This is a genomic window from Paenirhodobacter populi, from assembly GCF_004022215.1.
In the GTDB taxonomy this organism is placed as follows: domain Bacteria; phylum Pseudomonadota; class Alphaproteobacteria; order Rhodobacterales; family Rhodobacteraceae; genus Rhodobacter; species Rhodobacter populi.
Window position 1 is genome coordinate 171818 of the sequence record NZ_SAUZ01000004.1, and the last position, 51303, is coordinate 223120.

A 51303-nucleotide genomic window follows, 5' to 3' on the forward strand; every position below is an offset into this window, starting at 1 on the left:
GGGAGATTGTGCCAGCACAATCTCCCTAGAGTTCCAGCCCGGTCACGCAGGCCTGCGCCAGATCGCGGTTCGGCGTATCATTGCCCGGCATGGTCGCCCAGCCGGTCTGCATCAGTGCATCGCGACGCTGGGAGGTGGATGCCGCCTGGATCGTCGCGAGCTTCGCGAGGCGATCGGGATCGGTGCGCGATCTGTCAAGGCAGATGGGGACCAGGGCCGCGATCACTCCGTCATGGGCGACCGCGCTTGCCATCTTGGTCGCGCCGCCCCCGGTCATCCAACCACCCCAGGAGAATCCGGCGATGCCGATCACCACCGCTCCGATCACGGCGCCGTAGATACCGGGTTTCAGCCATTCGGGAGTGTTCATTTCAGGTTCTCCTGCGGAGATTGCGCCGCGCCGCGTGGTTGTGCATCAATTGAGAATGCCAGGTCACGGCTCAGTGCCGCTTCCAGATCTTCTTCGGTGACCGGGCGCATCTCGACCCGACCCGCTTCTTTGCCCTTGCCGCCGACCATCATACAGGTCGAGGTCCGACGGTATGCTTCAAAGCTCAGCCCCTGCAGGAGTTCCTCCTCGACAAGGACGTCATATTTTCCGGCGGGAAGGACGTCGGAATACCCGGACAGAGTGAACGCATGGGAAAATGTCACCTGTTTTCTGGATGACCGCGTGTTCATCTCCGACCCTCCGAGTGTTTCTGATGTTGGCATTGGCCAGATGCCGCGCCCTGCTGATGACAAGAGCCGATGAGATGGCCAAATTCCTAACGAAGCATACGCCAGTCTTCACGATCCGGGGCTGATCAGTGTTAGCCTCCAGCAAAAGCGGTCGCCAATACTGCAGTGCAAGTTGCGGTCTTTCGAACAGGTGAGCGCAGTTCGCGGGGAAGGTGCCAACGCGCTGCCGCGAACAAGATTGCTCACCGCAGCAGCGGACCATCGTGATCCATATACCCGGTGTCGAAACCCGCCAGTGCCTGAAGGCGGCCGAAATCGTTAAAGACCACCTTGCCCTTCTGGAACGTGACCAGCCCGTCCTCCCGCAATTGCCGCAGCACCCGGTTGACGTGAATGGCGCTCAGGCCAAGCGCGTCAGCCAGATGATACTGGGTCAGAGGACAGGTGAACCCCGTCCTGTCGCCCACCCCTACGAGTTTCAGCCGTGCCCCAAGTTCCAGCAGCAGATGCGCCATTCGCTCCACCGCAGAGCGTCGCCCGAGATTGACCAGATGCTCGACCATCATCGCTTCGTCCCGGGATGAGGCCCAGAGGACGGCGGTGGCCAGCCGGGGTGCCTCGGCAAAGGCGCCGAGAATATCCGGGGCAAAAACCTCGGAGGCTTCGATATTCGTCAGCGCCTCAAGGCTCAGGTCCGAGGTTCGGAACAGGATGCTGCGCAAGCCCAGAAAATCGCCGGGGATCTGGAAGTTCACGACCTGGCGCCCGCCATCGGGCAGCATCTTATAGGAACAGGCCCAGCCTTCGGCCAGGATGAAGGCGGAGGCGTTCGACTGGCCCTCGTGCATCATCTCATGCCCGGCGAGGAAGGTTCTGCGCCGCCGGTGAAAGCGAGCAAGGGTTTCCAGATCAACCGCTGACAAGGCCACGAAGGCGGACAGTTTCCGGGTCAGCGGGCTGCTTTCGACAGGGTTCAACGGCTTCTCCCGGTTGGAGCGGAATTCACGACAGGCCAGCGGGCAGGCTGCTCTGGAGCAGTCCAGCCGACAGAACTTACTGTCAGGATGATGCAACTCATCGGGATTCTGTCGTGTCCTGATCCCTTGTATACCAAAAGGACCTCGCGCGATGCCCGGCCAGACAGATCATGCAGGAATGGCAGCACTTTCCATTTGCGAGGCGCTCCTGCTCGCCATCAATGACCACAAACTTCTGCCCGAACGCGAGATCGCAGGCGTGCTCCGCGATGCGGCAGCCGCGCATGAGAATGCAGCGGGCAATGCAACAGAGATGGAGATGCATCAAAGCGTCGCCAACCTGATCAATGGGATCAAGATTGAAGGAAGCGCGCCCGGGTGAATCTGAAACGCAAACAACGGGTTGCCATTGTCTCGAGGGCCGATATTTGGAGAGATGATCTTCCGATCAAGCGCGTCAGCATGCGACGCGGCTTCGATATGGCGTCCCTCCGCTCCCTCAGGTTTACGCCGAGCCCTGGGTTTCTAACACCAGGAAGAGGTTCACCCATTTTGCAGAGGGCGTGTCCCGCCACTTTTAACGCCCGACGCGGCTTTGAGTGGCAGAGACCATGCCGATGCTTTCAGGACCCCAGCCTGGCGTTTCCGAAGAAAAAGGCGACCATAGCGCCACTTGCGTCAGGCCCCTGCGCGTCGGTGTAAGATCCCCGCGCAGAACCGCCCGACCACGCATGGCCCAGCCCTTCAATCTTCCACTCTTCGACAAGGGCGAGGCTTTCTGTTCCGCTCAGCGTCGTCTTGCGGCTATAGGCGCGTCCTCCGGCTTGGCCGCAATCCTCGATCTGGATGGTCTGGCCTGGTCCGAGGTCGAGGACACGCTGCGCGATCTGCTCGCCGTTCGAGGGGTGGACGGTCGCGTCGGCGGTGCCGTGCAGAATGATCGTCCGTACTGCCGAAGCTCCTTTTCGAGGAGCAGAAGCGCTTCCGTTTCCCGCCATGGCGGTAAATGCCGACGGCACATCTTTGGCAGAACCCGCTGGCAATCCCGAATGTGCCCCTACACCCGAGAAGACATCGGGATAGGTTTCGCCCAAGATGACGGCCATCGCGGCCCCGGCCGAAAGACCCGCAACGAATATCCGGTCGCCGGGCACTCCATGTTCTGAGGCGACCTTTCGCGCGAGATCAGCAAGGATCGCCGGTTCTCCCCGATCCCGGAGTTGATCGCCGCGCCGAAACCAGTTCCAGCAGGACTGGGCATTTTCCCCGCGCGATTGGTGCGGGTAGACGACAATAAAGCCACGCGCCTCTGCCAGATCGTTCATGCCGGTGCCCGCGGCAAAATCTTCCGGGGTCTGGGTGCAGCCGTGCAGCATGACGATCATGCCCGTAGCGCCAGCGCAGGCCGAGGCGGGCACGTAGGTGCGATAGCGGCGGGTGCCAGCCTCGCAGGTAAATCGGTCTTCCAGAAACCGCGCGCCCTGGGGAAGGCCTTCCGAGGGATCCTCGTCTCGCGGCCCGTGCGGGCGCAGGCGGGCCATCATGTCCTGCAAGGGTCCCGCCGCCAGCGAATCGACTGCTGCGTCGGCGGCAGGCCTCAACACAAGGCCGTGGCGCGCGAGCGTTTGTATGACCAGACCATTGGCGAAGGAAGGCGCTGCGGAGCGCAGGCGACTGGCCGCCGCACTCCAAGCGCGGGAGGGGAAAGCTCTCATGGTATCTGTCCTTTTCGGGGGCTACCGGATGCGGTCGGCGAGCGCTTTCCTGACCTCGGAGGTTGCCTGCAATCCGCCAAGCACGGTGATCGAGCCGATCACGGCCCGCGCGAGCTCCGGCGAGACATCGGCAGCGATGCGCGCGAGGCCCACGACCTTCACATGCAAAACGTTACCGGTATCGCGCAGGGCCTCGAGATCGGCCCGCGTATAATCGCGCAGACCAAGTTCCAGCGTGTGCCGCTGGATCGAATTGCTGACCGCCTCACCCTGCGCGTCGAGTTGCTTGCGGATGGCAGTGCGGATGAAGTCGCTTCGGTTCGCATAGAAGCCCTCCTGCACCAGAAGATCTATCCGGCCCAGATCGACATAGCCCAGATTGATCGTGATCTTCTCGTTCTCGGGCTGAGCTTCGCGCAGCTGTCTGACGTTGCCCATCGGATTCTCCATCTGTATGGATGGTATTTGGATGTCGAAATGCAGAATACAAGGCCCATTGCGGAACGCTGCGCCTGTGTGGGGTGCCAATAGCATTCGCGGCCCGGTTGACCGAAGCACAGCAAGCTGCCCGCATCAGGTGATGTAGCGCGGTTTGCGAGCCTCAGGTGAGGAATTCCTACACCGCCGCTGGAGGGTCGGCATTGGCGATCGGTGCCTCCCGATGAGTGATGGTCACGGCGGTGCCGGGGTCTGCATCGCTCAACCGGATCTCTGCCTCTAGATTTCTGGCGAGTGCCTCGACGATACCCGTCCCCAGGCCCGCCCTGGGCGCATCGCCCCCCGTCGACATGCCGATGCCGTCGTCGGTGACCGAAAGGGTCCAATCCCCGCCCGCCGAGTTGTAGTCGATCGCGATCGCGCCCGTGGGCTGATCAGGGAATGCGTGCTTGAGGGCGTTGATCACCAGTTCTGTGACGATAAGCCCCAAGCTGACGGAGGCGTCCGCCTCCACGGCGCTGTCATTAACACTTACCGATATCGACAGCCGGTCCGGATCGGCGATCATCGACGCAGCGAGGCTCGCGCAAAGTTGCGTCAGATAGGTACGGAGTTCGACGTTGCCGCCTGGTGACGTGGAGAGTTGCTTCTGTACAGCCGCGATCGACATCACCCGGTGATGGGCGTTGTGGAGATGCCCGCGCACCTCTTCCGACTGTACCCGACGTGCGCTCTGCATCAGGACGCTGGCAATGATCTGGAGGCTATTCGCGATCCGGTGTTGAACCTCCTGGAGCAGGACGGCCTTTTCCCGAACCAGATCGTCTTTCTGTCGGGCCTCAGCGCGCGCGTCGGTCACGTCGGTCACCGCCAGCAGCAGCCGAATGTGATCCTTTATGCCGTCATCGAGCGTCCGCGCATTGACGACAAGGCTCCGTGTCTTCCGGTTCGGCCGCTTGAGGTCGATTTCGTAGGCTTCGATCTGTGCACGGCCTGAAGCGGTCGCCTTCAGCAGCGAGGCAAGCCTGGGCATCGCCCATTCGCCGTTTCCAAGCGCGCTGAGCGGTCTGCCGGGAATTGTCGCCGGATCGATCTCAAAGGCACGGCAGAACGATGTACTGGCCGCGATGACCTTCTGGTCTTCGGACAGGAAAAGCAGCGGCTCGTTCGATGAAACCACGACAGCGAGCGTGCTCGCCGCTTCGAAATGGGCAACAGGTATCTTGGACATAAAAATGGCCCCCATGGGCCGAAAGCTCGCGATGCGAGCCATCACTCGGCAGGAACGCAGTCCAGTACAAGCCCTGGGTCGGCATCCTGAGCCAACCTACCACGTCCACCCCAGACTGGCATCACTCTTAATTAGTATGGTGGGAGCAAGGCTGCATCTCTGATACCAAAATCAGCTTTCCACTCTATATCGTTGACGAGCGACTATTTCAGCATAGTACCGTATTGGGGTCCGAGTGGTCGATCACGCTGCGGGTGAAATGGCGCACATCTGTCAGGCGAACTTTTCGCACGCTGTGCCGATCCTGTGGGAGGAGGTTGGTCAGATGGAGGGCTTTCAGCGAGCGGCCCGCATGGCAGGCCCTTAGTGCCGTCGGCAGTCATCAAGCTGTGCAGATGGCAGGCAGTTTGGCAGCCATTCCCAAACCGGTTGCGGTACATTCCGGAGCGTCCAAAGGCGAGAGGCAGGGTATTTGTAGCGCTCTGAAAGACGGTGCTCCGATCACTCAAGGGGAACCCTCCATACCGCGCCGTTGCCCCAGTCTGCCGTCAGCAGCGTGCGGCCGTCGGGTGCCGGCACAAGCCCGACCGGGCTGGAGAAGCCGTCGGCCAAAACCCGCGAACCGCCTGACATCAGGATTTCCCGAACCGTCGTGTTGCCATAATCCACGACGAACACTCGACCGTCTTCTGTCTGCGCGATGCCGGGGCCGGGTGTCGCGATATCCTGACCAGCCTCTATGCGGGTGCCGTCTGGCCGAAGGACTGTCACGCCACCGCCGATGTTCGACACGACGTAGCCGCCATTCGGGGTCTGCACGACCCCTACTGGCGTGCGCAGGCCATCAATGACCGAAACGAGGTTGCCATCCTGCACAGCTAGGATTTCATTCGTCCTGCGATTGGCGATCATCAATCGGCCGGCCCGGTCGAAGCTCAGCCCGGCAGGGGTCGCGAGGCCGGTGATATGCGTGCTGCGCTGCCCGTCAGGCGTGAAGCGCCAGACCAGGTCGCTGGAGTATGAGGCGACATAGATCATTCCATCCGGCCCGACCGCCAGTCCCGAGGGTCCCGACAATCCGTCGGCGAAGGTGGACCGGCTGCCGTCTGGAGCAACGCGGGATACAATACCCGCGCTCCATTCCGCGACATAGAGGTTTCCGGCCGCATCGAACCCCATGCCGACCGGCGAACGGAACCCGTCCCATAGCCGCTCGGGCGTGGCGGCGTGGGCTGGCAACGCGGTGCAGGCGATGGCGGAGGCGATCAGCGTGCGTCGAGACAGGATCATGCGCCGGCCTCCTCGCTTGCAGTCTCATGCCGCGAGAAGACCTCTTTCGCTGCAAATGATCCGTTCAGGGCTGCCGGGAAACCAGCATAGACCGCCATCTGCATCAGGATCTCGGTGATCTCGTGCTTAGAGATTCCGACATTCAGCCCGGCCTCAATATGCACCTTCAGTTGTGGTGCGGCGGTGCCCATGGCCGCCAGTGCGGCTATTGTGGCGATTTCGCGGTCGCGCAGGCTCAACCCCGGTCGGCAATAGATGTCGCCGAAGGGAAACTCGAACAGGTAAGTGGCGAAGTCGGGCGCGATGCCCGCCAGCGCATCGACCACGTTCTGCCCGGCCGCGCCGTCAATTTCCGCGAGCGCGCGCCGGCCGCGCTCCAACCGGCTTTCGCCTGACATCGGGGAGTTCTGCATCATGGTTTTCCATCCTCTGTTCCGCCTCGGCATAACCGCCGATCTTGGTGTCGAGGACGAGAAGCGCGGCCTGAAGATCGGCCACATGGGCGCGCACCTTGTCCCGATGCGCCTCCAGAAGAACACGTCGCGCCGTGCCAGTTTCGGCACCCTGTTCGCGCAGGGCCGCGTAGCGCAGCATCTCGCGGATCGGCATGCCAGTGGTTTTCAGGCGCTCCAGAAACCCGATCCAGCTGATGATCGAGGCGTCGTAGTCCCTCTGGCCGGAGGCATCACGGTCGGCGCGCGGCAACAACCCGATCCGCTCGTAGTAGCGGAGCGTATGGGCTGACAATCCGGCACGTTTGGCGAGTTCCCCGATCTTCATGACCTGCTTCTCATCACGACGCAAAGGAAGCTACGGGTTCGAGTGCACTCTAAGTCAAGAGACTTTCTCAAGACTTCCAGACCTGACATGCGCCAGCAGAGAAACATCATTCGAGCCGCAAGATTGTTCCCTTTCCGTTCTGCCCGCGTTAAGCTTGACCGAAACTTGGGGCGCGCGCAGGGCATGGGGTATCTGGACAGGCTGAACGACCGGCAGAGAGAAGCCGTGGAATACGGGGCAGGGCCCCTGCTGGTCATTGCCGGCGCTGGCTCCGGCAAAACCAACACGCTGGCACATCGCGTTTCCCATCTGCTCACAAAGGGGGCCGATCCGAGGAGGATTCTCCTGATGACCTTCTCCCGCCGGGCCGCCACCGAACTGACCCGCCGGGTCGAACGGATCACCTCTGAGGCCATGGGCGCGGGCTATGCGGCCGAGGCGCTGACCTGGGCCGGGACGTTTCACGGTATCAGCGCCCGGGTTCTGCGGGAGATCGCGCCTCAAATCGGGCTCAATCCCGATTTTTCCATCCATGACCGCGAAGATTCTGCGGATCTCATGAATCTTTGCCGCCACAGCCTTGGCCTCTCGGCGACCGAAACCCGCTTTCCCGCCAAGGGGACCTGCCTTTCGATCTATTCCCGCGCCGTGAACTCCGGAGAGGCGCTGGAGGCGGTGCTGAAGCAGCACTTCCCCTGGGTGATCGGCTGGGAGGAGCAGTTGAAGCAGCTCTTCGCGAGCTATGTCGAGGCCAAGCAGAGCCAGAATGTGCTCGACTACGACGATCTCCTCCTCATCTGGGCACAGGTCATGGAGGAACCGGCCTTTGCCGCGCATCTGGGCGCATTGTGGGATCATGTGCTGATCGACGAGTATCAGGATACCAACCGCTTGCAGTCCCGCATTCTGCTGGCGCTGAAGCCGGACGGTCGGGGATTGACCGTCGTCGGGGATGACGCCCAGTCGATCTATGCCTTTCGGGCAGCCACAGTCCGAAACATCCTCGACTTCCCGGCAAGTTTCGACCCGCCGGCGGGCATCATCACGCTGGATCGCAATTACCGCTCAACCCAGCCCGTCCTCGAAGCTGCAAACGCGGTGATTGCGCAGGCCCGCGAGCGCTACACCAAGGATCTCTGGACCGACCGGACCTCTGCCGTGAAGCCGAAGATCGTGACCTATGCGACCGAGGCCGATCAGGCGCGCCATATCGCCGATCAGGTCCTGAGCAACCGGGAGACGGGCATGCCGCTGAAACAGCAGGCCGTGCTGTTCCGTACCTCGAGCCATGCGGGTCAGCTTGAGGTAGAGCTGACGCGCCGCAATATCCCCTTCGTGAAGTTCGGCGGCCTGAAGTTCCTGGACAGCGCCCATGTCAAGGATCTTCTGGCTGTTCTGCGGTTCGCGCAGAATCCTCACGACCGGGTTGCCGGGTTCCGCGTGCTGCAACTGCTGCCCGGGATCGGTCCGGGCACGACGGGAAAGGTGCTGGACCATATCAGCACATCGATGCAGCCATTGGTGGCCCTGGCCAGTATGACGGCCCCTCCAAAATCGATGGGATGGCCGGAACTGATCGATGCGCTGCAGGCCACGGATTGGCCCGATGCGCTCGGCCGGGCCCGCGCCTGGTATGATCCACAGCTTGACCGTATCCACGAGGATGCGGAGTTTCGACGGGCCGATCTCCTCCAACTCGAGCAGATCGCGATGGGATATCCGACCCGCGAACGGTTCCTGACGGATCTGACGCTCGATCCGCCGGATGCGACGAGCGGGCAGGCCGGTGTTCCGCTGAAGGATGAGGACTATCTGATCCTCTCGACCATTCATTCCGCCAAAGGGCAGGAGTGGAAGTCAGTCTTCGTTCTCAACGTGGTCGACGGCTGCATCCCCTCCGACCTGGGAACCGGGCAGACGGCAGAAATCGAGGAAGAACGGCGCTTGCTTTACGTCGCCATGACCCGCGCAAAGGAGCAGCTTTCGCTCGGGGTTCCGCAGAGATTCTATGTGACCCAGCAAACCCGAAACGCGGATCGCCATATCTATGCAGCGCGCAGCCGCTTCATCCCGCGCGAACTGCTCAACCACTTCGAAGTGACGCATTGGGCACCGAGGCTCACTGCAGCCGGTGCTGTCCCGCAACCTCCCTCCATCGATGTTGGTCTGCGGCTTCGCGGAATGTGGCAATAGCCATCTCCGCTTTTCGAAGCGAAGCAGTCCTGCTGCTGTTTTGGAATATCAAACGCCTGGGACGGTAAAAGTGCCCTCCGTGGGCAGGGCGCGGAGGAAGGCCAGCAAAGTTCTCCGGGCACCCGGCGGCATATGCGCTATGGCCGAAAGAAAGCTCTGACCTTCCGGACTGTCTGCGAAGCCTGGAACCGATAGATCCAAATGGCTGCCAAGCCCCGCGTTGGGGGGCAGCTCACGAAAGAATTCCGCCGGCGCTACCTCGTAGATCTGAGCAAAATCGTAGAGCCGGGCCACCGACATCGAACTTTGCCCTCGCTCATATTTTTGCACCTGCTGGTAGCTGATAGTCAGCCGTTGCGCGACCGCAGCGAGCGTCAGGTTCCGGGATGATCGGAGCGCCAAAAGCCGTTCACCGATCATGCGGTTGATCAGCTGGGCAGACTGTCGGGATTGTTCTGACGTGCTTTCCGTCGGGCTCACTCCCCATGTTTTGCTACAGGTGTCCGCTCGGATGCGAAATCTGCGGTACGCCCCCGCAATCGCTTCCTGGACCCATGATCGGGAAGTTGGAAAAACCGAATCTATTCGGCCCCTGTGACCTTTAGCATTGGAGGCCTGGACATACGCCACAGGCTCCCCGACCGCATGGTCAAGGAATCTGGCGCCGCAACGGTCGACGCCCTTACCGATAGATTTCGGGGTTTCCACGCCCCGGGAACGGTGCGTACCCGTTCTAGGTTCCTTCTACCGTCTTACATATTCCGTGGGCAAGCCATCACAGCGATATCGACACGAGATCAATCTGTTGGCGGTTCAAGAACTCGCATCACAGCAGGCGCTGGCTGCCAGAAAGGGGTGGTCGACGCCAGCGCGGGGGAGAGCGAGAGGAGGGAAGGGGTGGGGCGGCGGCTTGCGACCGGGAGAGGGGCTCCTGGGGTCGCCCGGAGCACTATGATGGCACAGGTCGAGATTCTGGAACCCGCGCGCCCGCAGCGCAGCGGTGGCTACAAGGTGGACGTCAGCCGGGGAGAGCGGGTCGGCCGCGTCTCCTCCGAGTGGTTCAATCGTCCCGATGATGAACGCTTTCTCTCGCTCGACGACCTCTGGTCTTCGGTGAAATCCCGGTCCGAGCGCAGCCGTACGCGGATCGTGGAATCGTCGCGCATCCATGTCGAAGCCAGCCGCGAAAATCCCGAAAAGCTGCAGCTGATCCTGCCCAAGGCCGATGCGCCGGTCGCCCCGACCCATTGGGCCTTCGGCCAACTCGCCAGCCTGGTCGGCGCGCCTGCGAACTACCTGCGCCAACTGCCCGCGCCCCTTGCCGGGATCAACCTGCAATATGGTCTTTCGGGCGACAGGTCCGAGCAGATCAAGACCCTCGAAACCGATGATGGCCGCGTTGCTCTGCGGGCAGTCACTGGTCCCGATTATGGGCGGATCCATGATCACGAATTGATCGAGGCTGTGCAGAAGATTGCGGGCAGCGGGACGGGGGACACGAGGTGGAAAGTGCCGGGTGTGCTCGACTGGTCGACCGGGGTCTATAACCCCGATGTCGAGATCAGCCGCGATACCACGACGCTCTATGCATCTGACCGCGACGTGTTCGTCTTCCTGGTTGACGACTTCAACCCGATCGAGGCGGGGAAGCTTCCCGACGGATCGCCGGATCTCTTCTTCCGCGGCTTCTATGCCTGGAATTCCGAGGTGGGCGCAAAGACGCTCGGGATCGCGAGTTTCTACCTGCGCGCCGTTTGCCAGAACCGCCAGCTTTGGGGGGTCGAGGATTTTCAGGAAATCACCATCCGGCACTCGAAATATGCCGCCGGTCGCTTTGCGCATGAGGCGGCGCCGGCGCTGACCCGCTTCGCCAACTCCTCACCCCAGCCCTTTATCAACGGCATCAAGGCGGCTCGGCAGCAGATCGTGGCGCGCAGCGATGAGGATCGCCAGGAGTTCCTGCGCAAGCGCGGATTTTCCCGGCCGGAAACCGCGGCGATCATCGACAAGGTGCTGAAGGAAGAGGGACACCCGCCGTCGAGCATCTTCGATTTCGTACAAGGCATCACCCGGCTGGCGCGGGAGAAACCGCATCAGGATGCCCGCCTTGAGTATGAGGGCAAAGCGAAGAAGCTGCTCGACCGGGTCAGCTGATCCACCGTCACCGTACCTTCCGGTCGCCCTGCCTTGGGTCTTCTGAGCAGGGCGACCGTCACACGGTATCGCGGTGCTGACCAGCGCCGGGTACCGGTATTCCCCTTTTTTCGGCCAATCTCCCCCATTGCTGATCTGACAGCAGGGCAGGGGCTGGCCGCAATCCCATGAGGATCGAGATGCAGACCTTTGACGACAAGGTGGACGCAGCCGTCCACGCAGCCTTCATGGCCCTCGGGCTTTCGGCCGGCAACCATATTGATCTGGCGTATCGGCTCAACGATTTCATCACCCAGGAATTCCAGTTCGATGTCACGGAGGATGATGACGATGAGGACCTGTCATCCGCGGCCGCCGGACCGGGAGGGCGCTGCGATGACTGAGCAGGAAAAACGCACCATTACCGAGGCGAGGGAGATCCTGCTACGGCATTTCAACCGCAACCCTGTTCTCGCCTCCTGGCAGGCCGTGCTTGACTATTGCTCTCTGACCGTTCGCGGCGAGCGGGAACGGCTGCATGTCCTGTTCCTCGACCGCAAGAACCGGCTCATCGCCGATGAGACGGTCTCGGTTGGCACGGTGGATCATGTGCCGTGTTATCCGCGTGAAGTGGTCAGGCGCGCGCTCCTGCTGAACGCCACAGCGATCCTGATCTGTCACAACCATCCCGCCGGGGATCCTGAGCCGTCAGAAGCCGATATCGCCATGACCAAAAAGGTCCGCAAAGCCTGTCAGGCGCTCGATATCACCCTGCACGACCATATCATCGTTGGAGCTGGGTTCGAGGTCAGCCTTCGCGCCAGGGGGGTGATCTGATGTTCAGCCATGCCTTTGATTTCGCCTTCGAGGTCACGTCGGCAAAACAGGATGCTTCAGACGTCACCCCGGCCATGCTCCGGCTGGCTTTGCTGCGCCGCGCGATCACCGTGTCGGACGCTGAACTGGTCGAGGCTTGCGACTGTTTTGATACCGCGGAGGTCTCCCATGACTGATCGGGCAACCTTCCGGCGCCAGTTGCGCACCATCACCGCCCATTTCCGGCGCTATCCGGATCGATCGGCGCCGACGACCCGGACCCTGGAATTCGCGTTCGAGACCAATCGCGATCATTCCGACGCGATGGCGGCATGTCTCATGCTGGATGCCTCAATCCGGCCCGGGCTCGATGAATGGAATGTCTTCGGCCAGGAGGTCTGGACGAGGAGCTTCGATCGCCATCGGGGAAAGACCGTCGAGCAGATCATCAATGAGATCTATCCCAAGGAGACGCAGGCATGATGCGCTTCATCGTGGAGGTCGTCGCTCTCGTGTCCTGGGATGACCTTGATCCCTACGATATCGATATTGAGGGCAACTGTGCGGTGGATGGCGCCTGGCTTGTCGGCGCAACGGATGCGGAAGCGGCTCTGGACCGCTTCCACGACAAGGTGGCAATCGCCTTCCTTGAGGACTTCCTGATCTCGGTTCGACCCTATGGGTCGCAGGACAGCTTCAGCTCTTTTCGTGACGTCCTCTGACGCAAGGCGCTGCGCCCGGTTTCAGACTTTCAGGGCATCCTTCAACGCCTTGGCCGGCGTGAAAGTGAGCTTCTTAGCTGCCGCGATGGTGACGGTCTCGCCGGTGGCGGGATTTCGCCCCTCACGCTCAGGCGTCTCCTTCACCTTGAATTTGCCAAAGCCCGGGATCGAAGTCTCTTCTCCGCCGGTCGCCGCGTCCGTCACCGCCTTGAACACGGCTTCGACAGCGGACTTGGCCTGGGCTTTGGTCAGTCCCTGATCCTCGGCAATTTTCGCTGCAATATCATTGATGGTCGTCATTTGTACTTACTCCGCGTTTCCATCGGTGAAGATGGCAGTTCCGCGTCACCTGCGGAATGCCGAAATCACAGCCGCTGCGAGTCTTTTCCGTTTTTCTGCCAAAGGCGATGAGCGAAGTTTCACATCCAGCCGCCAGCATTTCCGGCCTCAGGGGGAGCGGAGCAGACGGCGCAACCAACCGGCCGGCTGGCGAGAGTTCGCCCTGTTGGGGCCGCCCACGCGGGACTTCCGGCGGCTCCCGAGCGCGGCTCGGCCGCTTTCGGTGAGGATATACCTTCGCGCCGTCACGATCCTGAACAAGCCCAGATCAGTCAGTCGCTCCGCAATGGCATCGACTGCCTCGTCTGCGGTATCCGCAAGGGAAAGGATACCATCCGGGTTCTCGCTGGCCGCGCGCAATAGATGCAGCCAGTCCGGCGGCAGATCAGCCTCAGTCATGATCTTGCCTTGCGGCTTCACGCCGGTTGCGTCGGTCGTGAGCAGTTAAAGGTGTCATCTGACGACGAGAACCGGCACCGGGCTATGGGCAAGCACTTCCGCCGTCTGACTGCCGAGCAGCAGCCGTCCAAGACCCCGACGACCATGGGACGACATGCAGATCAGGCTGCAATCCCTGGTCTTCGCGGTCTCAACGATTGCCTCTGCAGCCAGGGAATTCGGCACGTGCACCAGCTCGGCGTAGACACCGATCTTTTCTGCGGCTTCCTGCGCTGATTTCAGGATTTCTTCGGCCAGTTTCTTCTGACTTTCCTCATAGCCCCCGTTGAGCTCGACGGGGGCAACCCAGGCGCCGCCGGCCGCTGCGGCATAGATCGGAAAAGCTTCGGTCACGGTGACGATGGTCACCTTTGATCCGAGCGCTTTCGCAAGTGTCAGGCCATGATCGAGGCCTTTGGTCGCCGTTTCCGACCCGTCCGTGGAAATCAGGATATGATTGTACATGGCTGCTCCTTGAGTGTGCCGGGGAATACCTTGCTTTCGCTGGATCATCTCCTCTGTCGCATGCCCAACGGTGTTCGCCAAGAGTGATGGGGTGGTATGTGAAGCCTACGACGGCTGGGCCGGTGAGATGAGAGGAAGAGGAGGGTGGGGTTTCTGTGACGGGTCGGAGACGGGAGAGAGGCTCCCGGCGCCCGTCGTGGAGAAGATCAGATGGCCAAGGCCGTTCAGAAAATCACCCTCTCGCGCTCGCGCGACATCCCCTTCGACAAACTGGTGCTCAGCCAGTCCAACGTCCGCAAGATCAAGGCGGACATTTCCATTGAGGAACTTGCCGAAGATATCGCGCGCCGGGGCCTGCTGCAAAGCCTCAACGTCCGGGCGCTGCTCGATGACGAGGGCAATGAGACCGGCATGTTCGACGTTCCGGCCGGTGGCCGGCGCTTCCAGGCCCTTGCGCTCCTCGTGAAGCAGAAGCGCCTGGCGAAGAACGCCCCGGTTCCGTGCATCATGCGCGAAGGTGAAAGCGATATCCTCGCCGAGGATGACTCGCTGGCCGAGAACACGCAGCGCGCCGCCCTGCACCCGCTCGACCAGTTCCGGGCGTTCCAGACGCTCCGCGAGAAAGGCCAGACCGAAGAACAGATCGCGGCCGCTTTCTTCGTGCCGGCGACCGTGGTTAAGCAGCGCATGAAGCTGGCCTCGGTCGCGCCGGAACTGCTCGAGGTCTATGCCGCCGACCAGATGACGCTTGAGGAACTGATGGCGTTCACGGTCTCTTCCGATCCCGAACGGCAGGTCCAGGTCTGGAACGCGGTGAAGGATACCTGGCAGCGCGATCCCCATCATATCCGCCGCAGGCTGCACGAGACCTCGGTCCGCTGCTCCGACCGCCGGGTGCGGCTCATCGGGCTCGAAGCCTATGAACTCGCAGGTGGCACGCGCACCCGTGACCTCTTTGAGGATGACAATGGCGGCTGGATCGAAGATGTCGGCCTGCTTGATCGCCTGGTCAGCGAGCGTTTGAAGGCGGAGGCCGAGACCATTGCCACTGAGGGCTGGAAGTGGGTCAAGGCGGATGTCAGCTTCGAATATGGCCACAGCCACGGGCTGCGGAAACTGGTTTCCGCCTCGGCACAGCTGACCGAAGAGGAATATGCCATCCGCGAGGCGCTTCGTACCGAGTTTGACGAGCTTGACGGGGAATACGCCTCCCCCGATGGATACCCGGAAGAAATCGACGCTCGCCTGGGCGAGATCGAGGCAGCACTCGAGGCCTATGACAACCGCCCCGAAACCTTCGACCCGGCTGAGATTGCGCGTGCCGGCGTGTTCCTCAGCATCACGCTCGACGGCAAGTTCGACGTCCAGCGCGGTTTTGTCCGGCCGGATGATGAGGCGCCGCAGGGCCAGGACGATGCTGGCGACAACGATTTGCCCGACCGCGATTATGACGGTCGCGACGGTGCATACGACGACCGGGCACCCGCGACCGTCGTTAGCGTGGGTGGGCAGCCTCCCGAGCCCGAGGAGGATGAAGGCGACGCGATCAAGCCTCTGCCGGATCGCCTGCTTTCGGAACTGACGGCGTATCGGACGATCGCCCTTCAGGACGCCGTGGCCCTGCATCCGCATGTCGCCATGACCCTGCTCCTGCACAAGCTGGTCACCGATGGCTTCCGCACGGCGCAGGCGCGCTGCCTCGAAGCTTCGGTGCGCGCGGTGCATCCGTCGACGCCGCCGGAAGACCTGGCATCGTTCCCCCCGGCTCTGTCGATCGCGGAGCGCCATCAGGCCTGGCAGCAGGACATCCCGCAGGAGGACGATCAGGCCCTCTGGGACTGGATTGTGGGGCTTGATGAGGCGAGCCGACTGGCATTGCTCGCGCATTGCGTCTCCTTCGGCGTCAACGCGCAGCACGAAAAGCCCAACCCCTATAGCGGATATGGGCTCAGCGCGCATGCTCTGCAATGTCGGGCAGTGGAAGCTGACCGTCTCGCCCGGGCCACCGATCTCGACATGGTCGAGACGGGCTGGCAGCCCACGGTCGAGAACTATCTCGGTCGGGTGACGAAGCCGCGCATCCTCGAAGCCGTCCGCGAGGCGAAAGGGGAGGGGGCTGCGCAGCTGATCGACCACCTCAAGAAAGGCGACATGGCCCGCGAGGCGGCTCGCCTGCTCGACGGGACTGGCTGGCTGCCGGAAATCCTTCGGGTCGAAGGTGATGAAGATCTGATCACGACCGAGGAGGATACGGCACCCGTCGAAAACCTCCCTGCCTTCCTGGCGGATGAAACGGTCGATCCTGAACCGGCGACCGATGACGCCGAAGCCGGGGAACTGGTGGCGGCGGAATGATCGCTCCTCGGGACGGCGCAGCGCGCCGTCCCATCTTCCCCTTCAATCCCACATCCGACCTGGCGCGTGCCGGGTCCGGTCTCATCATGGAGAACCCCATGTCTGCACAGCAGATTTTCACGTGCGCACCCCTCGGTGCGCTGCTTCGGTATAGCGACGGAAAGCCGAAGCCTCCGGCCAGGTTCACAAAAAGGCTCGCTGCCTGGCAACGCAGTAACGGATGCGGTCGGCTGGTCCGGAAAGATCCGGGCCGATCGGGTGCCAATGGCAACAGCTTCCCGGCCACGATCACGCTGCATGAGGGTGATTTTTCCTCGGCGGGCGTGATCCTGGTGGTCATGCATCGAACCTATTCGGTGGCCTCCGAACTCAAATTCGAGATCGCGGAACTGCCCCGCCCGGGAATGGTCCGGGTGGTGCAGATCTTCGGTGATACGACCGAATTGCTGCATCTGGCCGAAAGCCAGGAGGCTGCCGAACTCTGGCTGGCGAAGAACCCCTATCACCTCGCGCGTTTCGAGGTGGTGGAAGACGCGACACCGCCGGAACCGGCCATGGCTCTGGCCGCCTGACGCCGAACTGCGGTCCCGCCCGTTGCCCGCCTGTCGTCATGGCAGGCGGGTTTTCATTTTGGCGGCGACGGGCGGGCCATGGGAAAAAGGGCGATTTCCTCAACCCGATCCAGACCTGCAGCTGATCATGCGGCCGCAAGATCCCACCGAACCCGATGACCCACGGAGCTCAACATGGCTGAATACACTGTCATCCTGAAAGATCGTGACGGTTTCGACATCTGCACCGCACTGGTCGATGGCCTTCCTGCCGCGAAGGCTCGCGCCAGGTATCTCCTGAGCGATGAACACGCCGCGATGATCGGCACGACGCATGACGATCTCGGCACATACAAGGTCGAGGTTCAGAGCAACGCTTCAGGTGTTTGTCTGTGGGACGCCTTTCGATGCCCCTCCCCAGATCCCGGAGAGACATATGAACTCTGAAATCTCGCCCCCCTATGATGACGCAGTTGCCGAGGCCGAAGGCTGGTTCATCAGCTATGCGCCCGGTAACAGCGACGGCACGAACTGGCGTCTCGAACGCCGCGATGAAGATGCCGTTTTCAATAGCGATCACGATGCGCATCGCCATGTCGTGGCGAAAGCAACCGAAGGCAGTGAATACCACCGTGCCTGTCTCGCTTTTCTGCGGGATCACGAGCCGATCGAGTATGGCATCGTGACCGGCGTCGCCCGTTGATCCGGAAATCCATGACGGAGATCCGCCTTCCCGCATGACGAAACTGCCTCTCCGAAGCAGGGCTGCGGCGCTGACCGAAGACAGCTTCGGTCGCGGTGACTTCGAGGGACGGGAGCGCGCCACCTGTGGGCGCGCTGGCGGGTGGATCCCTTAACGCATCTGCGGCCGTGATTGGCGGCCAAAAACCCCAGGTAGGAGAAAAGATATGAAGATCAACGATGTCAAAGCACGAGTCGAAGCTGCCGGCCTGATGGCTCTGGAGCAGCGCGGATTCTACTCGCACTTTATCCGCATCAGAACGCCGGATTATCATACACTCGGAACGATCGACATCGGTGACGATGGCGAGGTGCCGGACGCCGAGGTCGAGCGGATGATCAACCGTCACCAGCCCCCAACCAATCTCGGAGCCAGGGATGGTAGTTCGCAACCGAGCTCTGAATAGGGCATGGGAGGTGGCCGATATGATGGAAACGCCTCACCCCGAACGCCGGTACCTTCCGGCCGCTCCCCGCGGGGGACCGCATCATCGACCCGCGCGAGCGTAGCCACGACTGGCAGCCTCGAGCGGTCATGATGGAGATCACCTGCCGCCCTCCGGGGCCGACCTTTTTCCATGTCACCCTCTGACGGAGCGCCCCCGATCAGCTATCTTAGATCCCGCGGAGGATTTGCCATGCGTTCCTTTCCATCATCCAAACTCAACTGCGCCCTTGGGGATGTGCTGGATGCGGCCAGTCAGGAGCCGGTCGCGATCACCCGGCATGGGGCGGTGCGGTTTGTCCTGATGAGCATCCATGGCTATGAAAGCCGCTTTTCCAAGGGAGAGCGCCAGACCTTTGCGACCGAAGACATGCCGGTTGCGCATCTGGCAAAGCGCGAATCCGCTCTGCCGGGCCTTGCTGAGGACGGCAGGACGTGACGCCAAAGAGGAGCCACCTTGTTCCGGAAGCAAATTCTGCATATTGACAGTATTGGCTAAATTAGCTAATTTAGGGGCAATCCTTAGGAGGGTGGCATGAAGCAGTTTTCCGCGACCGAACTTGCGAACAAGACCGGCGATGTTCTGGCCGCTGCCGCACAAGCCCCGGTTGCCATTGCCCGCCACGGCAAACCCCGCTTTGTCGTGTTGAGCGCCGAAAGGTTCGAGCATTTGCAGGCGCGTGGCGACTCGCGCCGTGCCTTCCACGTGGCCGATCTGACGGATGCGGAGGCCGCCGATCTGATCGGCGCCCTCCAGAACAGTATCGACCATGACTGACTCGCAACAGCCCGATCTTGGCGATGTATGGGTCTACCCTTTTCTGTGGAGCCGTGAGGCAGCCCGGGGCGAGACAGAGGGTCGCAAGGAGCGCCCTGTCTCGCTGCTGTTGTTGAGCCGCAATGCAAAAGGGGAGGTTGAAACCCTTCTGGCGCCGATCACGTCACAGCCTTCCGAAGGCAACGCCTTCGCGGTCGAGGTGCCCGAGATCGAAAAAAGGCGCGCCGGGCTTGACCAGACCATCCGCCTTTGGGTCATTGCCGACGAGGTCAACACCGATATCCCGGCAAAAAGCTATTACTTTGAGCCGGGCAATCGCATCGGCGGTTTCAGCAAGCCTTTCGTGAAGAAGGTGCAGGCCGTGCTGATCGAGGCCGTGCGCGCGCGCAAACTGCGCCAGACGCCCCGGCGCTGACCGGAAGGCCGGGTCTTGTGGTCCGCGCGCCCCGGGCGCAACCCCGCGGGGGCATGATCGCATAGCTGGGCGGGAGAGGCCTCCACCGTCTGCCGAAGGACTCATTCGGTGACCTCGCGCTCCGTCAGGATGCGGTCGATCAGCCCCCATTCCATCGCCTCTTCCGGAGTCATGAAGCGGTCGCGGTCCATCGCCTGTTCGAATTCCTCATAGCTGCGCCGGCAATGCTCGGCATAGAGCCGGGTCATGCGCCGCTTGGTATTCTCGATCTCCTCCGCATGGATCAGCATGTCAGATGCCTGTCCCTGAAAGCCGCCCGAGGGCTGGTGGATCAGGATGCTGGCATTGGGCAGAGCCGCGCGCTCGCCGGGGGCGCCGGCCATCAGCAGGAATGATCCCATCGAACGGGCCGTTCCCATGCAAAGCGTGTGAACCGGCGCGCGGATGTATCGCATGGTATCATACATGGCGAGACCGCTGGTCACGACCCCGCCGGGTGAGTTGATATAGATCTGGATCGGCCTCGTGGGGCTTTCGGCCTCCAGAAACAGCAGTTGCGCGCAGACCAACGCGGACACGGTGTCGTTCACCTCGCCGTTCAGGAAGATGATCCTCTCTCGCAGCAGGCGGGAATAGATGTCGAAGGAGCGTTCGCCCCGGCTGGATTGCTCGACGACCATAGGGACGAGCTGCATCGCTTCGCGCATGGCGAACTCCTGTCGGCTGAAGTTATGTTGATCGGGGTGGCCGTTAGGCGGCGCGCATCAGCACGGGCATATTGTCGTTCGCCACCGGCGGCCGGGGCGTCAGTTGCGCATCCGCCAGCCCATGCGCGATCCTGAGCACGGTTCCACCGTCGGGATCCGGCGCAACCCGAAACGTCACGATGCTCTCAAGGAAGGGGGGATCGTCATCCCGCATCCTGTAGCTGATCTCCTTGCCCGGGATAGTCGCGACCGGCTCCCGGTCGGCCAGGTCCTGGCGGGGCAGCCATTTCTCCCGAAAGGCGGGAATGGTGACTGCCCGCCAGACCTTCTCCGGCGGCGCATCGAGCCTGTATTCAAACTCCAGCACCTTCGCCTGCGGCCTCGCCTCCGCCTCGCTCATTGATCCATGTCCTTCAGCAAAGCCTTCAGGGCGTCGACCCGCGCCGGCCAATAGGCACGATACTTCGCCAGCCATCCGGCGATCAGCACCACCCCGTCCGGGTTGACCTCGTAGTTCACGAACCGCCCCTGCCGCTCTTCGCGCACCAGCATCGCATTGCGCAGAACGGCCAGATGCTGCGACATGGCTGGCTGGCTGATGTCCATGCCCTGCCGCAGAGCGCTTGCGTTCATGCTGCCACCCGCCAGCTTCTCGAAGATCGCGCGGCGCGTTGGATCGGCCAGGGCTCTGAAAATCTCGGTCTCCATCATGCCAACAGATAAGCGGTCACTTATATGATTCGCAAGCCTGATCCGCGAGTTTCATCTGCGGATCCTTGTGGCCTGATCGCCTTCCAGATCGGTTGTGCCACATTCAGCCGGAGCGGAGCGCTATAGCGTGACATCTCCGGAACTGGCGGAAGATACGGCTCCTGCCGCCCGAACCCACAACAGAAACCACTCCCATTTCCCGCCTGTCGTCCCGGCAAGCGGGTTTTTCGTTCCGGCGAGCCGGGCACCTCAGAGGGAGAGGCAGGGAGGGCGGGCCCGTGTCGGATTTGAGGTGCGGGAGAGTGGCTCCCGCGGGTCCGACCCGGAGTGCCTGTCATGACCGTTGCCTTCGACATCACGAAATCCACCGCCATCCCGCCCGTTCGGGTTACGGCCGCAATCGCCGCCGCGCCCGCGCAGCCACTGATCCTCACCTGCATTGGCGAGGTCGAGCACGTCGAGAAAGATCCGGTGCTTGGCACCTGGTGGCAGCAGCAGACACTGGCCATGGGACGATGCGAAAACCCGGCGGAGGCGATTGCGATGGCAACGCGCGCCGCCGCGCAAGGGGCCTTCCCGCAAGATGACGGAGCGCAGGATTTCTCGCCGATCCTTGTGGTCATCCTCGACACCGAAAAACGCCTTGTGCTCGCCGGCGAGGTTTCCGGTCGCGATATCCAGTGGTGTGAGCCGGTTGCGACCGACCTCGACGTCCGCAAGGTTGTGACCGAGGCCAGCCGCATCCGCGCCGACGCAAGCTATGAGGCGGGCCTGGACAATTTCAGAGCTGCAAAGGCCCTGCGGCACAGGGCCAGCGTGCTGGAAGGGCGGCTGGTCGATCCGCTCTGGCGCGAAGAGATCCGCCTGGCGCTGCGGGAGATCGTCCAATGACCGGCACGATTTCTGATGGGTCCGACAGCCTGCGTCTCAGGATCTTCGCCGATATCAGCACGGCACATCTGACCGAAGATCTTGCCACCTCGCTGGAAGAGGAATGTGAACGGCGGGCGCGTGGCAAGGGCACAGAGGGGATGCCAACGGTCTGGAACCTCGGAACCGGCTTCTTCATCTGGGTCCCGGATCCTGGGTTTGACCACCCGGATTTCGACCGGGTAGTGGATCCGGTGCTGAAGAACATCCTCGCGCACGCGCGCGCATCCGGCGCGGAATACGTGCTGCTGGACCAGGACGCAGAGACCTGTGCGGCGCTTCCGATCTTCGACTGGTAGCATGGGCTTTTGCGGGTGAGGAGGCGTGGCGCGCTGTCAGGGCGGTCCCGAAGGGGACCGCCCTTTTTTCATGTGGCGATGTCGAGAGGGAAAGGTCGGCCGGGACGGGGGTGTCCGGGGGATGCAGGGAGCGCCGCAGACCCGGACGTCCCTTCCTGGCGCTCCGGAGAAGTTCAATGCCAAATCACGTCACAAGCAGGCTGACCATCACCGGCCCGCGGGAAGCCCGGCTCGCGTTCAAGCGGGCCTTCCTTGCCGAGATCAGGGAGCCGGGTCCGGACGGTCGGGAGGTTCTGTCCGCAGAATTCGATTTCGAGCGGATCGTGCCGATGCCCGACCTGATCCGCAACACCGAGAGCAGTTCCGAAGTCCAGCTGGGTCTTTTGCTGCTCGGGCGTTTCGATGTTGCCGACAGCCTCAGGATGCCTGGCGAAACCCTCGAGACCGAGATCGCAAGGTACCTGTCATTCCCGCATGTCAAAGCCGCGGGCGTGTCGGACTATGCCGGGTTGAAGGCCTGGATCCGGGAAACCGCACCCGGTTGCGAGGAAAAGGCGAAAACTGCGATCCGGGCGAAAGAGGAGTTCGGGCATTCCTCTTGGTATTCCTGGTCGATCGCCAACTGGGGCACCAAATGGAACGCCTACAGTTTCCGGCTGATCGCCGAAGATGACGACCAGCTCGATTTCAGCTTCGACACTGCCTGGTCTCCCCCCGAGCCGATCTTTGCGGCACTGGCGAACCGGCCGGAATGCGAGGGTCTCACTATCGACATCCTGAGCTTCGACGAAGGATGGCTCTTTGCCTTCGGCGCGGTGATCTCCGATGGCACCTACCTCGGTGAGACCGTGGAGCCGACACCGGAATTTTATGAACAGGTCTACGGCGTCGCCTGCCCCGATGAGGAGGAGGACGAAGGGGGCGAAGCCTGAGCCAGGAAGGCTGTCGGCCCGTCAGGGCCGACAGCAGCGCCGGAGAGGTCGAGGGCGGGGCAGGGGGGTGAGCCGGAAGGTCGCCAGAGAGAGGCGCCGGCTCGCAACCGCATGCCAGATGGAGATCACACCATGTCCGAGACCGATACGAAGCCTGCGGCGACGCTCACGCCCGGGCTGGATTTCGAGGCCTATATGGCCAGCCACAAAGAGTATCAGGCCCGGGAGGCCTCGCTTGTCGACGGCAACAAGGCGGCGCTTTTCGCCGCTCTGACCGCCGCCGGTATCACCCATGTTACGGTTGCTTTCGATGGGTCCGGAGATTCCGGACAGATCGAGAGCATCGATGCCTTTCGCGACGATGTTCTGATGGTGTTGCCCGATACCGAAGTCATGATCGCCTCGACTGCCTGGGGAGATCCCGGCATCGTCGCGCAGGCGATGACTTTGCCGGATGCCATCGAGCACATGATCTACGCCTTTCTGGCCAGCACCCATGGGGGCTGGGAAATCAACGATGGCGCCTATGGTGAATTCTGTGTCGATGCGCGGGCGCAGACGATCCAGCTCGACTTCAACGAGCGCTTCACCTCCTCCGAACACTACGCCCACGTGCTCTGAGGGAGGCAGATATGGCACATCCATACCACCACGCCCTGTCCTCTGTGAAAAAATGGGGCGGCACCGTCGACGATTACCTGGCCATCCATGAGTGGTTAGATGTTATCCGGACAATCAAGCAGTTTTTGTTCTCCCGGTCGGGGTTTGTCGTGGTTGTCCATAGGAGGGGACCCGCCGCCCGCGTAGCGCGGATACGCGCGCAGCGGAGCGGGCGGCGGGGAGGTACCTGTGGGCTACCGCGACATTTTCCGTGCCGCTTCGACTGTCTGTCCGACTTCCTGGGCCGCGTCTGTGACTGGCTCACCCAGTTCGACGAGGAGCTGCTCGATGCGGGAGGCTATTCCTGAATGTCGTTCGATCTCTCTTGTCCAACCTCGGCAACGCGCATCTTCGGTGAGATTGAGTTCGAGGCGATGGCGCGCCCGTAGCCTCGGTGCATAAGAGCGGGTGGTGACGAATTTGGCGCAGTTCAGGTAGAGGTCGCATTCACAGGGACCTTCTTCCGGCAGCCGGAGACAATGGCCGAGTTCCAGCTCGGTCTTCAGGAAATTGCACTTCAGCCAATCGACCGTGCTTTGCGGCAGGCGCTGATTGCGGATGATCTCGGCCGCGGGTCCGGCGATCGGCGCATCGGGCTTCAATACGGCCTGATAGTCGGCGAGCACTGCTTCGTCGCTGACACGGATATAGACCATCGACATATGAGGGCTTTGGTGACCGAGGACATCCATGATTGTCTGCAGCCTTGCGCCGCCTTCTGCTAGTTCGGTACCGACTGTGTGGCGGAAGCGATGTGCCGAGATGAGATTCTGCCCTTTACCATCGACGAGGCCGAGTCGTTGGGAGATGCCTTTGAGTGGATAGTTGAACAGGTAGTCTGGCGAGATCGCGACACCGCGGCGGTAGAAGAGCAGCTTGACGTGTTGTCCAGTTCGGGCATCTGGAATCGGGCGCTCGTCCGACTTTGCGCGCATGGCAATAACTCTGCGAAGAGCGTCAGCAGCCTCTGGGTGAAGCGGCACAAGTCGTTCCCTATAGGTCTTTCCCGCAGGAATGCGCAGCCGAGGCGTTCCGTCAGGATAGGCGTCCAGACAGTCGACAGGCAATCTCGTGATCTCTGTCCGACGGGCGCCGGACCATCGCGCGGTCAGAATTGCGGCGCGTTGAAAATCGCAGGGAAGCTTGCGGACCTCGTCCATGAGCGGGCCAAGCTGTTCGGCAGGAATATATCGCGGCAGGCGTTGCGGAAGACGCGGCAGATCGCGCGTGTTCAGAACCGGTCGTGTCGGAAAATCCGGCCATTCCCACGCGGCACCTTCGCTGAGGAACTGCGCGACATGGAGCGCGCGGGATCTCTGGGCGGTAATGGACAATGTAAGCTTGGTCTTGGCGCCAATCTGGGTCCGAAGATCGATTAGGAAGGCGGTCATCACTTCGGCCGTGATATCCGCAAACCTCTCGATCTTCGGATCGTGACGAACCAGAAAGTCGACAAAGCGGCGAAGCGATACGGCGCAGTGGTCGACCGTCACCCTGGAAAGGCTGGTGCGCTTGATCTCCAGCCAGCGCTCGATAAAAACACCCATGTCCGGCCTCGGATAGATATAAGGCCGTCGCTTGTCGGCGGTCATGCGTGGGCGCGCGATGCCGTTGCCGATGTGATGCAGGACAAGCTGTGACTGGCGGACATAGCGATGCCAGTAATGGGCGGTTGTCATGGCCTTTTGCGGGTTGTGGCCATGGAAGCGCTTCATCAGGGAAGACGCCGCATATGCAGAAATCGCATCGTTCAACGCGTCGAGGTCGTCGGGACTGATAAGTTCAGGCGAGCGTATGCCGGCATGAAGCGCGATGCGGGAAACCACCCAGATGGTCGACCCCTGTGGTGTCGTCTGGTGATACCCCATCGCTTTCTGGCGCTTGCGAAGATCTGGAATGCCCAGATCGATGCCCAGAGAGTTTGCGAGCTGGGCGGCATACATGGGCGAAATTGACAGCAGGAATCCGTAGTCGAGCCGCAGCCGGTCTGTGAAGGCGAGGTAGTAGAGATATTGCCGCGCCCAGAACGAGGAAGGATGTTCGGGTGTGAAGGCGGATGTCCCGTAGATTCGACCTACACGGACCTCCAATGGTTGTTCGTACCAAAGTGCGAGATCGGGAAAGGCCGCAACGAAATCTCTACTTTGACTGATATACCGATTCTTCATCGTGCGGGTCATGTCGAGGTCGCTGATGAAAGTGCGGTATTCCTCTTCGGCACAATGCGATGGGGTGATATCGGTCGGAAACGTTCGCAGGGCGCTCGGCAATGGATATGTCATGGCTTCAACCCCATCGCCCGGCTGTACTCGGCTAGCACCGTGGCGTCGGATACGCGTGTGTATATGCGTGTCGATTCAGGAGATGCGTGCCCCAGTCGACGCTGCAAGGTCAGCTCTCGCATGCCAGCTTCCCACATCCGAGTGGCGTGCGTATGCCGCAGCGCGTGCGGTGACACGCCAGGCGATTTGATCCCGGCCCGCGCTGCCGAACGCGCGAAAGATTTGGCCAGCGCAGCGTAGGACAATGGTTCAGAGCGCCTCCCGCCGCTTCCGCCGACCAGGAAGATAAATGGCGAGTCTGTATCCCGCGGACGTTCACGCATGACATAGGCGCTGATGGTATCGAGGGCCTGCCCGTCATGCAGGTCGACGAGGCGTTCAACTCGTGACTTTCCGCGTGCCCCTTTTGGGTGGTCGTCGCGACATCGAATGGCGACGCGCCGCCGCCCATAGGCGATATCCTCGAGATGCAGGCTGAGCGCCTCGCCCGGCCGCAGGCCGCCATGCAGCATTAACTGCACAAGGGCACGGTCGCGCAGGCAAGCCACCTCGGCGAGGAGACGCTCGACCTGGTCGTCATTCATCGGACGAGGCAGGCGGTGAACCGTGCGGACACGGATAACGCGCACACTCGCTGAGCGACGTGAGACGCCTTCGAAAAATGGACGGTGCCGATCGTTGACCGAAGGCTTGTTGATACTCTTGCTGATCCGCATCGGGTTTGGCGGGGTCAGCGTCCCTGCGATGATAGCCCAGTCGCAGAACGACGACATCGCGGCCAACGCTCGGTTGACCGTTGCCGGTGACAGCCGTTCTGGGTCAGGCGCGGTTGTGAGCCGGCCAGCTCGGAGATCGATCCGGTCGTGCAGGTAAGCGATCAGATCTACGGCGTTCGCGATGTTGAAGCCCTGCCACTCGAGACCTCGGGCGTCGAAGAACTCCCAAACACGCCGCAGATCGTAGGCGTAGGAGCGGATGGTGTTCGGGGATGACCCTCGAGCGTCGAGATAAAGGAGGAAATCGCGAATCGGTTCAACGGAATTGCCCGCATCGTCGCGGACAGAATAGCGAGGGAGAGCCCCCTCTGGACATCTGGTGACTTGCATAATCCGCCCTCGGAAACGGTGAAAGCCTCAGCTTTGGAGGTGAAATTGCAGGTGTCCAGATAATTGACCGGTCAAAGGAAATTATCGCGACATTTCAACACCGTGCGCTTCGGCATCATGCCGAAGGCGTGTATGCCTGCGCCGCCATCTTCGGTGACACTCTGACGCTGTCTACGGGCCGGATCATCCCCACAAGATGGGTGGGCGAGCAACATGTCAACGAAGATCTGGGCTTCATTCCGAGCTTTGCCGACTGGGCAAAGGCGATCCGACCGGAGCCCTGGATGGGAAGGACGCAGCGGATCGAGCGCGAGGTCGACCCGCAATCGCCCACGCCTGACCGGATCACCGACCCGTCCTACCCGTTGCTCAGGGTGGATCCGGGCGCAAGTGACCGCGCCGTGCTACGGGCCGCGGCCCGTCTTTTCCATCCGACCATCCTGCAGGAACGGGGCCTTCGCCCAGCACGCAAGCGCTTCTATCGGCTGATGCTGCAGGAACACGCAAGGACCCGGGCCGCCACCGACAAAGTATTGGCTGCAATCGTAACAGTTATGGAAGGAGAAAAGGTATGACCCGGTATTCCGTCAGGATCGGCTTCTGGCTGCGCGCCTACGAGGGGTTCACCGTCGAGGCGGACAGCGACGACGAAGCCGTCGTAAAGGCCAAAGCCGCAGCGCTCACGGCAATGGAGGAGAGCTCCCGGCCGGAGCACGTCCTCCTCGATGAACGGCGTGAAGGGGTCATCGTGTTCATCGAACAGGTGAGCGCTGATCAGCGCCGGGTGGTCGCTGAAGATGTCGGGTTCGACACCGACCAGATCCACGGTGCCCCGGCGATCTGACCTCTTTCAACCCCTTCCTCAACCCAAGGCCCGGCCCCTGTGCCGGGCCTTTTCGCATCCGGAAAGGACATACGTCATGGCTGATCGTGTTCCCGCCTCGATTACAATCGGGGGAACGCTCACCGCAGCTGATTACACCGAACTGGCAGCGCTTACGGCCGCCGAAGGTCTGTCGACGGAATGGGGCGGATCCCGCTTCGCGCCGTCAGATCGCACCCCCGGCGCGCCCCTCCGCCTCTATGCCCACGATGTTGCCTGGGGCAGCTTCGACGATCTGGAAGAATGGTGCATCGGGAAGAAACTTTCCTTCTCCCGCTGGTGCGGCGGCTGTGCCGGCGAATGGGGCCCTGAGCGGATCGTCTTCACCGGTGAGGGGGAGCCGACGTCCTTCACGGCCGACGAGGACGACGACATCGTCGTCTCGCGGCAGGTGGTGGAAAAGCTCGGCTCGATTGAAGCGATCCTTGCCCATTTCGACGCAGCCGACATCGCGTTGCCACCCCTGGTCATCGAGGGGGTCGACACGTCACCGACGGACTAGCCCGACCTTTCACCACAACCTGAACCCAACCGGACCCGGCCCCTGTGCCGGGTCTTTTCACATCTCGAAAGGAGCCATCATGGCCAACTATTACACGCAATTCTCTTGCCTGCTGGATACGGGCAGCCCCGAGAAGGCCGCTCAGGCCATGGAACTCTTCACCCGGCTGCGCGCCGAGGATGAAGAGGCCGACGAACCGAAATTCTCAGGCTTTGACGTTCTGATCGTCGATGAACCGGGCGCCTCTGCCCTTTGGATCCACGATGGGGATTATGGCGACATTGATGGTGTCATCGCCTTTGTTCTGCGTCTCGCCGAAGACCTCGACCTTTCGGGAATGTGGGGATTCGACTGGGCGAACATCTGTTTATCCCCCAGGATCGATGCATTCGGGGGCGGCGCGCATGTCATCGACCTCACCGCGCGCAAATCGGTGGGCTGGATCAGCACCCAGGAGTGGCTTGCGGTCGCTCTGGCGGGCGGCGATCTCGACGATCTGGAGGCACTGGCCCAATGAGCAGCACAGTCTCCACTCCATTCCCGTCCCGCACCGCAGGCGTCCCTGTCGTGGAATTCGGTCGGAGCAGTGACGGCATGCTGGTCGCGCGCGTCGGCGATACCGGCTTTGCCATGGTCGCGAAAGTCGATGGCAGCTTCTATCTCGCAAATGGCTGGCGGCTGACCCGGCCGCTCGCCGAATGGAGCCGCAACGACTTCTATGGTCATGGCGGTGACCTTGCCGATGAGGCTGCCTTTCGGGCTCTTGTCGCGGAGAATGCCGAACATCAGCGGCAGAAGGCGGCACTGCGCCGGCAAGATGTCTTCGTTCATGCCAGCACACCCTGGGGGCCGTCGCAGGGGGCGACGCGCTATTCCGATGGTGTCACTGCCCATTCGACCGCGAGCCATGGTGGTTTCCACATCGCGCCGGATCTGAACCGCAAGATTCCCACTGCCCTGCGGCAGGACTCTGGCTGGTATGAAGAGGATTGCGAATGGGCGATCATCGCGATCACCTTTCCTGACCTGTTCACCACTTTCGAGCGAAGGCTGGCAGATGATGCAATCCGGAACTGGTGGCCGGATGCCTGGGAGGCAATCCACGGTCGGCAACTTCAGCCGGGGGAATCCCGCGAGCGGGACCGGGAGATTTTCGAGCGCACCCACGACAAGGACTGGATCGTGATCTCGGCCATCCGGTCAAATCAGCAGATTGGATTCACCGAAGTCATCGCGACGCGTGGCGGGGCGCGCGGTGAGGGAGCCGACCGCAGGCGGTTCCTTCTGCCATCGGTGGAATACCATGCCGGGCCCTTTGGTTTCATCGTCGATGAGGCCAGATACCCGCCATATGATGGACCATCGAGCTTCGCAGGCTGGAGATCGGGCGCGGCTGGTTCACCGTGAAAAGACCGGGGATCATTGGCCCCAATCACGTCGCCCGGTGCCAGTGGTCATCCAGTCCTGGCCACCAAAGGCAACCAGTGCGACATAGATCGCATCGTGATCCGCATCCGTGCGGAACACGATCGTGAGACGGTGCCCTTGACCGCCATGACGCACCAGCCAGCCCTGCAGCGGGCCGCGCAGTCGCATTCCTGATTTCGGATTGGCTGCAATATCCGCGAGCATGGCATCGATCTCGTCCAGCCGCCTCGTAGCGGCTGCGAAATCGCCCTGCGTCACTTCCACGATATGGTCCACAAGCGCGATCAGATCCTGACCGACCAGCGGGTGACGGATCAGACGCATCAGCCGGAAAAGCCACCGGCTTTTGCACGAGTGGCCAGATGCGCGCGCGCATCCGTGGTCATGCCGTCCAGATTGCCAACCGGTTCCCATTGATCGAGGGGCAGTGCCAGACGGCGCTGAACCTCCGCCTCGAAGAGGGCGCGATCCCTGTCCCGTCCTGCCTTGGCGCGTGCCAACTCACCCGAGACGGCGGCACTGACATTTGGATACTCTCCGCTCTCCACCAGCTCGCGCGCAAAGTCGAAGGCCGTGTCGGTGAAGCTGACGCTCTGCTTGTGCACGCCCATGATCTGCCCTCTGCGGTGGTCCATTGGAGCACCGTAGCGCAGATCAGGCCAAAATTCAAACAACCCGTCGTCACCGGTTGCTGTCGATCCAGCGCGAGAGCAGCTGCCGGTCGCGAAAGCACTCATCCGGAACGGCGCGGCGCTTGATCCGGGCGATGCGCTCGGCGAAGGCGACCTGTTTAGATGTGGGTTCGGTTCCGACGACAGGCTTCAGCTTCGCCTGCGCCTCGATCCAGGCGCTGAGCGACAGCCGGTCCTGCTGAACATCCCAGGGCAACAGCGTCTTGTTCCGCAGGGCCAGAGACTTCGCATAGGCGATCTGGCGCGGGGTTACGGGAAGAGCAAAGGCAGCAGTCTCCATTGGGAATCTCCCTGATTGGGCATGATCTCAATATAGAACATATAGGGAACAAAATCAACTCCGCGGCAAGAGGGAGAGGCGGGCCGGGAGGGGCTTGAGCCGGGGCAGCGAGGGAGAGCGCCGCGCGGCTCGCTCCTGTCCTGCTCTCCCCGGAGATAGATTCCCATGCTTGACCAACAGACCGCGACCCTTGTGCCCGACGAGAAGCGCCAGAATTTCCTGCCTGAGCTCTTCGGCCTTAACCGGCTGATTATTTCGGAGAATATGGTCTATGCCTTCATGGAGCAGTTGAGCCCGCTCGACTACGGCGGGGGCTACTGGACGTTCCATGAACTCGACAGCAAGCCGCTGTTTCTTGCCCCGACCTCGAAGCCCCGGTTCCGGATCAGCTGGGAGGGGAACGGCTACGAAGGCGAGGTCTCGGCCGAGGCTGCCGGCATCATTGCCACGATGTTCGCGCTCTCGCATCTGAGCTTCCGCTTTGAGGATGATCGCTTCGGCGAGGCCTATCTTCGGCTCTACGAATACGCGGCGGATCACCCGGAAGCGCCCGAGATATTCCAGGCGATCGACTGAAGCAGGCTCCCGGCCCCGCCGAAAGGCGGGGCCTTTCGCTGTTTTCGGCTGCCGACCCAGAGGCAGAGGGAGGTCGGACAGGGATGAGCCTGGAGACCGAGAGAGATCGCCGGTTCGATATCATCCCCTTCCGGAGTTTGCCAAAATGACCGCACAAATTCGTTCAACAGCCCTCGCTCACGCGCAGGTCGCACCGTTCGAGATCACTCTCCCCTTCGTTTGCACCACCTGCCACGACGAGATCCGATCCACCCGTCGGCCCGTCAACTGCGCTGGTTGCCACGGCGATGATTTCACCCTCTCCCGGTCGCCGGCTTCGGAACTCACCTTCGTCGCGGATCCCGGTCATGGCTGGCTGCTGATCGCGGCCGAGAGATACCGCGCTTATGGTCTGAACCCGACACGTATCTCTAGCTGCTCGCATGTCTCGCCCGACGGGTCCGTCTTCGCGCTGGAGGAAGACGGTGATGCCGAGATATTTCTGCAAGCCTTCCGGGATTATCACGGCATCACGCCCTTCATCGCCGAGCAGTTTGAGGATCCCTGCAGAATCCGCAACTGGCCGCTGATCCGGACGGCACAGCCCTGGCCTGGCTTTTTCCCTCTTAGCGTTCGGTCAATGCATAATCAGACCGCCGTCAACCGCATATTGACTTCCGGTGACAAAGGACGCGTCATCAGAAAGCAGGAATAGGGCGACAGCAGCTGCCTCATCAGCGGTTCCCGCACGGCCAAGAGGTACTTGACTGACAACAAAGGCCTCGAACCCGCTTTTTGCTTCGTCTGGCAGGAAGCTCCGGAAATTCGTTTCGATTGGACCCGGCACGAGCGTATTGACCCGAATGCCTCGCGACGCGAGAGCCGTGGCCCAGCTTCTTGCCAAGGCAATAACCGCGCCTTTGGTCGCGCTATACAGACTTGTCGCTGCCGCCATTTCATAGGCCGAGCTTGATGCCGTCAGGAGAACCGACGCACCCGGGGCCAACATACCGGAAAGTTTGGCCAACTGAAGGACCGGCCCTCGCACGTTTGTGGCCATCATCGCGTCAAAAGAAGCGGCATTTACCTGCTCAGGCATAGCCAACGAAGCAAAAGCCGCATTCAGCCATAGGCCATTCAGGGGAGCATGTGCCTGAACCTGATCGGCCAGCTTAGCGCTTTCGTCAGGGTCAGCGGCATCGTTGCTGATGACGATGGCGCGGTCCCCCAGTTCTTGTTGAGCGGAACGCAGTCGCGCTTCGTTGAGACCTGTTAAAATGACCTTACCGCCTTCAGAGATGATGCGGCGTGCACCCGCGAGGCCCATGCCGCTGCTGCCACCTGTGATCAGAACTGTCTTGCTTTCAAACCGTCCCATACTTCCTCATTCCTTAATATTATTGAGTGACCGCTCCGTCTGCACAGCGAACCCGTTGGTCGTTCCCAGCCTCATATGCCGAGCCTGACCCGTTCCGTGACCGAGGGCAACCTTGCGCGACCGCCCACCGAAGCCGGCAACCTGACCCTATCGTCATAGGCCCCTTGCCTCCGGCAAGGCGCTTCGACATCCGGCTTCCAGCGCTCAATGTGAGAGGGAGAGAGGTGGCCTGGAAGGGTTTGAGCCCGTGCGGTCGAGAGAGAGCGCCGCGCGGGTTTGATCCCGTTTCGCTCTCCTGAGGTTTCCCGATGAATATGATGCCCCCCGTCGCCCCGGCGGCGGCTCGCGCTGCCCTGCCTGCACAGGCCGTGATGACCGCCGCCGAACATCTTCTGCCCCATCTCGAGCAGGGGCACAGGATCGATGCCACCATCCTGCGCGCTGCAATGGAATCCGCCTTTGGCGATTCCGACAGCACCGGTGCCTGGGACTGGAAGACAGCCTACGAGGCTACTGAGGCCGCGACGGTGCTGTTCCTGCGCAAATACGGCCGCGCTTTGCGCCAGAAAGCTGGATCGACCGCCGCGCTGCTGCCGCTGCTCACCCGCATCCTTGGCCTGCTGCCATCGCAGACCCGGAGGTCCGAGGAGATGCAGGCCCGGCAACAATTCTCGACGCCGATCCCCCTCGGCCTCGCGGCGGTGACAGCGGCCGCGATCACGCCCGCCGACCGGGTGCTGGAGCCCTCGGCCGGGACCGGGCTGCTGGCGATCCTCGCCGAACTCTCCGGCGGCACATTGATGCTGAACGAACTGGCCGATCTGCGGGCGGGCTTGCTCGATGCCCTGTTCCCGGGCGCGCCGGTCTCACGCTTCGACGCGGCCCAGATCCATGACCATCTCGAAGCCGCGATGGTTCCGAGCGTCGTGCTGATGAACCCGCCCTTCTCGGTGATGGCGAATGTGCAGACCCGCGTGGCCGATACCACCCTGCGCCATGTTTCCTCGGCGCTGGCCCGCCTGGCCCCCGGCGGTCGGCTGGTCACCATCACCGGCGCGGGTTTCTCGCCGGAGCATCCGGACTGGCGGGATGCCTTCACTCGCCTGCAAGAAACAGCCCGCGTGGTCTTTTCCGCCGCCGTCGACGGCAAGGTCTATGCGAAGCACGGCACCACGTTCGACACCCGCCTGACGGTGATCGACAAACTGCCGGCGACCGATCCTGGCTCCTTCCCGACCTTCCCGGGTCAGGCTCCCGATGTCGAAACGCTTCTTGGCTGGATTGCGGAGCGGCTGCCCGAACGAGCGCCGGTCGAGCTTCCGGCTCTGGTCGCAGCCGTACGCCCGGTTCGCGCGACTGCCGCTGCTGGTCCAAAGCGGCCCCCTCGCCCCCTGCGCAAGGTGAATGAGACTGCCGCCGATCCGGCGGCCGAACTGCTCGCCTATGAGAAGCTGGACTGGCAGCCCGATGATGCCGCGCGGCTGACCGAGGCGATCTATGAGGAATACCAGCTTCAGACTATCGCGATCCCCGGTGCAAAACCCCATCCGACGAAACTGGTGCAATCCGCCGCCATGGCCTCGGTCGCACCGCCCAAGCCGGATTACCGCCCCCTACTGCCGGTCGATATCCGCGACAGGCTTTCAGCGCCGCAGCTCGAGACGGTGATCTACGCCGGCGAAGCCCATGGCGAGCGTCTGCCTGGCTCCTGGCTGGTCGATGAAGGTTTCGACATGGTGACAGCCGCACCTGAAGGCGCGGAGACGACGGTCCGGTTCCAGTGTGGCTCCATGATCGGTGACGGCACCGGTGTCGGCAAGGGCCGTCAGGCTGCCAGCATCCTGCTCGACAACTGGCTGCAGGGGCGGCGTCGCGGCGTCTGGATCAGCAAATCCGAGCCTCTGCTCGAGGATGCGCAGCGAGACTGGAGCGATCTCGGAATGGAGCCGCTGCTGATCACACCTTTGTCGCGGTTTCCACAGGGCAAGCCGGTGAACCTGAGCGAGGGCATCCTCTTCACGACTTACGCGACCTTGCGCAGCGATGATCGCGGCGAGAAGAAATCCCGTGTGCGGCAGATCGTGGACTGGCTCGGCGCGGATTTCGACGGGGTGATCATCTTCGATGAAGCCCATGCCATGGCCAATGCGAGCGGCGGCAAGGGGGAACGCGGCGATGTCACCCCGTCCCAGCAGGGCAGGGCGGGCCTGCGGCTGCAACATGCGCTGCCGAATGCGCGCGTGGTCTATGTCTCTGCCACCGGGGCCACCACCGTCCACAATCTCGCCTATGCCCAGAGGCTCGGCCTTTGGGGCGGTGAAGACTTTCCGTTTTCGACCCGCGCCGAGTTCGTGGCGGCCATTGAGGACGGCGGGGTTGCCGCCATGGAAGTTCTTGCACGGGACCTGCGTGCCCTCGGCCTCTATACCGCCCGCTCGCTCAGCTTCGACGGTGTCGAATATGACCTGCTCGAGCATGAGCTGACCCCGGAGCAGATCCGGATCTATGATAGCTATGCCGAGGCGTTCATGGTGATCCACAACCATCTCGATAAGGCCATGGAGGCGGCCAATATCACCGGATCGACCGGCACGCTCAACCGTCAGGCCAAATCCGCCGCACGCTCGGCATTTGAATCCTGCAAGCAGCGTTTCTTCGGGCATCTGCTGACCTCGATGAAGACGCCGACGCTGATCCGGCAGGTCACGGCCGATCTGGAGGCGGGCCATTCAGCTGTGATTCAGATCGTCTCGACCGGCGAGGCGCTGATGGAGCGGCGCCTGGCTGAGCTTCCCACCGAGGAATGGAATGACGTCCGGGTTGATATCACGCCCAGGGAGTACGTCCTGGGGTACCTCGCCCATTCCTTCCCGGTTCAGCTTTATGAGCCCTATTCCGATGCCGAAGGCAACATGTTCTCGCGGCCGGTGACCCGCGACGGACAGCCAGTTGAAAGCCGCGAAGCGGTCGCGCAACGCGATGAGCTGATCGCCCATCTCGCCAGCCTGCCGGCGGTGCCGGGGGCGCTGGATCAGGTGATCCAGCATTTTGGGACCGATTTGGTCGCCGAAGTCACCGGGCGGTCGCGGCGCATCGTGCGCAAGGGAGAAAGGCTCATCGTCCAGTCCCGCTCCGGCGCGGCCAATCTGACCGAGACCCAGGCCTTCATGGATGATGAGAAGCGGGTGCTGATCTTCTCGGATGCCGGTGGCACCGGACGCAGCTATCACGCCGACCTCGGCGCAAAGAACCAGCGCCTGCGCGTTCACTATCTGCTGGAGCCGGGCTGGAAGGCCGATGCCGCCATCCAGGGCCTCGGGCGCACGCATAGGACAAATCAAAAGCAGCCGCCCCTTTTCCGGCCCGTCGCCACGAACGTCAAAGCCGAAAAGCGCTTCCTCTCGACCATCGCGCGCCGTCTCGACACTCTGGGGGCGATCACCCGTGGTCAGCGCCAGACCGGGGGGCAGGGTCTGTTCCGGGCCGAGGACAATCTGGAAAGCCCCTATGCCCGCGACGCGCTGCGCCAGCTCTATATCCTGCTCTACCGCGGCAAGGTCGAGGGCTGCTCCTTCGAGCGTTTCGAGGCCATCACCGGGCTGAAGCTCGCCGATGACAATGGCATCAAGGATGACCTGCCGCCGATCACCACCTTCCTGAACCGGCTGCTGGCGCTGACCATCGAGATGCAGGGCGTGCTCTTCACCGCCTTCGAGCAGCTGCTCACCGCCAAGATCGAGGGGGCCATCGCCGCCGGCATCTACGATATGGGGCTGGAAACCCTGATGGCCGAGAGCTTCGAGGTCACGGATCGCCAGGTGATCTATACCCATCCCCGCACCGGGGCCGAGACCCGGTTGCTGACGATCCGGCAGCGCGAGCGCAACCAGCCGGTCGGGATCAGCGAGGCTATGGGCTGGCTCGAACAGGAACCGAAGGCGCAACTTCTGATCAATGAGCGTTCCGGTCGTGCGGCGGTGGAGATCCCTGCCACCAGCATCATGCTCGATGATGGCGACATCATCCGGCGGGTGCGGCTGATCCGTCCGATGGAAAACTTCACTCTGCCGATCAACCGGATGGAGGAATCCGCCTGGATTGCCGCTGACCCGGAAAGCTTCGGTAAGGCCTGGCAGGCTGAGATCGCGGAAGTTCCGGAGTTCTCGGAAGCCGTCCTGCATATGGTGACGGGCCTCCTGCTTCCGATCTGGAAGCGCCTGCCGCAGGATTCCACCCGGGTCTACCGGCTGCAAACCGACGAGGGCGAGCGGATCATCGGCCGACGGGTCTCCCCGGCCTGGGCGGCATCCGCCAGCACGGTCGGGGTGTCCTCGCTGACGCCGGAACAGGCTCTGGCCGCGCTGAACGACGGCAAAACCCTGGTCGATCTGCAGGAAGGCCTGCAGTTGCGCCGCAGCCGGGTGATGGGCGCCTGGCGGATCGAGCTTTCCGGCTTCACCGACCAGATGCGTCAGCGCCTGACCGCATACGGTCTTTTCCACGAGATCATCAGCTGGAAGCTGCGGATGTTCGTGCCCACCGATACCAGCGGCGTCGCGGTCCTCGGCAAGCTCTTCGAGCACTGGCCGATCCGGCGCATCTCGGAACGGGAGGCAGGTTGATGTCGCGTCTCATCGCATCAGAGCTGGCAACCCGTCTCGGCCGACAGGCCGAGGCGGTGTGCCGCCACTACCTCCCGGCCGGTCGCAAGACCGGTCGCTATTGGATTGTCGGCGACGTCCATAATTCACCAGGGCGCAGCATGTTCGTTCGTCTCACGGGGCCGGAGAGCGGCAAGGGCTCGGCCGGGCGCTGGCAGGACGCAAAAACGGGCGAATATGGGGATCTTCTCGATATCATCCGAGAACGCTGCGGGCTGCACGAGTTCCGCGACGTGGCCAATGAGGCGACCCGCTTTCTCGGCATGCCGCATCCGGAGCCGTCACGTCGCCCGTCCCCTGCAAGCCTGAACCGGGACGCTTCCGAATTCGGCGATGCTGCGCGCCGACTCTTCCGCATGTCGCAGAATTTTGGTGGCAGTCTCGCGGAAACCTATCTGCGCGGTCGGGCTCTGACCCATCTCGGGCATCTTCCGGCGCTGCGGTTTCACCCCCGCTGCTTCTACCGTCCGGAAGACGGTGGGCTGACCGAGCAATGGCCCGCGCTGCTCGCAGCGATCACTGACCTGAAGGGGCGACAGACCGGCACGCATCGCACCTGGCTCGCGCGGGATGGCTCCGGCAAAGCCCCGCTGGATCCGCCCCGGCGCGCTATGGGCGATCTGCTGGGCCATGGCGTGCGCTTCGGGGCGTGCCGCGATGTGCTCGCCGCCGGCGAGGGGATCGAATCCGTCCTGTCCGCGCGTGAACTGCTGCCGGATCTGCCGATGGTCGCGGCCCTCTCCGCCGGTCACCTCGGCGCCCTCCTGCTGCCTGAGCGGCTGAAGCGCCTCTATATCCTCGGCGAGCGGGACGCAGCGAGCGAGGGGGCGGTGGAACGCTTGGCCGCCCGAGCCTACGAGTCCGGGATCGAACCGGTGCCCTTGCTGCCTGCCCTCGGCGATTTCAACGATGATCTGCGCCAGCTGGGCCGCGACGCCCTGCGGATCTCGTTGCAGGATCAGCTCATTCCCGGGGACTTCCAGCGCTTCGCATCCGGCTGAGCATGCCTGAAGGGGGAAGGGGTGTGGCGCGTCCCTCCCTCCCGGCGTCCGTGTCATCGGTATCTCCTCCAGGCCCGGGCGGCGCCCACGGCCTTCGAAGAGGGCGAGCGGGCCCATAAGCGGGCCGGACAGGCAATGGCGCGGCGCCCGACTATTTTCCGCCGCGCGGGCCAGAGGGCCCGCGCTTTGCATCGCGAGGCAAAATAGTCGGCCTCTGGCCATCAGGTTCCTCGCTGCGCTCGGACTGCCTGTCCGGCCCGCCCATGGGCTTTCCGTCGCCTGTCGAAGGCCGCGATGGGCGCGGCCGATACGAGGAGACACGCGATGACCACAGATGACCTTGGCGGCTATGAGGCGAGCCAAACCACTTCCCCCACCTACCATGCGATCGCCTATTTGCAGCTGAACGGCTGGCGTCCCGGTCAGGATGAGCCGGATCCGCGTCCGATGCCCGAAGGCGAGGCGGTGGTCCAGGCCGTTGCCGATATCTTCGACGCCATGGTCGCGACGCTTGGCGACACAAGGCTTGAACCCGATCTCGAGGAACTGCTCTGGGGCATCGGCAATCTCTTCCACCGCGCCGGTGCCCGCATCGATCGCCAGCTCGACGACAACGAACAGGCGCAGCGCCGTCTTCAGCGCGAACAGGACGGATCCGAGGTCAAATCTGTTGAGCTGGAGCGCATCACTGCCGAGGGTCAGACCCTGGTAGAACGCAGGAGCGCAATGGAGGTCTTCCGCGATCTCTCGGCCGAGGCTTTCGAGACCCATACTGGCTCAGCCTGGCGCCCGCGTTCCGGCTCCATGGTCAATCATCGCCACCTGACCGCAGCCCTGGTCGACAGCCGGGATTTCCTCGCCGCCAAACGGCGCTCCGAGGCCGAGGTGTTGATGCCCGAAGGCCCGAAAATCGCCTTCTCGGGTGGTCTCGATTTTAACGATCATCGCGTGGTCTGGGACCGGCTCGATCAGATCCACACCAAGCATCCGGACATGGTGCTGCTGCACGGAGCGTCGCCGCGCGGTGCCGAACTGATTGCCGCGAAATGGGCCGATCATCGCAAGGTGCGTCAGATCGCCTTCCGGCCAGACTGGAACCGCCACAAGAATGCAGCGCCCTTCAAGCGCAATGACGCGATGCTGGAGGTTCTGCCGATCGGCGTCGTGGTCACCCCGGGCACCGGTATCCAGGAGAATTTTGCAGACAAGGCCCGCAAGCTCGGGATCCCGGTCATGCGGATCGGAGGCGGCGCGTAAGCGCCGCAACCACCAAGGCTGTTCCCGACATTTCAAGTTCCTTTTCAGTTTCGGCCATAGGGTAGACAAACGCCATTGTTCGTTCCAGAAGGCACCATTCCGGGACATAGATACCATGAGGTAACCACCATGAAGGCAGGCACATCTGACGAAGAATGGCGCGAGGATTGCGCACCGCGTCGCGTCCTCGAACTGTTCGCAACCAAATGGACCAGCATGATCCTGCACGTGCTTCATGTCCGGCTAAACGGTGCCGCACGCACGGGCGTGTTGCAGCGCAGCCTCCCGGGCGTTTCCAAGAAAATGCTGACGCAGACTCTCCGGGAGATGGAGAACACCGGGCTTGTCACACGTCATGTGCAGGGCACAGTCCCGCCTGCGGTGGAATACCGGCTTACACCTCTTGGCACGCGGTTTATCGAGCCTATTGAGCTTCTCTATGCCTGGGGCCGCAGCAATTCAGACGCATTGAATGAACTTGGCAGTCGCCCGACATCCCGGCGCTGAAGTGGTTCGGGCAGGTAGAAGTAACGATCAGTAAGGGACGGAGGTGAAGGCGCCATATGTGGTTCCTTCTTTCTCAGGGCGGCGTGGGCATCGGGCCTGGCGCTCTCCGGGCCAGGGGGGAAAGGCGATGCCTGTCCTGTCGATGCGTCAGGGAAAGCTGTCCGCATCGCTGTCGCGACTGTCTGGCCCGAATGGCGGCGTGCCCCTCCGAACGGTCTGCCCGCCGGTCTGACTGTGGTCGCAGTATCCCCGACTGCGTTTGATGCACGCAAGTCTTTCCAGCGCAACAGCCGCCTGCTGCGGGTCATCGAAGGTTTGCATCATCGCTTGCCCGCGCGTTCCGATTCTCCCCCAATTACGCATGATCGATACCCCGCCGAACAGGGTTGGCTGTATCGTCAGCGAATAGAACCGTCGCATGTTCTGCGCGGGATCGATGCGGTTGAGGCAGATCGGGCCATGTTCTTCCTTTGACATGGCCGAAGTCTCTCAGGCGCCATGATCAGCGTCCAATGATTTTCCTGAATCGAATTGCACGACTGGATTCACGTTTGTGATGAATTCGGTGAGTTCAATTGCCCGAACGAGCTTGGAGGGAGCCCGAAAGACAGGTCGATTGCGGGCCGGCAACCGATGAGACGTACATCCGCCCGACCACGGATTACATCCGGACACAGCAGAGCACCGCGTGCGCGCACGATGAGGACAGTCGTTCCGTCAACCCAGGAAGAGTGTCACCAGTCCGACCGGGAGACAGCCCTCAGATGGCAAGATCGCCCAGGGATTTGCCGGCCGAAAGAGCGTCGATGATCCATTGCGGCTTGCGGCCACGGCCCGACCAGGTGAGCGCCGGATTCTCCGGATGACGGTATTTTGCAACTGCCGGGGTGCGGGTCTTCTCGGAAGCGAGGCCGGTCAGCTCGCTGAGAGAAAAGCCGAACTCTTTTGCCCGTTCTTCAAGTGCGGCAAGCGCTTCAGCCTTTCTGCGCTGCTCGAAAGAAGAGATTGCCTTGGCCACATCCTTCTCGAGCTTTTTCAGTTCCGACAGATCGAGGGCATTGAAATCAATTTCGGGCATGGAACCTCCGGCCTTTGCGAGCGGCACCCTAACGCTTCGCCTCCGGGCTGACAATCGTGTCGCAGCTTTCGCGGCAGTTCAGGGCGCGGCAGCCAAAGAGTACACGTTCTCGGCTCGTTCAGGATTGACGGTCAAGTGAATCCTGAACGATGGAAAGACTGGCGCTCGCGAATGCGTTCCTGCTCATCGAACGCTGCCCACAAAAGATGTCTGAGTCGGGATCAAGACGCCGATAGCAGGATAACGCCCGCGATCAGGATCCCGCATCCGGCCAGCCGCCAGGATCCGACGGCCTCGCGCAGGAACAGCATTCCCATCAGGGCACCAACCATCATCGACATCTCTCGCATAGGGGCCACGAGGCTGAGCGGTGCACCGCCGGTCAGCGCTGCGAGGACGAGGATGTAGGAAAGCGGCGACAGCAATCCGACACCAATTGCTGTCGCCCAATGACCTCGCATCGCCTGGAAGGCGCGACGGGGATTGGCGAGCACCAGCGGCAGGAGAAGACAGAATCGCAGCAGGTTCGAAAACCAATCCAGCACCACTGGGGCGATGCCGAGAGATTTCACTGCAAAGGCGTCGACAACCGTATAGCAGGCAATGAGCGCGCCGGTGGCGGTGCCCCAACGCAGCCCCGCCTGCCCGCCAGGGCGGGTGAAGGCGGCCAGTTTTCCCTGAGTGGCAATCAACAGAATACCGGCGACGACCAGTGCCAGCCCGAGCAAACCCAATCCGGTTGGCGTTTCGCCAAAGATCAGGAAGGCCCCGATGGTCGACAGCATCGGCCCGGTGCCCCGTGCGACCGGATAGACCACCGACAGATCGGCCACCTGATAGCCGCGCTGCAGGCACAGGCTATAGGCCAGATGGATCAACCCGCTGATCAGCACGAAGCCGATGCCGACGGGAGTCCAGACGATGTCGCCATGCAGCAACAACCAGATCACCCATGGCGCATAGGCGACGCAGGCGACCAGGTTATAGGCGAAGACGAAAACCGGCCCGACCGAAGCCGCCCGCTTGGCAAGCAGGTTCCAGGTTGCATGGACGAAGGATGCGAGAACGACAAGAGACAGCGCGGCAAGTGTCATTGAGACCCCCTTATGCGCTCCGGCCCATCCGGCAGCGCGGTTGATCTCGACGTCTCCTCCCCTGGGCTTTTATCCCTTGGGTGCAGCCAGGGAACTCCCCCGGTCTCTGCAACGCTCGGTCCTGCAGTGGCCCAATGATGGGCGACCCGGAACCCTAGTTACCACTCAGTCGATAGCCTATCTGTACTCCCGCTTCCGGCGGCTTTTCACGGCTCGCTCTGCCGAAAAGCCATGATCGAGCAGAGATCATCCGGTCCTGTCCGGGATGCGGGCATGGTTCGGTGTGCCTGGGTCCAGGCTTTTGGGGAGATACCCATGCCGCGCTGGTTGGGTGCTGCTCCTGATCGCCGTGAATTTATGACCCAACCGATCGCAAGGCGCAGGTTTGCGACGGAGTTGTCGGTCCTTGCTCTGGTGCTTCTCGCGGCGCCAGCACTGTCCCGGGCCACCGGCCTCACCCCGCAGTGCGACGTGACTCACGGTCAGCCCGATTGCAGCGCATCAATCCAGATATGCCCGTGGTGCAATATCTCAAGCCACTGGCGAAGATCGGCTTTCTCGCGAGAACTCAAGCAGGGCAACGCATTGCGGAAATCGTCATGATCCTTCTCGCGAGATTGCTTGGCCTTGAAGAGCAGGACGATATGCGGTGCCAGATATCTGATCCCGCGAGCTGTTGTCCGAATGGCCTCCGCTCTCTGCATCGTGAGGGATGGATCCCGTTTGTAGACCCACAGGTCGGGTGATCCCCGATCAACCATCATATCCACACGCCAGCACCCTGCATCCATATCCGCCCCCCATTGCTGCCACACATCCGCGGGAAGCGAAGCTGCAGGGGCAAGAGAACTCAGCTTGCCGTCCATCACGGCAAAGAACTCGAGATCCGACAGGATGGTGCGGTAATGCTGTGCCTGGTTGGCGGGCGCAGAGAATTCCAGGTCCTCATGCGCTCGGGTTTGCGCACCATGCCACAAATCCAGTGCCCAACCTCCTACAACATACCAGTCGCCAGCAGATCCACCCAGTCGGTTGTGCAGATCAATCGGATCCCACGGGTCCCAGGCGTCATCTGGCGGCGGCTGCATTGGGTCGTTACTTTCTTCCGGACCGGGACGGTCTCATATGGGACTATCTCTCGATGTTCAGGGATATTGGCCTCGCTTTCCAGCCGTATCTCGAAATCACGCGACACCTTCCCTTGCACGAATCTTCTGCTTGATGCGTGGCATTGCAGTTGCGGCGATCAGGCTGGCAAGGATCCCGCCTGCGGCCAGCCAGAACGCGCGTAGGGTCCGCGCAAAAGCGATCAAGCACACATGGAGATCAGCCGGCATGTCGTCACCTGGACAAGCTTTGAACGAAGCTTCCGAGGCGCCGGAACCACTCGGCGCTCAACGACGCGCCTGATTTTTGTTGAAAATTCGCAGACAAATGCGTGTAGAAACCACTCCCCAGAACGTGCTGAGAGAAAGCCTCCGGAGGCGCGGTTAAGCCACGACGGCGGGGCCTATCCAAACTCCGAAAACGGGTCCTGGATGGCGCGGGGATCCCTGGGAGGAGGAGGGGATCCCCGCTGATTTCCGCGGCTCAGGGAGGAGGAGAGCCTCTGGAAAGCTATCAGCTAGATATGTGCCATCGATGATACGACAAGACTACTGCCATGATTGGGAGTCGGTCATGCATAGATTGCATGGTCGTTGGGTGTCGGACATTGTCGGATGGCGATAGGTGTGCCACCCAATCCGCAGCACCACCGAGGTACGCATTTCATTCCGTGACCAGTCGTTCCCTCTCGACATATCGTCACCCTAAGATTATCTATAATTTATGATAGTTGGAACCAAAGACACTCTGGCTGACAGGATCAGTCGCGAATTGGCGGAGCGCATTATCACAGGCGTGATCGGTGCGGGTGAAAAGCTGCGTCAGGACCATATCGCCGAAGAGTTCGGTGCGAGCCACGTCCCGGTGCGCGAGGCTTTCCGGCGGCTGGAGGCGCAAGGGCTGGCAGTCAGCGAGCCGCGCAGGGGCGTTCGTGTTGCGGGCTTTAGTCCGGCCGAGGTGCGCGAGGTTGCCGACATGCGGGCCGCGCTGGAGACACTCGCCCTGCGAAATGCAGCCCCGCACCTGACCCGCGCCATACTGGATAAGGCGGAAGAGGCCACGCGGGCGGGCGATCACGCGCGCGACGTGCGGGTCTGGGAGGAGGCAAACCGTGCCTTTCACCGGCTGATCCTGGAGCCCTGCGCCATGCCGCGCCTCATGCGTAGTATTGACGATTTGCATGCCGCCAGTGCCCGGTTCCTGTTTTCAGGCTGGCGCGCGGAATGGGAGGCGCCGACCGACCGCGATCATCGCGCCATCCTTGCCGCGCTGCGGGCCGGGGATGTGATGGCGGCCTGTGCCGTGCTGGCCCGGCATGTGCAGTGGACCGGGCCCAAGGCAAAGGCGACTGCCAAGGTCTAAGAGCGCGCGCTTTCAGAATATCTATAATATTACAGCAGGGCTTGCGCCAGTGGAGGGAATGTGACCTCATGCGGCGATGGATTCGTAATATTATAGATAATATGGAGGCGACCACCCATGATGCCCGTGACCCCAACGACAAGCCCGCTGACCGGACCTGCACGGTTCGGACGGATCGCCCGCCCGCTCGCACTTTGCGCGGCCGGGGTTGTGGTGATGACCCTCGCCGCCAAGGTGCAGATCCCGTTCTGGCCGGTGCCGATGACACTGCACACTCTGGCGGTCATGGGCTTTGCGGTGGCGCTTGGGCCGCGCCTCGCGGTTGCGATCTTCATGGGCTATCTCGCCGCCGGCGCAGCCGGACTGCCGGTCTTTTCCGGCTCGCCCGAGCGCGGGATCGGGCTGACCTATCTGGCGGGACCGACCGGCGGCTACCTTGCGGGCTACCTGGTTGCCTCGGGGTTGACGGGCTGGCTGGCGGCGGGCCGTGCCACCCTCGGGCGCATCGGTGCGATGCTGGCGGGGCTGGCGGCGGTCTACGGGATCGGCGCGGCGTGGCTTGCGGTGTATGTGCCTGCGGGCCGGATCCTGGAACTGGGCGTCGCCCCCTTCCTGTTCGGCGATCTGGTCAAGATCGGGCTGGTTGCGGCGGTTGCAGGCGTGGTGCCAGGGTTGCTGTCCCGCCTGCGGGGGCGGCTCTGATGGCGCTCGATACCACCACCGACGCGGCCCTGCGCCATGACTGGACCGTTGACGAGATCGCCGCGCTGCACGAGTTGCCGCTGCTGGAACTGGTCGGCCGCGCCAACGCCGCGCATCGCGCGCATCACGATCCGAACCGGCTGCAAAAGGCGAGCCTCCTGTCGATCAAGACCGGCGGCTGCCCCGAGAATTGCGCCTATTGCCCGCAATCGGCGCATCACCGCGAGGTCGACCTGACCCGCGACCGGCTGATGGATCCGCAAAAGGTGATCGGCATGGCCGCGACCGCCAGGGCCGCCGGGGCGGAACGGTTCTGCATGGGCGCGGCCTGGCGCCAGGTGCGCGACGGGCGCGACTTCGACGCGGTGATCGACATGGTCGCGGGCGTCCGTGCTCTCGGGATGGAGGCCTGCGTTACGCTGGGCATGCTCAAGCCGCATCAGGCCGAGCGTCTCGCGGCGGCCGGCCTGACGGCCTACAACCACAACCTCGACACCAGCCCTGAATTCTACGGCAAGATCATCACCACGCGCACTTATGAGGACCGGCTGGAGACCCTCGCTACTGTGCGCGCCTTCGGGATCGAGCTGTGCTGCGGCGGTATCATCGGCATGGGCGAGACGGTGCACGACCGCGCCTCGATGCTGCAGGTGCTGGCGGCGATGACGCCGCATCCCGAAAGCGTGCCGATCAACGCGCTGGTGCCGGTGGCCGGAACGCCGCTGGAGGGGCGCGCTCCGATTGATCCGCTGGAACTGGTGCGCATGGTCGCGACGGCGCGGCTGGTGATGCCGGGATCGACCGTGCGGCTGTCGGCGGGACGGGCCGCCCTGAACCGCGAGGCGCAGATTCTGTGCCTTGTCGCCGGAGCGAATTCCATTTTCTACGGCGACACGCTGCTGACCACCCCCAATGCCGGGATCGGCGAGGATGCCGGACTGATCGCGGCGCTGGCCGCACCGGTCCGGTCAGGCGCCGCCTCGGCGGCCTGACCGTAGCCCCTCACACTGACCCAAACCTGTTCCTGCTGCCGCGCTTCGGAAATCGCGGCGGCGGGCCTTGCTTTGCTCATCCGGCGGGCCATCTGGCCACGGCGCAAGATTATCGGGCACCTTCTGGCGGGACTTCTGATGAATCGTACCTACTTTGGCGCAAGCTGGTGGACGCGGGCTTAGGAGCTTTCCGCCGGTGTGATGGTGCTGATCCGGGCCTTGCAGAAGCTGTTCATTGCATACGAATGCCGGTGAGCATCGTCGCTCTATGGCGCAAGCCAAGGCAGTCCTGCCACTATGCCTGATTGTCTCGTTGGGCAGCCCATGACAGTAGCGCATCCAAAGCGGGGCAAAGGGCCTGACCCCAGTCGGTGAGACCGTATTCGACCTTGGGAGGCACTTGATGGTGCACGATGCGCACCACGATACCGTCACGCTCCATCTGCCGGAGTTGCTGGATCAGCATCTTCTGTGACACCCCGGGTATGGCCCGCTCGAGATCTGAGAACCGTAAGATATTGCCACCGAAAAGGTGAAACAGGATCACGAGCTTCCAGCGACCTTCAAGCAGCTTCAGCGCGGATTCGACGCCTTCGGCGGCGCTCTCGCGCGTATGCTCTCCGGGCTTACGGGCCGGTAAGTACCCTACTTTTTTGTCCGTTCTTGTCATTTTTTCAGGTTAGGACGATCTGTTTCCGGTCGCAACAAGATCAGGAGACTTCCCATGTTGATCACCCTCCCAGGCCCGATCGCGAACTATTTTGCTGCCGACCGGCACGATGCCGATGCAGTGATCGCGTGCTTCACGGATGCTGCCATCGTTCTTGACGAAGGCGAAACCTACGTCGGGCAAGCGGCGATCCGGCAGTGGAAAGCGGCTGCCTCAAAAGAATTCAACTATACCGTCGAGCCCTTCGCCGTGACCGAGCGAGATGGCTGCTTTGTCGTTAAGGGTCATGTCTCGGGCAATTTTCCGGGCAGTCCGGTCGATCTGCGCTATGTTTTCGCCCTTGAAAGCGATCTGATTGCCAGGCTGGAGATCGCAATATGAGCTTCGATTTCGGGCTGGCGGGCAAGCGCGCTCTGGTCACCGGCGGGACAAGGGGTATTGGAGCCGCTGTCGTTGAAACACTGGCAAATGCAGGCGCACGAGTGGCAACGACAGCTCGCAGGTTACCGACCGTAGCTGTTCCCGGGGTTCATTTCGTTGCGACTGACATTGCCACTGCCGATGGCTGCGCAACCGTTGCCCATGACGTTCTCACTCACCTGGGCGGCATCGATCTGATTGTCCATGTCGTTGGCGGTTCATCGGCACCTCCAGGCGGCTTCGCCATGCTGAACGATGAAGAATGGATGAAAGAGCTTAGCCTCAATCTGATGCCTGCCGTTCGCCTGGACCGGGCATTGCTGCCCGGCATGGTCGAGCAGGGGTTTGGTGTCGTCGTGCATGTCACCTCGATCCAGGGGCGTTTGCCGCTGCCGGAATCGACCACCGCCTATGCTGCGGCCAAGGCCGCGCTGTCCACCTATAGCAAGAGCCTGTCGAAGCAGGTTTCGCCGGATGGGGTGCGAGTACTGCGCGTCTCCCCCGGATGGGTGGAAACCGAGGCGGCAGTCGCGCTTGCCGAACGCCTCGCGGTGGATGTCGGCACGGATTACGAGGGCGGCAAGCAGATCGTGATGAACGCGCTTGGTGGTATCCCTCTGGGGCGTCCCGCAAGACCGCAGGAGGTCGCCAATCTGATCGCCTTCCTCGTTTCGCCGCTCGCTGGCGCGATGACTGGGACGGAAATAACCATCGACGGCGGGACAACTCCCGTCGTCTGAAAGAGCTTCCAGCGGTGTGGTTTTCGCTAGCGGAGAGCAGATCAACTGGGCAGACCGGGATGATCGGTTCTGCGCGATCAGGGCGCAGTTCCCTCCATCATGGCCGCCAGTCGGCTCGGCCGCCCGCCCGGTGTCAGGGCAGGGCAATGCCTATGCCAGTGACGGCTAGGGTTGGGGGACGTTTTGCAGGGCCTTTCAGATCACATAGGCAGACCGATGCGGAGGTTCTGACATGGCATCAGGGCGTTCGGACCGGCGTCATCCTGCGGGCAAGTCCACACCTGAGCTTCTGAAACCGAACAGGACTTCCCGCTCCTCCCGCGACCGGGCCATCCGCTGCCGGGCTTCCTCAAGAATCTTCGGGCGGGCGCGGTCCGGCAAACCGGCGTCAAAAGGCGGTGCCGGTGCGTATTCCAGCGACAGCTGAACTGTCTCTGCCTCATCCTGTCCCATCAATTCCGCGATGATGGACAGGCCAAAGTCAATTCCCGAGGTAACGCCTCCTGCGGTGATGACATTGCCATCGCGCACGACACGACCTTCTGTAGGAATTGCGCCAACCTGCTCAAGAAGATCCATGGCGTTCCAGTGCGTTGCAGCCTTTCGCCCCGCCAAAACCCCGATCTGCCCGAGAACCAGAGAGCCAGTACAGACCGAGGTCACGAAGCGAGCCCGCTGCGCTTTGTCGCGCAGAAAGTCGAGCGTTCCGGTGTCGGTGAGGAGCGCATTCACGCCGCCACCGCCCGGCACGCAAATCACATCGAAATCCGGTGCGTCTGCAAAGGTCATGTCTGGCGTCAGCCAAAGCCCGGTCGAAGCGCGTAAAGGTTCGAGGTCCTTCCATACGAGGCTGACTTCGGTGTCCCGGGCCGATGCGAAGACTTCATAGGGTCCCGTCAGGTCGAGCTGTTGAACGCCCGGAAAGCAGAGAATGCCGAAACGCAATGTCATGGTTTATCTCCTGTCTTGACCCGGAAAGCATTGCAGGAAAAAGTTTGGCATGAATGCCAATCGACCCTCAGTTTCGGCCAAAATCGATGTCACGACAAATCGAGATTCTTGTCTTTCCCGATGCCCAAGTGCTTGATGCTACCGGGTCGGCGCAGGTATTCGCTTCGGCAAATATGTTGGCTGGGAAGCCTGCGCCCTATGAGGTTGCGCTGGTTGCGGAGGCAGGGGAGGTGACCTGCAATTCCGGGATCACACTCGGGTGCCAGCTCCTGTCCGACAGCAGGCCCGCTCCGGACACCGCAATCGTAGCGGGTGGCAGCGGTGTAAGCATCGCCTGCAAACGTCCCGCGCTGATTGACTGGGCAAAGCAACGTGCCAGCCGTGTCCGCCGGATGGCTTCGGTCTGCAGCGGGGCTTTTCTGCTCGCCGAAGCAGGTTTGCTTGATGGACGACGGGCCGTAACGCACTGGCATCGTTGCGACGAGTTCGCCGCGCGTTTTCCGAAGGTTCGGCTGGAACGTGATCCGATCTTCGTGCGGGATGGGACGATCTGGACATCGGCAGGCGTTACTGCTGGAATCGATCTCGCACTCGCCATGGTCGAAGAGGATCACGGCCGGAAGCTGGCTCTCGCTGTTGCACGTGAGCTCGTAGTGTTCCTGAAGCGGCCGGGCGGGCAGTCACAGTTCAGTGCACCACTGGAGCTTCAGGGGGTGGACGACCGTTTCTCGGAGCTCCACGCCTGGATCTCGGAAAACCTGAGGCGCACGCTGACCCTCGACATTCTGGCCGAGCAGGCAGGGATGAGCCTGAGATCCTTTGCCCGTCATTATCGGCAGCGCACCGGCCGTACCCCGGCCGAGGCGGTTGAGATTATTCGTCTGGAGCGGGCACAGGGCCTGTTGGAGTCGGGAACATCGGTCGCAGCCGCTGCGCGCAACTGTGGGTTTGGTTCAGCGGAGACGATGCGCAGGGTCTTCCTGCGTCGCTTAGGGGTAGGGCCCCGGGACTGGCAGATGCGGTTTCACGGATGAAGTGCGCCGGCAGGCGACTGTGATCGCCAGTACCAGCCGCAAGCATGAAACTGAGAGTGTGAGTCGTGCTGAGGACAATTGGTCGTCCGAGCAACTGTCATTGACGGGTGCTGCACCAGTCACGCACTCTGACACGTATCAAGGTGAGCGAGGGCAACATGGAGCGGAGAGCACTCTTTCCGGCGCGCGCGCGGACAACTGCGGATCGGCTCAAGCTGTCCCCGGGGATCATATCCGGCGATCATGTCTTTGTAACAGGTATGACCGGAAGCTGTGCGGATGGTACCATGCCTGAGGTGCTGGAGGATCAGTTCCGGCAGGCGTTTGACAAGATTGTCGCCGTTTTGCGCGAAGCCGGATTGGAATTTGATTCTGTGGTCGAAATGACCACCTACCACATCGGCTTGAGGGAGCATTTCGGCAGGTTTTGCGCAATCCGTTCAGAATACGTATCAGATCCATACCCTGCCTGGACCGCAGTTGAGGTCGCCGGTCTGCGCAGGGAAGGTGCCGTGGTCGAAATCAGAGTTGTTGCGGCCCTTGGCCAGAGCTGATCTGAATAGCCGTCAAGCACTTCAAATTTCGCACTGAGAGACCAGCGGCAATGGAACAGAATTGTCAGCGGGCATATCCCACGCAGATCGCACCGGCGACGACCACCACACATGCAAACAAGCGCCTCTGGGTCAGGTGTTCCCCAAGAAACGCCCATCCGATCAGGGCTGCGAAAATCACACTGGTTTCGCGCAGTGCGGTGATCGGCCCCGCAGGGCCGAGCGCAAATGCGGCCAACACCGCGCCATAGGCCAATAGCGAGACCATGCCGCCGCCAATCGCTTTCCAAGTGTCCGGTGCACGTGGATCGATCTGCAAGCTGCC

At 62.2% G+C, this 51303-nt stretch carries 68 protein-coding genes and 1 pseudogene (1 of these 69 running past the window's edge); 39 read left to right on the top strand and 30 right to left on the bottom strand.

Annotated elements, in window-relative coordinates:
- Nucleotides 1-25: 25 nt before the first annotated feature.
- From D2T30_RS05430 to D2T30_RS05440, 3 genes are all read right to left on the bottom strand, one after another.
- Nucleotides 26-370 (bottom strand): hypothetical protein, encoded by a 345-nt coding sequence (locus D2T30_RS05430; RefSeq protein ID WP_128208049.1) that lies wholly within the window; start codon nt 368-370, stop codon nt 26-28.
- Nucleotides 367-681, bottom strand: coding sequence for a hypothetical protein (locus D2T30_RS05435; RefSeq protein WP_128208050.1), 315 nt, complete (start codon nt 679-681; stop codon nt 367-369). Before D2T30_RS05435 ends, D2T30_RS05430 begins: the two co-directional genes overlap by 4 nt.
- Before the next feature lie 242 nt (nt 682-923).
- Nucleotides 924-1658: a Crp/Fnr family transcriptional regulator gene (locus D2T30_RS05440; protein ID WP_128208051.1), complete on the bottom strand. Its 735-nt coding sequence runs from the start codon at nt 1656-1658 to the stop codon at nt 924-926.
- 178 nt (nt 1659-1836) lie between these two features.
- On the opposite strand from D2T30_RS05440, the gene D2T30_RS05445 reads away from it, so the two are divergent.
- A complete protein-coding gene (locus D2T30_RS05445) occupies nt 1837-2040 on the top strand; it encodes a hypothetical protein (protein ID WP_394343106.1) in 204 nt (67 codons plus the stop codon).
- A 241-nt stretch (nt 2041-2281) separates the two neighbouring features.
- Here D2T30_RS05445 and D2T30_RS05450 read toward each other — a convergent pair whose 3' ends face one another.
- From D2T30_RS05450 to D2T30_RS05475, 6 genes are all read right to left on the bottom strand, one after another.
- On the bottom strand, nt 2282-3373 hold the full coding sequence (locus D2T30_RS05450) for an extracellular catalytic domain type 1 short-chain-length polyhydroxyalkanoate depolymerase (protein WP_128208053.1): 1092 nt from the start codon (nt 3371-3373) through the stop codon (nt 2282-2284).
- Between the two features lie 21 nt (nt 3374-3394).
- The gene (locus tag D2T30_RS05455) at nt 3395-3811 is read right to left on the bottom strand and encodes a CopG family transcriptional regulator (protein ID WP_128208054.1); all 417 of its coding nucleotides are present in this window, start codon (nt 3809-3811) and stop codon (nt 3395-3397) included.
- A 178-nt stretch (nt 3812-3989) separates the two neighbouring features.
- Nucleotides 3990-5042 carry a sensor histidine kinase gene (locus D2T30_RS05460; protein WP_128208055.1) on the bottom strand — a complete coding sequence of 351 codons (1053 nt, stop codon included), beginning with the start codon at nt 5040-5042 and terminating at the stop codon, nt 3990-3992.
- Nucleotides 5043-5543: 501 nt separating this feature from the next.
- Entirely contained in the window at nt 5544-6332 is a 789-nt protein-coding gene (locus D2T30_RS05465; RefSeq protein WP_128208056.1) for an NHL repeat-containing protein, read from the bottom strand.
- On the bottom strand, nt 6329-6748 hold the full coding sequence (locus tag D2T30_RS05470; protein WP_241651207.1) for a carboxymuconolactone decarboxylase family protein: 420 nt from the start codon (nt 6746-6748) through the stop codon (nt 6329-6331). The genes D2T30_RS05465 and D2T30_RS05470 overlap by 4 nt, the downstream gene beginning before the upstream one ends.
- On the bottom strand, nt 6678-7112 hold the full coding sequence (locus D2T30_RS05475; RefSeq protein WP_128208057.1) for a MerR family transcriptional regulator: 435 nt from the start codon (nt 7110-7112) through the stop codon (nt 6678-6680). The genes D2T30_RS05470 and D2T30_RS05475 overlap by 71 nt, the downstream gene beginning before the upstream one ends.
- Before the next feature lie 183 nt (nt 7113-7295).
- On the opposite strand from D2T30_RS05475, the gene D2T30_RS05480 reads away from it, so the two are divergent.
- The gene (locus tag D2T30_RS05480) at nt 7296-9305 is read left to right on the top strand and encodes an ATP-dependent helicase (protein ID WP_128208058.1); all 2010 of its coding nucleotides are present in this window, start codon (nt 7296-7298) and stop codon (nt 9303-9305) included.
- Between the two features lie 48 nt (nt 9306-9353).
- Here D2T30_RS05480 and D2T30_RS05485 read toward each other — a convergent pair whose 3' ends face one another.
- Nucleotides 9354-9785, bottom strand: a complete 432-nt coding sequence (locus D2T30_RS05485; protein ID WP_206612867.1) for a helix-turn-helix domain-containing protein — start codon at nt 9783-9785, stop codon at nt 9354-9356.
- A gap of 474 nt (nt 9786-10259) precedes the next feature.
- Here D2T30_RS05485 and D2T30_RS05490 point away from each other — a divergent pair, with 474 nt between their 5' ends.
- The 6 genes from D2T30_RS05490 (at nt 10260) to D2T30_RS05510 (ending at nt 12976) form a co-directional block, all read left to right on the top strand.
- Nucleotides 10260-11459 carry a DUF932 domain-containing protein gene (locus tag D2T30_RS05490; RefSeq protein ID WP_128208126.1) on the top strand — a complete coding sequence of 400 codons (1200 nt, stop codon included), beginning with the start codon at nt 10260-10262 and terminating at the stop codon, nt 11457-11459.
- Between the two features lie 179 nt (nt 11460-11638).
- The gene (locus D2T30_RS05495; protein WP_128208060.1) at nt 11639-11842 is read left to right on the top strand and encodes a hypothetical protein; all 204 of its coding nucleotides are present in this window, start codon (nt 11639-11641) and stop codon (nt 11840-11842) included.
- Nucleotides 11835-12275 carry a RadC family protein gene (gene radC / locus D2T30_RS05500; RefSeq protein ID WP_128208061.1) on the top strand — a complete coding sequence of 147 codons (441 nt, stop codon included), beginning with the start codon at nt 11835-11837 and terminating at the stop codon, nt 12273-12275. Before D2T30_RS05495 ends, radC begins: the two co-directional genes overlap by 8 nt.
- Nucleotides 12275-12451, top strand: coding sequence for a hypothetical protein (locus D2T30_RS23015; protein ID WP_164884223.1), 177 nt, complete (start codon nt 12275-12277; stop codon nt 12449-12451). Before radC ends, D2T30_RS23015 begins: the two co-directional genes overlap by 1 nt.
- On the top strand, nt 12444-12737 hold the full coding sequence (locus D2T30_RS05505; RefSeq protein WP_128208062.1) for a hypothetical protein: 294 nt from the start codon (nt 12444-12446) through the stop codon (nt 12735-12737). Before D2T30_RS23015 ends, D2T30_RS05505 begins: the two co-directional genes overlap by 8 nt.
- On the top strand, nt 12734-12976 hold the full coding sequence (locus tag D2T30_RS05510) for a hypothetical protein (RefSeq protein ID WP_128208063.1): 243 nt from the start codon (nt 12734-12736) through the stop codon (nt 12974-12976). Before D2T30_RS05505 ends, D2T30_RS05510 begins: the two co-directional genes overlap by 4 nt.
- Nucleotides 12977-12997: 21 nt before the next feature.
- Here the strand turns inward: D2T30_RS05510 and D2T30_RS05515 are convergent, their stop codons facing one another.
- The 3 genes from D2T30_RS05515 to D2T30_RS05525 all read right to left on the bottom strand — a co-directional run bounded on the left by D2T30_RS05515 (nt 12998) and on the right by D2T30_RS05525 (nt 14218).
- Nucleotides 12998-13276, bottom strand: coding sequence for an HU family DNA-binding protein (locus D2T30_RS05515; RefSeq protein ID WP_128208064.1), 279 nt, complete (start codon nt 13274-13276; stop codon nt 12998-13000).
- Between the two features lie 147 nt (nt 13277-13423).
- A complete protein-coding gene (locus D2T30_RS05520) occupies nt 13424-13714 on the bottom strand; it encodes a hypothetical protein (protein ID WP_241651208.1) in 291 nt (96 codons plus the stop codon).
- A 54-nt stretch (nt 13715-13768) separates the two neighbouring features.
- Nucleotides 13769-14218, bottom strand: a complete 450-nt coding sequence (locus D2T30_RS05525) for a universal stress protein (protein ID WP_128208065.1) — start codon at nt 14216-14218, stop codon at nt 13769-13771.
- Nucleotides 14219-14428: 210 nt separating this feature from the next.
- On the opposite strand from D2T30_RS05525, the gene D2T30_RS05530 reads away from it, so the two are divergent.
- The 8 genes from D2T30_RS05530 (at nt 14429) to D2T30_RS05565 (ending at nt 19503) form a co-directional block, all read left to right on the top strand.
- The gene (locus tag D2T30_RS05530; RefSeq protein ID WP_128208066.1) at nt 14429-16573 is read left to right on the top strand and encodes a ParB/RepB/Spo0J family partition protein; all 2145 of its coding nucleotides are present in this window, start codon (nt 14429-14431) and stop codon (nt 16571-16573) included.
- 98 nt (nt 16574-16671) lie between these two features.
- Nucleotides 16672-17145, top strand: a complete 474-nt coding sequence (locus tag D2T30_RS05535; RefSeq protein WP_128208067.1) for a hypothetical protein — start codon at nt 16672-16674, stop codon at nt 17143-17145.
- 174 nt (nt 17146-17319) lie between these two features.
- Complete coding sequence (locus D2T30_RS05540; protein ID WP_128208068.1) at nt 17320-17571, top strand: hypothetical protein; 252 nt, start codon at nt 17320-17322, stop codon at nt 17569-17571.
- Nucleotides 17561-17827, top strand: a complete 267-nt coding sequence (locus D2T30_RS05545; protein WP_128208069.1) for a hypothetical protein — start codon at nt 17561-17563, stop codon at nt 17825-17827. The genes D2T30_RS05540 and D2T30_RS05545 overlap by 11 nt, the downstream gene beginning before the upstream one ends.
- 205 nt (nt 17828-18032) lie before the next feature.
- Complete coding sequence (locus tag D2T30_RS05550) at nt 18033-18272, top strand: hypothetical protein (protein ID WP_128208070.1); 240 nt, start codon at nt 18033-18035, stop codon at nt 18270-18272.
- A gap of 231 nt (nt 18273-18503) precedes the next feature.
- On the top strand, nt 18504-18749 hold the full coding sequence (locus D2T30_RS05555) for a type II toxin-antitoxin system Phd/YefM family antitoxin (RefSeq protein WP_128208071.1): 246 nt from the start codon (nt 18504-18506) through the stop codon (nt 18747-18749).
- 96 nt (nt 18750-18845) lie between these two features.
- The gene (locus D2T30_RS05560) at nt 18846-19088 is read left to right on the top strand and encodes a type II toxin-antitoxin system prevent-host-death family antitoxin (RefSeq protein ID WP_128208072.1); all 243 of its coding nucleotides are present in this window, start codon (nt 18846-18848) and stop codon (nt 19086-19088) included.
- Nucleotides 19081-19503, top strand: a complete 423-nt coding sequence (locus D2T30_RS05565; protein ID WP_128208073.1) for a hypothetical protein — start codon at nt 19081-19083, stop codon at nt 19501-19503. The genes D2T30_RS05560 and D2T30_RS05565 overlap by 8 nt, the downstream gene beginning before the upstream one ends.
- Nucleotides 19504-19604: 101 nt before the next feature.
- On the opposite strand, the gene D2T30_RS05570 is transcribed toward D2T30_RS05565, so the two are convergent.
- The 3 genes from D2T30_RS05570 to D2T30_RS05580 are packed head-to-tail and all read right to left on the bottom strand — an operon-like array spanning nt 19605 to nt 20921.
- Nucleotides 19605-20210 carry an ATP-dependent Clp protease proteolytic subunit gene (locus tag D2T30_RS05570; RefSeq protein WP_128208074.1) on the bottom strand — a complete coding sequence of 202 codons (606 nt, stop codon included), beginning with the start codon at nt 20208-20210 and terminating at the stop codon, nt 19605-19607.
- A gap of 43 nt (nt 20211-20253) precedes the next feature.
- The gene (locus D2T30_RS05575; protein WP_128208075.1) at nt 20254-20610 is read right to left on the bottom strand and encodes an SRPBCC family protein; all 357 of its coding nucleotides are present in this window, start codon (nt 20608-20610) and stop codon (nt 20254-20256) included.
- The gene (locus tag D2T30_RS05580) at nt 20607-20921 is read right to left on the bottom strand and encodes an ArsR/SmtB family transcription factor (protein ID WP_128208076.1); all 315 of its coding nucleotides are present in this window, start codon (nt 20919-20921) and stop codon (nt 20607-20609) included. Before D2T30_RS05580 ends, D2T30_RS05575 begins: the two co-directional genes overlap by 4 nt.
- Before the next feature lie 336 nt (nt 20922-21257).
- Between D2T30_RS05580 and D2T30_RS05585 the strand changes: the two genes are divergently transcribed.
- The 5 genes from D2T30_RS05585 (at nt 21258) to D2T30_RS24310 (ending at nt 24050) form a co-directional block, all read left to right on the top strand.
- Nucleotides 21258-21812: a hypothetical protein gene (locus D2T30_RS05585; RefSeq protein WP_128208077.1), complete on the top strand. Its 555-nt coding sequence runs from the start codon at nt 21258-21260 to the stop codon at nt 21810-21812.
- A complete protein-coding gene (locus tag D2T30_RS05590) occupies nt 21809-22150 on the top strand; it encodes a DUF5983 family protein (RefSeq protein ID WP_128208078.1) in 342 nt (113 codons plus the stop codon). The genes D2T30_RS05585 and D2T30_RS05590 overlap by 4 nt, the downstream gene beginning before the upstream one ends.
- Nucleotides 22151-22479: 329 nt before the next feature.
- Nucleotides 22480-23082, top strand: a complete 603-nt coding sequence (locus D2T30_RS05595; RefSeq protein WP_128208079.1) for a DUF1281 family ferredoxin-like fold protein — start codon at nt 22480-22482, stop codon at nt 23080-23082.
- Between the two features lie 132 nt (nt 23083-23214).
- Nucleotides 23215-23703, top strand: coding sequence for a DUF6878 family protein (locus D2T30_RS05600; protein WP_128208080.1), 489 nt, complete (start codon nt 23215-23217; stop codon nt 23701-23703).
- Nucleotides 23704-23714: 11 nt separating this feature from the next.
- The gene (locus tag D2T30_RS24310) at nt 23715-24050 is read left to right on the top strand and encodes a DUF6915 family protein (protein ID WP_128208081.1); all 336 of its coding nucleotides are present in this window, start codon (nt 23715-23717) and stop codon (nt 24048-24050) included.
- Here D2T30_RS24310 and D2T30_RS05610 read toward each other — a convergent pair.
- Complete coding sequence (locus D2T30_RS05610; RefSeq protein ID WP_128208082.1) at nt 23937-26024, bottom strand: tyrosine-type recombinase/integrase; 2088 nt, start codon at nt 26022-26024, stop codon at nt 23937-23939. The genes D2T30_RS24310 and D2T30_RS05610 overlap by 114 nt on opposite strands.
- A complete protein-coding gene (locus D2T30_RS05615) occupies nt 26021-27130 on the bottom strand; it encodes a tyrosine-type recombinase/integrase (RefSeq protein WP_128208083.1) in 1110 nt (369 codons plus the stop codon). Before D2T30_RS05615 ends, D2T30_RS05610 begins: the two co-directional genes overlap by 4 nt.
- A 44-nt stretch (nt 27131-27174) precedes the next feature.
- On the opposite strand from D2T30_RS05615, the pseudogene D2T30_RS23555 reads away from it, so the two are divergent.
- The 5 genes and pseudogenes from D2T30_RS23555 to D2T30_RS05645 form a co-directional block, all read left to right on the top strand.
- Nucleotides 27175-27468, top strand: a pseudogene (locus D2T30_RS23555) (DUF6915 family protein); the annotation flags it as partial.
- 233 nt (nt 27469-27701) lie between these two features.
- Entirely contained in the window at nt 27702-27974 is a 273-nt protein-coding gene (locus tag D2T30_RS05630; RefSeq protein WP_128208084.1) for a hypothetical protein, read from the top strand.
- Nucleotides 27975-28050: 76 nt separating this feature from the next.
- Nucleotides 28051-28515, top strand: a complete 465-nt coding sequence (locus D2T30_RS05635; protein ID WP_128208085.1) for a hypothetical protein — start codon at nt 28051-28053, stop codon at nt 28513-28515.
- Between the two features lie 79 nt (nt 28516-28594).
- Complete coding sequence (locus D2T30_RS05640; RefSeq protein WP_128208086.1) at nt 28595-29032, top strand: hypothetical protein; 438 nt, start codon at nt 28595-28597, stop codon at nt 29030-29032.
- A gap of 77 nt (nt 29033-29109) precedes the next feature.
- Complete coding sequence (locus tag D2T30_RS05645) at nt 29110-29922, top strand: DUF7007 domain-containing protein (RefSeq protein ID WP_241651209.1); 813 nt, start codon at nt 29110-29112, stop codon at nt 29920-29922.
- A 12-nt stretch (nt 29923-29934) separates the two neighbouring features.
- Here D2T30_RS05645 and D2T30_RS05650 read toward each other — a convergent pair whose 3' ends face one another.
- The 3 genes from D2T30_RS05650 to D2T30_RS05660 form a co-directional block, all read right to left on the bottom strand.
- Nucleotides 29935-30267 (bottom strand): type II toxin-antitoxin system RelE/ParE family toxin, encoded by a 333-nt coding sequence (locus tag D2T30_RS05650; protein ID WP_128208088.1) that lies wholly within the window; start codon nt 30265-30267, stop codon nt 29935-29937.
- Entirely contained in the window at nt 30267-30554 is a 288-nt protein-coding gene (locus tag D2T30_RS05655) for a hypothetical protein (protein ID WP_128208089.1), read from the bottom strand. The genes D2T30_RS05650 and D2T30_RS05655 overlap by 1 nt, the downstream gene beginning before the upstream one ends.
- 70 nt (nt 30555-30624) lie before the next feature.
- Nucleotides 30625-30915 carry a hypothetical protein gene (locus D2T30_RS05660; protein WP_128208090.1) on the bottom strand — a complete coding sequence of 97 codons (291 nt, stop codon included), beginning with the start codon at nt 30913-30915 and terminating at the stop codon, nt 30625-30627.
- A gap of 165 nt (nt 30916-31080) precedes the next feature.
- Between D2T30_RS05660 and D2T30_RS05665 the strand changes: the two genes are divergently transcribed.
- Nucleotides 31081-31491: an antirestriction protein gene (locus D2T30_RS05665; protein WP_128208091.1), complete on the top strand. Its 411-nt coding sequence runs from the start codon at nt 31081-31083 to the stop codon at nt 31489-31491.
- Nucleotides 31492-31636: 145 nt separating this feature from the next.
- The gene (locus tag D2T30_RS05670) at nt 31637-32185 is read left to right on the top strand and encodes a hypothetical protein (protein WP_128208092.1); all 549 of its coding nucleotides are present in this window, start codon (nt 31637-31639) and stop codon (nt 32183-32185) included.
- Here D2T30_RS05670 and D2T30_RS05675 read toward each other — a convergent pair.
- Nucleotides 32108-32848, bottom strand: coding sequence for an SDR family oxidoreductase (locus D2T30_RS05675; protein WP_128208093.1), 741 nt, complete (start codon nt 32846-32848; stop codon nt 32108-32110). The genes D2T30_RS05670 and D2T30_RS05675 overlap by 78 nt on opposite strands.
- A 308-nt stretch (nt 32849-33156) precedes the next feature.
- On the opposite strand from D2T30_RS05675, the gene D2T30_RS05680 reads away from it, so the two are divergent.
- The 4 genes from D2T30_RS05680 to D2T30_RS05695 all read left to right on the top strand — a co-directional run bounded on the left by D2T30_RS05680 (nt 33157) and on the right by D2T30_RS05695 (nt 40274).
- A complete protein-coding gene (locus tag D2T30_RS05680) occupies nt 33157-37470 on the top strand; it encodes a strawberry notch family protein (RefSeq protein WP_128208094.1) in 4314 nt (1437 codons plus the stop codon).
- Nucleotides 37470-38510, top strand: a complete 1041-nt coding sequence (locus D2T30_RS05685) for a DUF7146 domain-containing protein (RefSeq protein ID WP_128208095.1) — start codon at nt 37470-37472, stop codon at nt 38508-38510. Before D2T30_RS05680 ends, D2T30_RS05685 begins: the two co-directional genes overlap by 1 nt.
- A gap of 324 nt (nt 38511-38834) precedes the next feature.
- Nucleotides 38835-39767: a DUF2493 domain-containing protein gene (locus D2T30_RS05690; protein WP_128208096.1), complete on the top strand. Its 933-nt coding sequence runs from the start codon at nt 38835-38837 to the stop codon at nt 39765-39767.
- Between the two features lie 129 nt (nt 39768-39896).
- Nucleotides 39897-40274 (top strand): winged helix-turn-helix transcriptional regulator, encoded by a 378-nt coding sequence (locus D2T30_RS05695; protein ID WP_128208097.1) that lies wholly within the window; start codon nt 39897-39899, stop codon nt 40272-40274.
- Nucleotides 40275-40421: 147 nt separating this feature from the next.
- On the opposite strand, the gene D2T30_RS05700 is transcribed toward D2T30_RS05695, so the two are convergent.
- From D2T30_RS05700 to D2T30_RS23020, 5 genes are all read right to left on the bottom strand, one after another.
- Complete coding sequence (locus D2T30_RS05700; RefSeq protein WP_128208098.1) at nt 40422-40751, bottom strand: WGR domain-containing protein; 330 nt, start codon at nt 40749-40751, stop codon at nt 40422-40424.
- Between the two features lie 283 nt (nt 40752-41034).
- Nucleotides 41035-41352, bottom strand: coding sequence for an H-NS histone family protein (locus tag D2T30_RS05705; protein WP_128208099.1), 318 nt, complete (start codon nt 41350-41352; stop codon nt 41035-41037).
- Nucleotides 41353-41573: 221 nt separating this feature from the next.
- Nucleotides 41574-42446 (bottom strand): DMT family transporter, encoded by an 873-nt coding sequence (locus D2T30_RS05710; RefSeq protein WP_128208100.1) that lies wholly within the window; start codon nt 42444-42446, stop codon nt 41574-41576.
- 482 nt (nt 42447-42928) lie between these two features.
- Nucleotides 42929-43534, bottom strand: a complete 606-nt coding sequence (locus D2T30_RS05715; protein WP_128208101.1) for a nucleotidyltransferase domain-containing protein — start codon at nt 43532-43534, stop codon at nt 42929-42931.
- A gap of 96 nt (nt 43535-43630) precedes the next feature.
- A complete protein-coding gene (locus D2T30_RS23020; RefSeq protein WP_164884224.1) occupies nt 43631-43783 on the bottom strand; it encodes a hypothetical protein in 153 nt (50 codons plus the stop codon).
- A 493-nt stretch (nt 43784-44276) separates the two neighbouring features.
- Here D2T30_RS23020 and D2T30_RS05720 point away from each other — a divergent pair, with 493 nt between their 5' ends.
- The 3 genes from D2T30_RS05720 to bioB all read left to right on the top strand — a co-directional run bounded on the left by D2T30_RS05720 (nt 44277) and on the right by bioB (nt 46609).
- A complete protein-coding gene (locus tag D2T30_RS05720; protein ID WP_128208102.1) occupies nt 44277-44915 on the top strand; it encodes a GntR family transcriptional regulator in 639 nt (212 codons plus the stop codon).
- A gap of 120 nt (nt 44916-45035) precedes the next feature.
- Nucleotides 45036-45617, top strand: coding sequence for a biotin transporter BioY (locus D2T30_RS05725; protein WP_380728053.1), 582 nt, complete (start codon nt 45036-45038; stop codon nt 45615-45617).
- Nucleotides 45617-46609 carry a biotin synthase BioB gene (bioB, locus tag D2T30_RS05730; protein ID WP_128208104.1) on the top strand — a complete coding sequence of 331 codons (993 nt, stop codon included), beginning with the start codon at nt 45617-45619 and terminating at the stop codon, nt 46607-46609. The genes D2T30_RS05725 and bioB overlap by 1 nt, the downstream gene beginning before the upstream one ends.
- Before the next feature lie 295 nt (nt 46610-46904).
- On the opposite strand, the gene D2T30_RS05735 is transcribed toward bioB, so the two are convergent.
- Complete coding sequence (locus D2T30_RS05735) at nt 46905-47279, bottom strand: winged helix-turn-helix transcriptional regulator (protein WP_128208105.1); 375 nt, start codon at nt 47277-47279, stop codon at nt 46905-46907.
- Between the two features lie 54 nt (nt 47280-47333).
- Between D2T30_RS05735 and D2T30_RS05740 the strand changes: the two genes are divergently transcribed.
- Both D2T30_RS05740 and D2T30_RS05745 read left to right on the top strand, forming a co-directional pair.
- Complete coding sequence (locus D2T30_RS05740) at nt 47334-47660, top strand: nuclear transport factor 2 family protein (protein ID WP_128208106.1); 327 nt, start codon at nt 47334-47336, stop codon at nt 47658-47660.
- Nucleotides 47657-48439, top strand: a complete 783-nt coding sequence (locus D2T30_RS05745) for an SDR family oxidoreductase (RefSeq protein WP_128208107.1) — start codon at nt 47657-47659, stop codon at nt 48437-48439. Before D2T30_RS05740 ends, D2T30_RS05745 begins: the two co-directional genes overlap by 4 nt.
- Nucleotides 48440-48697: 258 nt before the next feature.
- Here D2T30_RS05745 and D2T30_RS05750 read toward each other — a convergent pair whose 3' ends face one another.
- Nucleotides 48698-49390 (bottom strand): DJ-1/PfpI family protein, encoded by a 693-nt coding sequence (locus D2T30_RS05750; RefSeq protein ID WP_128208108.1) that lies wholly within the window; start codon nt 49388-49390, stop codon nt 48698-48700.
- A gap of 86 nt (nt 49391-49476) precedes the next feature.
- Here D2T30_RS05750 and D2T30_RS05755 point away from each other — a divergent pair, with 86 nt between their 5' ends.
- Both D2T30_RS05755 and D2T30_RS05760 read left to right on the top strand, forming a co-directional pair.
- Complete coding sequence (locus D2T30_RS05755) at nt 49477-50424, top strand: GlxA family transcriptional regulator (protein ID WP_206612869.1); 948 nt, start codon at nt 49477-49479, stop codon at nt 50422-50424.
- Nucleotides 50425-50582: 158 nt separating this feature from the next.
- Nucleotides 50583-50978, top strand: a complete 396-nt coding sequence (locus D2T30_RS05760) for a RidA family protein (protein WP_128208110.1) — start codon at nt 50583-50585, stop codon at nt 50976-50978.
- 64 nt (nt 50979-51042) lie between these two features.
- Here D2T30_RS05760 and D2T30_RS05765 read toward each other — a convergent pair whose 3' ends face one another.
- Nucleotides 51043-51303: the end of a DMT family transporter gene (locus D2T30_RS05765; RefSeq protein WP_128208111.1), read on the bottom strand. Its footprint extends 576 nt past the window's final position; 261 of the gene's 837 nt are visible here — the last part of the coding sequence; its start codon lies off the right edge, out of view — the gene reads right to left on this strand; its stop codon occupies nt 51043-51045.

Bases quoted from the DNA above. Each gene is read 5' to 3' on its own strand.
- D2T30_RS05745 (WP_128208107.1), top strand. From the start codon at position 47,657: ATGAGCTTCGATTTCGGGCTGGCGGGCAAGCGCGCTCTGGTCACCGGC.
- D2T30_RS05720 (WP_128208102.1), top strand. From the start codon at position 44,277: ATGATAGTTGGAACCAAAGACACTCTGGCTGACAGGATCAGTCGCGAA.
- D2T30_RS05615 (WP_128208083.1), bottom strand. From the start codon at position 27,130: ATGCAAGTCACCAGATGTCCAGAGGGGGCTCTCCCTCGCTATTCTGTC.
- D2T30_RS05560 (WP_128208072.1), top strand. From the start codon at position 18,846: ATGAAGCAGTTTTCCGCGACCGAACTTGCGAACAAGACCGGCGATGTT.
- D2T30_RS05665 (WP_128208091.1), top strand. From the start codon at position 31,081: ATGCTTGACCAACAGACCGCGACCCTTGTGCCCGACGAGAAGCGCCAG.
- D2T30_RS05555 (WP_128208071.1), top strand. From the start codon at position 18,504: ATGCGTTCCTTTCCATCATCCAAACTCAACTGCGCCCTTGGGGATGTG.
- D2T30_RS24310 (WP_128208081.1), top strand. From the start codon at position 23,715: ATGGCACATCCATACCACCACGCCCTGTCCTCTGTGAAAAAATGGGGC.
- D2T30_RS05640 (WP_128208086.1), top strand. From the start codon at position 28,595: ATGGCCAACTATTACACGCAATTCTCTTGCCTGCTGGATACGGGCAGC.
- D2T30_RS05585 (WP_128208077.1), top strand. From the start codon at position 21,258: ATGACCGTTGCCTTCGACATCACGAAATCCACCGCCATCCCGCCCGTT.
- D2T30_RS23015 (WP_164884223.1), top strand. From the start codon at position 12,275: ATGTTCAGCCATGCCTTTGATTTCGCCTTCGAGGTCACGTCGGCAAAA.
- D2T30_RS05705 (WP_128208099.1), bottom strand. From the start codon at position 41,352: ATGCCCGAAATTGATTTCAATGCCCTCGATCTGTCGGAACTGAAAAAG.
- radC (WP_128208061.1), top strand. From the start codon at position 11,835: ATGACTGAGCAGGAAAAACGCACCATTACCGAGGCGAGGGAGATCCTG.
- D2T30_RS05610 (WP_128208082.1), bottom strand. From the start codon at position 26,024: ATGACATATCCATTGCCGAGCGCCCTGCGAACGTTTCCGACCGATATC.
- D2T30_RS05690 (WP_128208096.1), top strand. From the start codon at position 38,835: ATGACCACAGATGACCTTGGCGGCTATGAGGCGAGCCAAACCACTTCC.
- D2T30_RS05755 (WP_206612869.1), top strand. From the start codon at position 49,477: ATGTCACGACAAATCGAGATTCTTGTCTTTCCCGATGCCCAAGTGCTT.
- D2T30_RS05490 (WP_128208126.1), top strand. From the start codon at position 10,260: ATGGCACAGGTCGAGATTCTGGAACCCGCGCGCCCGCAGCGCAGCGGT.
- D2T30_RS05740 (WP_128208106.1), top strand. From the start codon at position 47,334: ATGTTGATCACCCTCCCAGGCCCGATCGCGAACTATTTTGCTGCCGAC.
- D2T30_RS05455 (WP_128208054.1), bottom strand. From the start codon at position 3,811: ATGGGCAACGTCAGACAGCTGCGCGAAGCTCAGCCCGAGAACGAGAAG.
- D2T30_RS05580 (WP_128208076.1), bottom strand. From the start codon at position 20,921: ATGATGGAGACCGAGATTTTCAGAGCCCTGGCCGATCCAACGCGCCGC.
- D2T30_RS05635 (WP_128208085.1), top strand. From the start codon at position 28,051: ATGGCTGATCGTGTTCCCGCCTCGATTACAATCGGGGGAACGCTCACC.
- D2T30_RS05760 (WP_128208110.1), top strand. From the start codon at position 50,583: ATGGAGCGGAGAGCACTCTTTCCGGCGCGCGCGCGGACAACTGCGGAT.
- D2T30_RS05595 (WP_128208079.1), top strand. From the start codon at position 22,480: ATGCCCGACCTGATCCGCAACACCGAGAGCAGTTCCGAAGTCCAGCTG.
- D2T30_RS05470 (WP_241651207.1), bottom strand. From the start codon at position 6,748: ATGATGCAGAACTCCCCGATGTCAGGCGAAAGCCGGTTGGAGCGCGGC.
- D2T30_RS05570 (WP_128208074.1), bottom strand. From the start codon at position 20,210: ATGCGCGAAGCGATGCAGCTCGTCCCTATGGTCGTCGAGCAATCCAGC.
- D2T30_RS05495 (WP_128208060.1), top strand. From the start codon at position 11,639: ATGCAGACCTTTGACGACAAGGTGGACGCAGCCGTCCACGCAGCCTTC.
- D2T30_RS05465 (WP_128208056.1), bottom strand. From the start codon at position 6,332: ATGATCCTGTCTCGACGCACGCTGATCGCCTCCGCCATCGCCTGCACC.
- D2T30_RS05430 (WP_128208049.1), bottom strand. From the start codon at position 370: ATGAACACTCCCGAATGGCTGAAACCCGGTATCTACGGCGCCGTGATC.
- D2T30_RS05750 (WP_128208108.1), bottom strand. From the start codon at position 49,390: ATGACATTGCGTTTCGGCATTCTCTGCTTTCCGGGCGTTCAACAGCTC.
- D2T30_RS05545 (WP_128208069.1), top strand. From the start codon at position 17,561: ATGAACTCTGAAATCTCGCCCCCCTATGATGACGCAGTTGCCGAGGCC.
- D2T30_RS23020 (WP_164884224.1), bottom strand. From the start codon at position 43,783: ATGCCGGCTGATCTCCATGTGTGCTTGATCGCTTTTGCGCGGACCCTA.
- D2T30_RS05550 (WP_128208070.1), top strand. From the start codon at position 18,033: ATGAAGATCAACGATGTCAAAGCACGAGTCGAAGCTGCCGGCCTGATG.
- D2T30_RS05600 (WP_128208080.1), top strand. From the start codon at position 23,215: ATGTCCGAGACCGATACGAAGCCTGCGGCGACGCTCACGCCCGGGCTG.
- D2T30_RS05655 (WP_128208089.1), bottom strand. From the start codon at position 30,554: ATGGGCGTGCACAAGCAGAGCGTCAGCTTCACCGACACGGCCTTCGAC.
- D2T30_RS05700 (WP_128208098.1), bottom strand. From the start codon at position 40,751: ATGTCAAAGGAAGAACATGGCCCGATCTGCCTCAACCGCATCGATCCC.
- D2T30_RS05630 (WP_128208084.1), top strand. From the start codon at position 27,702: ATGACCCGGTATTCCGTCAGGATCGGCTTCTGGCTGCGCGCCTACGAG.
- D2T30_RS05575 (WP_128208075.1), bottom strand. From the start codon at position 20,610: ATGAGCGAGGCGGAGGCGAGGCCGCAGGCGAAGGTGCTGGAGTTTGAA.
- D2T30_RS05520 (WP_241651208.1), bottom strand. From the start codon at position 13,714: ATGACTGAGGCTGATCTGCCGCCGGACTGGCTGCATCTATTGCGCGCG.
- D2T30_RS05565 (WP_128208073.1), top strand. From the start codon at position 19,081: ATGACTGACTCGCAACAGCCCGATCTTGGCGATGTATGGGTCTACCCT.
- D2T30_RS05510 (WP_128208063.1), top strand. From the start codon at position 12,734: ATGATGCGCTTCATCGTGGAGGTCGTCGCTCTCGTGTCCTGGGATGAC.
- D2T30_RS05450 (WP_128208053.1), bottom strand. From the start codon at position 3,373: ATGAGAGCTTTCCCCTCCCGCGCTTGGAGTGCGGCGGCCAGTCGCCTG.
- D2T30_RS05645 (WP_241651209.1), top strand. From the start codon at position 29,110: ATGCTGGTCGCGCGCGTCGGCGATACCGGCTTTGCCATGGTCGCGAAA.
- D2T30_RS05695 (WP_128208097.1), top strand. From the start codon at position 39,897: ATGAAGGCAGGCACATCTGACGAAGAATGGCGCGAGGATTGCGCACCG.
- D2T30_RS05680 (WP_128208094.1), top strand. From the start codon at position 33,157: ATGAATATGATGCCCCCCGTCGCCCCGGCGGCGGCTCGCGCTGCCCTG.
- D2T30_RS05735 (WP_128208105.1), bottom strand. From the start codon at position 47,279: ATGACAAGAACGGACAAAAAAGTAGGGTACTTACCGGCCCGTAAGCCC.
- D2T30_RS05505 (WP_128208062.1), top strand. From the start codon at position 12,444: ATGACTGATCGGGCAACCTTCCGGCGCCAGTTGCGCACCATCACCGCC.
- D2T30_RS05475 (WP_128208057.1), bottom strand. From the start codon at position 7,112: ATGAAGATCGGGGAACTCGCCAAACGTGCCGGATTGTCAGCCCATACG.
- D2T30_RS05660 (WP_128208090.1), bottom strand. From the start codon at position 30,915: ATGGAGACTGCTGCCTTTGCTCTTCCCGTAACCCCGCGCCAGATCGCC.
- D2T30_RS05525 (WP_128208065.1), bottom strand. From the start codon at position 14,218: ATGTACAATCATATCCTGATTTCCACGGACGGGTCGGAAACGGCGACC.
- D2T30_RS05710 (WP_128208100.1), bottom strand. From the start codon at position 42,446: ATGACACTTGCCGCGCTGTCTCTTGTCGTTCTCGCATCCTTCGTCCAT.
- D2T30_RS05590 (WP_128208078.1), top strand. From the start codon at position 21,809: ATGACCGGCACGATTTCTGATGGGTCCGACAGCCTGCGTCTCAGGATC.
- D2T30_RS05715 (WP_128208101.1), bottom strand. From the start codon at position 43,534: ATGCAGCCGCCGCCAGATGACGCCTGGGACCCGTGGGATCCGATTGAT.
- D2T30_RS05670 (WP_128208092.1), top strand. From the start codon at position 31,637: ATGACCGCACAAATTCGTTCAACAGCCCTCGCTCACGCGCAGGTCGCA.
- bioB (WP_128208104.1), top strand. From the start codon at position 45,617: ATGGCGCTCGATACCACCACCGACGCGGCCCTGCGCCATGACTGGACC.
- D2T30_RS05540 (WP_128208068.1), top strand. From the start codon at position 17,320: ATGGCTGAATACACTGTCATCCTGAAAGATCGTGACGGTTTCGACATC.
- D2T30_RS05435 (WP_128208050.1), bottom strand. From the start codon at position 681: ATGAACACGCGGTCATCCAGAAAACAGGTGACATTTTCCCATGCGTTC.
- D2T30_RS05725 (WP_380728053.1), top strand. From the start codon at position 45,036: ATGCCCGTGACCCCAACGACAAGCCCGCTGACCGGACCTGCACGGTTC.
- D2T30_RS05530 (WP_128208066.1), top strand. From the start codon at position 14,429: ATGGCCAAGGCCGTTCAGAAAATCACCCTCTCGCGCTCGCGCGACATC.
- D2T30_RS05515 (WP_128208064.1), bottom strand. From the start codon at position 13,276: ATGACGACCATCAATGATATTGCAGCGAAAATTGCCGAGGATCAGGGA.
- D2T30_RS05480 (WP_128208058.1), top strand. From the start codon at position 7,296: ATGGGGTATCTGGACAGGCTGAACGACCGGCAGAGAGAAGCCGTGGAA.
- D2T30_RS05675 (WP_128208093.1), bottom strand. From the start codon at position 32,848: ATGGGACGGTTTGAAAGCAAGACAGTTCTGATCACAGGTGGCAGCAGC.
- D2T30_RS05445 (WP_394343106.1), top strand. From the start codon at position 1,837: ATGGCAGCACTTTCCATTTGCGAGGCGCTCCTGCTCGCCATCAATGAC.
- D2T30_RS05460 (WP_128208055.1), bottom strand. From the start codon at position 5,042: ATGTCCAAGATACCTGTTGCCCATTTCGAAGCGGCGAGCACGCTCGCT.
- D2T30_RS05650 (WP_128208088.1), bottom strand. From the start codon at position 30,267: ATGCGTCTGATCCGTCACCCGCTGGTCGGTCAGGATCTGATCGCGCTT.
- D2T30_RS05685 (WP_128208095.1), top strand. From the start codon at position 37,470: ATGTCGCGTCTCATCGCATCAGAGCTGGCAACCCGTCTCGGCCGACAG.
- D2T30_RS05535 (WP_128208067.1), top strand. From the start codon at position 16,672: ATGTCTGCACAGCAGATTTTCACGTGCGCACCCCTCGGTGCGCTGCTT.